Source organism: Ensifer sp. Root1252 (assembly GCF_001425885.1).
Taxonomy (GTDB): Bacteria; Pseudomonadota; Alphaproteobacteria; order Rhizobiales; family Rhizobiaceae; genus Ensifer; species Ensifer canadensis.
The window spans coordinates 1-57,010 of the sequence record NZ_LMDT01000034.1; the positions used below are offsets into that span (position 1 = coordinate 1).

General features: G+C 61.1%; 53 protein-coding genes and 3 tRNA genes (1 of these 56 cut by a window edge). 31 read left to right on the top strand and 25 right to left on the bottom strand.

Annotated features, from left to right (window positions below):
• Positions 1–70: 70 nt before the first annotated feature.
• The 3 genes from tuf to ASD02_RS26815 all read right to left on the bottom strand — a co-directional run bounded on the left by tuf (position 71) and on the right by ASD02_RS26815 (position 1,865).
• On the bottom strand, positions 71–1,246 hold the full coding sequence (gene tuf, locus ASD02_RS26805; RefSeq protein ID WP_025426651.1) for an elongation factor Tu: 1,176 nt from the start codon (positions 1,244–1,246) through the stop codon (positions 71–73).
• A gap of 437 nt (positions 1,247–1,683) precedes the next feature.
• Positions 1,684–1,757, bottom strand: a tRNA-Gly gene (locus ASD02_RS26810).
• A gap of 23 nt (positions 1,758–1,780) precedes the next feature.
• Positions 1,781–1,865 (bottom strand) — tRNA-Tyr (locus ASD02_RS26815).
• A gap of 218 nt (positions 1,866–2,083) precedes the next feature.
• Between ASD02_RS26815 and ASD02_RS26820 the strand changes: the two genes are divergently transcribed.
• A complete protein-coding gene (locus ASD02_RS26820) occupies positions 2,084–2,959 on the top strand; it encodes an RNA methyltransferase (RefSeq protein WP_025426650.1) in 876 nt (291 codons plus the stop codon).
• A gap of 179 nt (positions 2,960–3,138) precedes the next feature.
• On the opposite strand, the gene ASD02_RS26825 is transcribed toward ASD02_RS26820, so the two are convergent.
• Both ASD02_RS26825 and ASD02_RS26830 read right to left on the bottom strand, forming a co-directional pair.
• On the bottom strand, positions 3,139–3,435 hold the full coding sequence (locus ASD02_RS26825; RefSeq protein ID WP_025426649.1) for a hypothetical protein: 297 nt from the start codon (positions 3,433–3,435) through the stop codon (positions 3,139–3,141).
• A gap of 129 nt (positions 3,436–3,564) precedes the next feature.
• Positions 3,565–4,185 carry an FMN-dependent NADH-azoreductase gene (locus ASD02_RS26830; protein ID WP_025426648.1) on the bottom strand — a complete coding sequence of 207 codons (621 nt, stop codon included), beginning with the start codon at positions 4,183–4,185 and terminating at the stop codon, positions 3,565–3,567.
• Between the two features lie 138 nt (positions 4,186–4,323).
• On the opposite strand from ASD02_RS26830, the gene ASD02_RS26835 reads away from it, so the two are divergent.
• Positions 4,324–5,265, top strand: a complete 942-nt coding sequence (locus ASD02_RS26835) for a LysR family transcriptional regulator (protein WP_025426647.1) — start codon at positions 4,324–4,326, stop codon at positions 5,263–5,265.
• A 119-nt stretch (positions 5,266–5,384) separates the two neighbouring features.
• Here ASD02_RS26835 and ASD02_RS26840 read toward each other — a convergent pair.
• Positions 5,385–5,460 (bottom strand) — tRNA-Thr (locus ASD02_RS26840).
• 159 nt (positions 5,461–5,619) lie between these two features.
• Here ASD02_RS26840 and ASD02_RS26845 point away from each other — a divergent pair.
• The gene (locus ASD02_RS26845; protein WP_057211412.1) at positions 5,620–6,393 is read left to right on the top strand and encodes an NAD kinase; all 774 of its coding nucleotides are present in this window, start codon (positions 5,620–5,622) and stop codon (positions 6,391–6,393) included.
• Between the two features lie 113 nt (positions 6,394–6,506).
• Positions 6,507–7,016 (top strand): hypothetical protein, encoded by a 510-nt coding sequence (locus ASD02_RS26850; RefSeq protein WP_025426645.1) that lies wholly within the window; start codon positions 6,507–6,509, stop codon positions 7,014–7,016.
• Positions 7,017–7,158: 142 nt separating this feature from the next.
• Here ASD02_RS26850 and prfB read toward each other — a convergent pair.
• The 3 genes from prfB to ASD02_RS26865 form a co-directional block, all read right to left on the bottom strand.
• Positions 7,159–8,290 (bottom strand): peptide chain release factor 2 gene (prfB, locus tag ASD02_RS26855; RefSeq protein WP_107027587.1). Its coding sequence is split into 2 segments (ribosomal slippage): positions 7,159–8,220 and positions 8,222–8,290, totalling 1,131 coding nucleotides; the frame shifts between segments, so codons are not numbered across the junction.
• A gap of 97 nt (positions 8,291–8,387) precedes the next feature.
• A complete protein-coding gene (locus tag ASD02_RS26860) occupies positions 8,388–10,841 on the bottom strand; it encodes a penicillin-binding protein 1A (RefSeq protein ID WP_025426643.1) in 2,454 nt (817 codons plus the stop codon).
• Positions 10,842–11,198: 357 nt separating this feature from the next.
• The gene (locus tag ASD02_RS26865) at positions 11,199–12,362 is read right to left on the bottom strand and encodes an N-acetylmuramoyl-L-alanine amidase (protein WP_225906184.1); all 1,164 of its coding nucleotides are present in this window, start codon (positions 12,360–12,362) and stop codon (positions 11,199–11,201) included.
• Positions 12,363–13,199: 837 nt separating this feature from the next.
• Here ASD02_RS26865 and ASD02_RS26870 point away from each other — a divergent pair.
• Entirely contained in the window at positions 13,200–16,010 is a 2,811-nt protein-coding gene (locus tag ASD02_RS26870; RefSeq protein ID WP_057211416.1) for a ribonuclease E/G, read from the top strand.
• Between the two features lie 163 nt (positions 16,011–16,173).
• On the opposite strand, the gene ASD02_RS26875 is transcribed toward ASD02_RS26870, so the two are convergent.
• A complete protein-coding gene (locus tag ASD02_RS26875) occupies positions 16,174–17,331 on the bottom strand; it encodes an aminotransferase class I/II-fold pyridoxal phosphate-dependent enzyme (RefSeq protein ID WP_025426640.1) in 1,158 nt (385 codons plus the stop codon).
• Positions 17,332–17,822: 491 nt separating this feature from the next.
• Here ASD02_RS26875 and ASD02_RS26880 point away from each other — a divergent pair, with 491 nt between their 5' ends.
• The 5 genes from ASD02_RS26880 to aat all read left to right on the top strand — a co-directional run bounded on the left by ASD02_RS26880 (position 17,823) and on the right by aat (position 21,623).
• A complete protein-coding gene (locus ASD02_RS26880; RefSeq protein WP_025426639.1) occupies positions 17,823–18,590 on the top strand; it encodes a DsbA family protein in 768 nt (255 codons plus the stop codon).
• 118 nt (positions 18,591–18,708) lie between these two features.
• On the top strand, positions 18,709–19,155 hold the full coding sequence (gene aroQ, locus ASD02_RS26885; protein WP_025426638.1) for a type II 3-dehydroquinate dehydratase: 447 nt from the start codon (positions 18,709–18,711) through the stop codon (positions 19,153–19,155).
• Positions 19,156–19,178: 23 nt separating this feature from the next.
• On the top strand, positions 19,179–19,643 hold the full coding sequence (accB, locus tag ASD02_RS26890; RefSeq protein WP_025426637.1) for an acetyl-CoA carboxylase biotin carboxyl carrier protein: 465 nt from the start codon (positions 19,179–19,181) through the stop codon (positions 19,641–19,643).
• 12 nt (positions 19,644–19,655) lie between these two features.
• The gene (gene accC / locus ASD02_RS26895; RefSeq protein ID WP_025426636.1) at positions 19,656–20,999 is read left to right on the top strand and encodes an acetyl-CoA carboxylase biotin carboxylase subunit; all 1,344 of its coding nucleotides are present in this window, start codon (positions 19,656–19,658) and stop codon (positions 20,997–20,999) included.
• A gap of 9 nt (positions 21,000–21,008) precedes the next feature.
• Positions 21,009–21,623 carry a leucyl/phenylalanyl-tRNA--protein transferase gene (aat, locus tag ASD02_RS26900; RefSeq protein WP_025426635.1) on the top strand — a complete coding sequence of 205 codons (615 nt, stop codon included), beginning with the start codon at positions 21,009–21,011 and terminating at the stop codon, positions 21,621–21,623.
• Between the two features lie 357 nt (positions 21,624–21,980).
• Here the strand turns inward: aat and ASD02_RS26905 are convergent, their stop codons facing one another.
• The 5 genes from ASD02_RS26905 to gatB all read right to left on the bottom strand — a co-directional run bounded on the left by ASD02_RS26905 (position 21,981) and on the right by gatB (position 25,672).
• Complete coding sequence (locus ASD02_RS26905; RefSeq protein WP_025426634.1) at positions 21,981–22,433, bottom strand: DUF2155 domain-containing protein; 453 nt, start codon at positions 22,431–22,433, stop codon at positions 21,981–21,983.
• Between the two features lie 127 nt (positions 22,434–22,560).
• A complete protein-coding gene (locus ASD02_RS26910; protein WP_025426633.1) occupies positions 22,561–22,956 on the bottom strand; it encodes an NADH:ubiquinone oxidoreductase subunit NDUFA12 in 396 nt (131 codons plus the stop codon).
• Positions 22,957–23,064: 108 nt separating this feature from the next.
• Positions 23,065–23,535, bottom strand: coding sequence for a GNAT family N-acetyltransferase (locus ASD02_RS26915; RefSeq protein WP_025426632.1), 471 nt, complete (start codon positions 23,533–23,535; stop codon positions 23,065–23,067).
• A 133-nt stretch (positions 23,536–23,668) separates the two neighbouring features.
• Complete coding sequence (locus ASD02_RS26920; RefSeq protein WP_025426631.1) at positions 23,669–24,166, bottom strand: GNAT family N-acetyltransferase; 498 nt, start codon at positions 24,164–24,166, stop codon at positions 23,669–23,671.
• Between the two features lie 3 nt (positions 24,167–24,169).
• Positions 24,170–25,672 (bottom strand): Asp-tRNA(Asn)/Glu-tRNA(Gln) amidotransferase subunit GatB, encoded by a 1,503-nt coding sequence (gene gatB / locus ASD02_RS26925; RefSeq protein WP_025426630.1) that lies wholly within the window; start codon positions 25,670–25,672, stop codon positions 24,170–24,172.
• A 149-nt stretch (positions 25,673–25,821) separates the two neighbouring features.
• On the opposite strand from gatB, the gene ASD02_RS26930 reads away from it, so the two are divergent.
• Positions 25,822–26,133: a DUF1294 domain-containing protein gene (locus ASD02_RS26930; RefSeq protein WP_025426629.1), complete on the top strand. Its 312-nt coding sequence runs from the start codon at positions 25,822–25,824 to the stop codon at positions 26,131–26,133.
• Between the two features lie 173 nt (positions 26,134–26,306).
• Positions 26,307–26,561 (top strand): YjhX family toxin, encoded by a 255-nt coding sequence (locus ASD02_RS26935; protein WP_025426628.1) that lies wholly within the window; start codon positions 26,307–26,309, stop codon positions 26,559–26,561.
• An 89-nt stretch (positions 26,562–26,650) separates the two neighbouring features.
• Here the strand turns inward: ASD02_RS26935 and ASD02_RS26940 are convergent, their stop codons facing one another.
• The 4 genes from ASD02_RS26940 to ASD02_RS26955 all read right to left on the bottom strand — a co-directional run bounded on the left by ASD02_RS26940 (position 26,651) and on the right by ASD02_RS26955 (position 29,936).
• Positions 26,651–27,154, bottom strand: coding sequence for a GNAT family N-acetyltransferase (locus ASD02_RS26940; RefSeq protein ID WP_025426627.1), 504 nt, complete (start codon positions 27,152–27,154; stop codon positions 26,651–26,653).
• Positions 27,155–27,281: 127 nt separating this feature from the next.
• Positions 27,282–28,763 carry an Asp-tRNA(Asn)/Glu-tRNA(Gln) amidotransferase subunit GatA gene (gene gatA / locus ASD02_RS26945; protein ID WP_025426626.1) on the bottom strand — a complete coding sequence of 494 codons (1,482 nt, stop codon included), beginning with the start codon at positions 28,761–28,763 and terminating at the stop codon, positions 27,282–27,284.
• 70 nt (positions 28,764–28,833) lie between these two features.
• Positions 28,834–29,121 carry an Asp-tRNA(Asn)/Glu-tRNA(Gln) amidotransferase subunit GatC gene (gene gatC, locus ASD02_RS26950; RefSeq protein ID WP_025426625.1) on the bottom strand — a complete coding sequence of 96 codons (288 nt, stop codon included), beginning with the start codon at positions 29,119–29,121 and terminating at the stop codon, positions 28,834–28,836.
• Positions 29,122–29,231: 110 nt separating this feature from the next.
• Entirely contained in the window at positions 29,232–29,936 is a 705-nt protein-coding gene (locus ASD02_RS26955) for a metal-dependent hydrolase (RefSeq protein WP_025426624.1), read from the bottom strand.
• 82 nt (positions 29,937–30,018) lie between these two features.
• Between ASD02_RS26955 and ruvX the strand changes: the two genes are divergently transcribed.
• Positions 30,019–30,507, top strand: coding sequence for a Holliday junction resolvase RuvX (ruvX, locus tag ASD02_RS26960; RefSeq protein WP_025426623.1), 489 nt, complete (start codon positions 30,019–30,021; stop codon positions 30,505–30,507).
• On the opposite strand, the gene ASD02_RS26965 is transcribed toward ruvX, so the two are convergent.
• Positions 30,450–30,794: a DUF6105 family protein gene (locus ASD02_RS26965; RefSeq protein WP_025426622.1), complete on the bottom strand. Its 345-nt coding sequence runs from the start codon at positions 30,792–30,794 to the stop codon at positions 30,450–30,452. The two genes, ruvX and ASD02_RS26965, sit on opposite strands and share 58 nt — an antisense overlap.
• The gene (locus ASD02_RS38610; protein ID WP_156407888.1) at positions 30,791–30,946 is read right to left on the bottom strand and encodes a hypothetical protein; all 156 of its coding nucleotides are present in this window, start codon (positions 30,944–30,946) and stop codon (positions 30,791–30,793) included. The genes ASD02_RS26965 and ASD02_RS38610 overlap by 4 nt, the downstream gene beginning before the upstream one ends.
• Positions 30,947–31,185: 239 nt before the next feature.
• On the opposite strand from ASD02_RS38610, the gene ASD02_RS26970 reads away from it, so the two are divergent.
• Entirely contained in the window at positions 31,186–32,121 is a 936-nt protein-coding gene (locus tag ASD02_RS26970; RefSeq protein ID WP_025426621.1) for an AEC family transporter, read from the top strand.
• Here ASD02_RS26970 and ASD02_RS26975 read toward each other — a convergent pair.
• The gene (locus tag ASD02_RS26975; protein ID WP_025426620.1) at positions 32,103–33,755 is read right to left on the bottom strand and encodes an acyl-CoA dehydrogenase family protein; all 1,653 of its coding nucleotides are present in this window, start codon (positions 33,753–33,755) and stop codon (positions 32,103–32,105) included. The genes ASD02_RS26970 and ASD02_RS26975 overlap by 19 nt on opposite strands.
• Positions 33,756–33,912: 157 nt before the next feature.
• Here ASD02_RS26975 and ASD02_RS26980 point away from each other — a divergent pair, with 157 nt between their 5' ends.
• The 10 genes from ASD02_RS26980 to rpmG all read left to right on the top strand — a co-directional run bounded on the left by ASD02_RS26980 (position 33,913) and on the right by rpmG (position 46,004).
• Positions 33,913–34,854 (top strand): aspartate carbamoyltransferase catalytic subunit, encoded by a 942-nt coding sequence (locus ASD02_RS26980; RefSeq protein WP_025426619.1) that lies wholly within the window; start codon positions 33,913–33,915, stop codon positions 34,852–34,854.
• Positions 34,851–36,143, top strand: coding sequence for a dihydroorotase (locus ASD02_RS26985; RefSeq protein ID WP_025426618.1), 1,293 nt, complete (start codon positions 34,851–34,853; stop codon positions 36,141–36,143). The genes ASD02_RS26980 and ASD02_RS26985 overlap by 4 nt, the downstream gene beginning before the upstream one ends.
• Positions 36,144–36,170: 27 nt before the next feature.
• The gene (plsY, locus tag ASD02_RS26990) at positions 36,171–36,782 is read left to right on the top strand and encodes a glycerol-3-phosphate 1-O-acyltransferase PlsY (RefSeq protein WP_025426617.1); all 612 of its coding nucleotides are present in this window, start codon (positions 36,171–36,173) and stop codon (positions 36,780–36,782) included.
• Positions 36,782–37,933: a DNA-processing protein DprA gene (gene dprA, locus ASD02_RS26995; protein ID WP_057221470.1), complete on the top strand. Its 1,152-nt coding sequence runs from the start codon at positions 36,782–36,784 to the stop codon at positions 37,931–37,933. The genes plsY and dprA overlap by 1 nt, the downstream gene beginning before the upstream one ends.
• A gap of 266 nt (positions 37,934–38,199) precedes the next feature.
• Positions 38,200–40,869 (top strand): type I DNA topoisomerase, encoded by a 2,670-nt coding sequence (gene topA / locus ASD02_RS27000; protein WP_025426616.1) that lies wholly within the window; start codon positions 38,200–38,202, stop codon positions 40,867–40,869.
• Positions 40,870–40,871: 2 nt separating this feature from the next.
• Positions 40,872–43,241, top strand: a complete 2,370-nt coding sequence (gene rnr / locus ASD02_RS27005; protein WP_025426615.1) for a ribonuclease R — start codon at positions 40,872–40,874, stop codon at positions 43,239–43,241.
• 141 nt (positions 43,242–43,382) lie between these two features.
• Complete coding sequence (locus tag ASD02_RS27010; protein ID WP_107027590.1) at positions 43,383–43,844, top strand: DUF983 domain-containing protein; 462 nt, start codon at positions 43,383–43,385, stop codon at positions 43,842–43,844.
• Between the two features lie 77 nt (positions 43,845–43,921).
• Complete coding sequence (locus tag ASD02_RS27015; RefSeq protein WP_038576881.1) at positions 43,922–44,545, top strand: NUDIX domain-containing protein; 624 nt, start codon at positions 43,922–43,924, stop codon at positions 44,543–44,545.
• Positions 44,546–44,558: 13 nt separating this feature from the next.
• Positions 44,559–45,743, top strand: coding sequence for an MFS transporter (locus ASD02_RS27020; RefSeq protein WP_025426612.1), 1,185 nt, complete (start codon positions 44,559–44,561; stop codon positions 45,741–45,743).
• A gap of 93 nt (positions 45,744–45,836) precedes the next feature.
• Entirely contained in the window at positions 45,837–46,004 is a 168-nt protein-coding gene (gene rpmG, locus ASD02_RS27025; protein ID WP_007626161.1) for a 50S ribosomal protein L33, read from the top strand.
• Positions 46,005–46,547: 543 nt separating this feature from the next.
• On the opposite strand, the gene ASD02_RS27030 is transcribed toward rpmG, so the two are convergent.
• Both ASD02_RS27030 and ASD02_RS27035 read right to left on the bottom strand, forming a co-directional pair.
• Positions 46,548–47,915 carry a PleD family two-component system response regulator gene (locus ASD02_RS27030; RefSeq protein ID WP_025426611.1) on the bottom strand — a complete coding sequence of 456 codons (1,368 nt, stop codon included), beginning with the start codon at positions 47,913–47,915 and terminating at the stop codon, positions 46,548–46,550.
• Positions 47,916–47,932: 17 nt separating this feature from the next.
• Positions 47,933–48,304 carry a response regulator gene (locus ASD02_RS27035; protein ID WP_025426610.1) on the bottom strand — a complete coding sequence of 124 codons (372 nt, stop codon included), beginning with the start codon at positions 48,302–48,304 and terminating at the stop codon, positions 47,933–47,935.
• A gap of 156 nt (positions 48,305–48,460) precedes the next feature.
• Here ASD02_RS27035 and ASD02_RS27040 point away from each other — a divergent pair, with 156 nt between their 5' ends.
• The 4 genes from ASD02_RS27040 to ASD02_RS27055 all read left to right on the top strand — a co-directional run bounded on the left by ASD02_RS27040 (position 48,461) and on the right by ASD02_RS27055 (position 52,248).
• Positions 48,461–48,733, top strand: coding sequence for a DUF3572 domain-containing protein (locus ASD02_RS27040; protein ID WP_025426609.1), 273 nt, complete (start codon positions 48,461–48,463; stop codon positions 48,731–48,733).
• A gap of 2 nt (positions 48,734–48,735) precedes the next feature.
• Complete coding sequence (locus ASD02_RS27045; protein ID WP_081788849.1) at positions 48,736–49,377, top strand: hypothetical protein; 642 nt, start codon at positions 48,736–48,738, stop codon at positions 49,375–49,377.
• A gap of 162 nt (positions 49,378–49,539) precedes the next feature.
• Positions 49,540–50,832, top strand: a complete 1,293-nt coding sequence (locus ASD02_RS27050) for a DNA polymerase IV (protein ID WP_057221471.1) — start codon at positions 49,540–49,542, stop codon at positions 50,830–50,832.
• Between the two features lie 183 nt (positions 50,833–51,015).
• Positions 51,016–52,248, top strand: a complete 1,233-nt coding sequence (locus tag ASD02_RS27055) for a L,D-transpeptidase family protein (RefSeq protein WP_057211517.1) — start codon at positions 51,016–51,018, stop codon at positions 52,246–52,248.
• A 100-nt stretch (positions 52,249–52,348) separates the two neighbouring features.
• Here the strand turns inward: ASD02_RS27055 and dnaE are convergent, their stop codons facing one another.
• Positions 52,349–55,846 carry a DNA polymerase III subunit alpha gene (gene dnaE / locus ASD02_RS27060; protein ID WP_057211420.1) on the bottom strand — a complete coding sequence of 1,166 codons (3,498 nt, stop codon included), beginning with the start codon at positions 55,844–55,846 and terminating at the stop codon, positions 52,349–52,351.
• Here dnaE and ASD02_RS39050 point away from each other — a divergent pair.
• From ASD02_RS39050 to ASD02_RS27070, 3 genes are all read left to right on the top strand, one after another.
• On the top strand, positions 55,772–56,233 hold the full coding sequence (locus ASD02_RS39050) for a hypothetical protein (protein ID WP_162174733.1): 462 nt from the start codon (positions 55,772–55,774) through the stop codon (positions 56,231–56,233). The two genes, dnaE and ASD02_RS39050, sit on opposite strands and share 75 nt — an antisense overlap.
• A gap of 73 nt (positions 56,234–56,306) precedes the next feature.
• Positions 56,307–56,876: a hypothetical protein gene (locus ASD02_RS27065; RefSeq protein WP_025426604.1), complete on the top strand. Its 570-nt coding sequence runs from the start codon at positions 56,307–56,309 to the stop codon at positions 56,874–56,876.
• An 80-nt stretch (positions 56,877–56,956) separates the two neighbouring features.
• Positions 56,957–57,010, top strand: the beginning of a protein-coding gene (locus tag ASD02_RS27070; protein ID WP_025426603.1) for a DUF5680 domain-containing protein. 414 nt of this gene lie beyond the right edge of the window; 54 of the gene's 468 nt are visible here — the first part of the coding sequence; the start codon lies at positions 56,957–56,959; its stop codon lies off the right edge, out of view.

Consider the following 57,010-nt stretch of genomic DNA (forward strand, 5'->3'; position numbering starts at 1 on the left):
CCGCCGGTGCCGGCCTTCTACGCCAAGCCCCAAAGTCAATGCGCCTCGCCTCATTCCGCCCGTTCGCCGATTACTCGACGATCGAAGCAACGATGCCGGCGCCGACGGTACGGCCACCTTCGCGGATAGCGAAGCGCAGCTTTTCTTCCATCGCGATCGGAACGATCAGCTCAACGGCAACCGTGACGTTGTCGCCAGGCATAACCATTTCCGTGCCTTCCGGAAGCGTAACGATACCCGTCACGTCCGTCGTGCGGAAGTAGAACTGCGGACGGTAGTTCGTGAAGAACGGCGTATGACGGCCGCCTTCTTCCTTCGTCAGGATGTAGGCTTCGGCCATGAACTTCTTGTGCGGCTTGACCGAACCCGGCTTGCACAGGATCTGGCCACGCTCAACGCCGTCACGGTTAACACCACGGATCAGCGCGCCGATGTTGTCGCCGGCCTGGCCCTGGTCGAGCAGCTTGCGGAACATTTCAACGCCGGTAACCGTCGTCTTCGACGTGTCGCGGATGCCGACGATTTCAACTTCTTCGCCAACCTTGACAATGCCGCGCTCAACGCGACCGGTCACAACCGTACCACGGCCCGAGATCGAGAACACGTCTTCGATCGGCATCAGGAACGGCAGGTCGATCGGACGCTCAGGCGTCGGGATGTAGGCGTCAACAGCGGCCATCAGCTCGCGGATCGCGTCTTCGCCGATCTTCTTGTCCGAATCTTCAAGAGCAGCAAGTGCCGAACCCTTGATGATCGGAATGTCGTCGCCCGGGAATTCGTAGGACGACAGCAGTTCGCGAACTTCAAGCTCGACGAGCTCGAGAAGCTCGGCGTCGTCAACCTGGTCGACCTTGTTGAGGAACACGACGATCGCCGGAACGCCAACCTGGCGAGCAAGCAGGATGTGCTCGCGGGTCTGCGGCATCGGGCCGTCAGCAGCCGAGCAAACCAGGATCGCGCCGTCCATCTGCGCTGCACCGGTGATCATGTTCTTGACGTAGTCGGCGTGGCCGGGGCAGTCGACGTGCGCGTAGTGACGGTTCGCCGTCTCATACTCAACGTGAGCCGTCGAAATCGTGATACCACGGGCCTTTTCTTCCGGAGCAGCGTCGATCTGGTCGTACGCCTTGTACTCGCCGAAGTACTTCGTGATCGCTGCAGTCAGCGACGTCTTGCCATGGTCAACGTGGCCAATCGTGCCAATGTTAACGTGCGGCTTGTTGCGCTCAAATTTGCTCTTTGCCATTTTCGGCTCTCCGTTTCCTGTCCCCTGTCGGGGAAACCTTATAACATGCCGTCGAGTGGTACTCGGNGTGATCGCTGCAGTCAGCGACGTCTTGCCATGGTCAACGTGGCCAATCGTGCCAATGTTAACGTGCGGCTTGTTGCGCTCAAATTTGCTCTTTGCCATGGGTACGTTTCCTGTGGTCAAGTATGATTGATCAGCCGGCGGGGCCGGTTTGTGGAGCCGTTTAAGGGTTTCAAGGGATTTGCGCAAGACTTAATTGCGTACGCCCGGACCGGCCACGGCCGCCTTTTCCTACCTCATGTAAGAATGGCGCATCGAAGATGCAAGCCGGGCAGATTCCCGAATCACTTCGTCGCGTGACGAAAGAACAAACAACAGCTTACGATGAGCAGTTGAAGCGTCGCATTAAAAAGAAGAAAACGTCAGCGCGCTGCTGGAGCGGGTAGCGGGAATCGAACCCGCGTATTCAGCTTGGAAGGCTGCTGCTCTACCATTGAGCTATACCCGCGGGCCTTCGATCCAGAAGCAGAATGGTGGAGGGAGTTGGATTTGAACCAACGTAGGCTGAGCCAACGGATTTACAGTCCGTCCCCTTTAACCACTCGGGCATCCCTCCATTATTCTGTCGGGATCAAGTCGACCAAGCATTTGAGATCGTGAGACATCCAGCGATTTGTCGTTGCCACCTCTCGATCTGCGCCGGGTATATGACGGCCCGCCTTGCTCCTGTCAACACGCCAGAACGGAAAATTTGTGAAATTCTCCACAGGTCCGCTTTGTCCACCACTATCGAATTCCGTTCCCAGGCCAAGCGAAGCGCTCTATAAGGCAGGCATGAGCAAAGATGATACGGGCGACAAGAGCGCCAAGAACACCCATTACGCCACTCTCAGACGCGCCCACCGCGACGCCAAGCGCGAGCGCGGAGAAATTCCGACGCCAAAGCAGGATCGCTGGCGCAAGCAGCCGGGCGACTGGAAGCCGCCCGTGCTCGCACCCGAACAGGTGCTGCTCTATGGCCTGCATACCGTTCGCGCGGCACTCGACAACCCGGCGCGCAAGATCGTTCGCCTGTGCGTGACCCAGAACGCTGCGACGCGTCTGGAGCTCGGCGAGTTCTCCGAACTTCCCTTCCCGGTCGAGACCGTGGCGCCGCAGGACCTCGACAAGATCCTCGGGCCCGACGCCATTCACCAGGGCGTGATGCTTGAAACCAAGCCGCTGCCGCTGCGCAAGCTCGAGGCACTCAGCGAATCCAGGCTCATTCTCGTGCTCGACCAGGTCACCGATCCGCACAATGTCGGCGCGATCATGCGTTCGGCCGTTGCGTTCGATGCTGGCGCCTTGATCACCACCATCCGTCACAGCCCGACCGAATCAGGCGTTCTTGCGAAATCAGCCTCCGGCGCCCTGGAAATGATCCCCTATATCCAGATCACCAATCTCGCCGACACGATCGACGAACTGCACCGCCTCGGCTTCCACACGATCGGGCTCGATTCGGAAGGACCGGCCCCGCTCGAAGGCACCTTCGCCGGCGACAAGGTCGCGCTGGTGCTTGGTTCGGAGGGCAAGGGTCTCAGGCAGAAGACACGGTCGACCGTCAAGGCGCTCGCCCGCCTCGACATGCCCGGCGCAATCAAGTCGCTGAATGTGTCGAATGCGGCAGCGATCGCCATGTATGCGGCGCGTCAGTTCCTGAGCAAATAAGACGGCCGGTCGTTAAGATCGCCAAACACCTGTGAAGCTCTCCGGCTACTTGAAGCCGGAGAGGCTAGCCCGCCGAATAGAGCCATTGATTGGCGATACCGGAAGCATCCGCGGGTGTCTACCTCGACGCTGGGGAACCGATCCCCGTGTAGCAGCTGCGGTGCACGCCGTTGCTGTCGTCAGAAACGCGTCGCTATATCTTCGTCAACTCGAAGCCATAGGCTCTGATTGCTCGCCGTCGGGCATCCGTCGCGAAGCTTCTTCCAGGTGGTGACGTTGAGGTTCATCTCGCAGCGCGCAAGATAGGAAATGCCGCCGACGCGCAGGCAGGCGATCTGCCCGAGCTCGTATTTCGAGCCATCGCGATTGCGGCAGGTGCAGCGCGTGTCCGGCGGCGACGCATACCCGACATCGGCGGCCACCAGCGCGACCACCGCAGCGATGACAGCCAAGGGCCTTCTCCGCCGGTCTTTCATGAGCGCATCATAATACAGATCCGCTGACACGAAAACGGACAATGCCGGCTGCATGCTCAACCGGCACCGTCCGCAATGGGGCCAACGCCCCTTCATCGGACCACTGACGTGATCCGATGAACTCTTGTTTTAGCTGGCCAGACGAAGGACAGTGCCTTCGGCAATGGTCTTTTCTGCCTCGGCGATCGCGAACTGCTTGGAGTCGGCGCTGAGGTTCAGGCCCTCGGCGCGCACAAATTCGACGTCTGTGATACCGAAGAAGCCGAAGACCGTCTTCAGGTAGGATTCCTGATGATCCATCGCCGAAGCCGGGCCGGCGGAATAGTGGCCACCGCGGGTCGAAGCAATGATAACCTTCTTGCCCTTGGCGAGGCCTTCCGGGCCAGATTCGGTGTAACGGAAGGTCTTGCCGTTCACGGCGAGACGGTCGATCCAGGCTTTGAGCTGGCTCGGAATGGAGAAGTTGTACATCGGCGCGCCGACGATGACAGTGTCGGCAGCCAGGAATTCTTCGAGCATCTCGCGGCCGATCTTGACTTCGGCAGCCAGGTCGGCGTCAACACCTGCGAGATCGGCAGGCGCCATGATCTGTGCGCCGGTCAGATGCGGGATCCGGCTGGTGGCGAGATCGCGGTAGGCAACTTTGGCATCCGGACGGTCTGCCTTGATCTGAGCGGTGATCGCCGCCGTCAGGCGACGGGAAACGGAGTGATCACCCAGAATACCGGAGTCGATGTGAAGGACGTTCATGTGAAGCACCTTTGTGTTGGCGTTGCGGTGCATCACATATGATTGGAAAACAATCGCGCGATAAGTCAGCGGTTATTTGACATACTGTTTCCGGATAGAAACAGTGAGACCGCGATCGGCGATGGGAGACGGAAATAGATGCAGGACCTGAACGACCTCGCCCTCTTCGCGGCCGTCGTGCGCAACAACGGCTTCAGTGCCGCGGCGCGTGATCTGAATATCCCCAAATCCAAGCTCAGCAAACACGTGGCGCGCCTCGAAGAGCAGCTCGGCGTCCGGCTGCTGGAGCGTTCGACGCGCAAGCTTCGCGTTACCGAGATCGGACGCGTCTTCTACGAACATTGCCAGAGCCTGCTCGATGGCGTTGCCGTGGCAGAGGCCGAGATCGCCGCCGTCAAGGCCGAGCCGACCGGTACGGTCAGGCTCGCCTGCCCGCTCGGCTTCACGCCGATGCTCGCCGACATCCTGCCTGCGTTCCATCGCCGTTATCCCGGCGTTCGCCTGCTGATTACTGCCACCAACCGGCGGATCGATCTGATCGAGGAAAGGATCGACGTGGCGTTGCGCGCCCGCGATCAACTGGACACCGACAATCAGCTGATCATTCGCAGGTTCGGAGAAGTGCGCCAGAGGTTGGCGGCGAGCCCCACCCTGCTCACCCGCTTCGACGACGTCACCATCGAAAATCTCAACGAGATGCCGACACTGTCGATGAACGAGCAGCACGCCACCGACGTCTGGCGCCTCGTCGATAGCGAAGGCAACACCACCGAAATTTCGCACCGGCCGATCATCGGCTGCAGCGATTTCCTCATCCTCGAGCGCGCAGCGATCGAGGGCATGGGCGTAGCGTTGCTGCCCGACCACATCTGCGAACGCGCCTTCCGCGCCGGCGTGCTTGCCCCGGTGCTGCCAGAATGGAGCTCGGGCGACGTCGTCGTCCACCTCGTCTTCCCCTCACGCCACGGCATGCTGCCGGCGACGCGCGCCCTGATAGACTACCTCGCCGACAATTTGCTGAACGCCCTGCAAAAATGCAGAGAGATCACGCCCCGGGGCGCTGGGACGTTCGATATCTGAAACGCTGTGCCAACCGGCCGACAAGTCGCGTGGTGCCTGGCCGCAATAGCGGTGATTTCGCCAAAAAGCACACGACCGCCTCATGAGGCGGTCAAAAATCCAGCAAGTAATTGAAAAAGTGGTGCCCCCACCAGGACTCGAACCCGGGACCCCCTGATTACAAATCAGGTGCTCTACCAACTGAGCTATAAGGGCACTTTCAGCGGTGGGAGTTATCATAATCTCACAGCGTGTAAAGCAAAATTGCGAATTCTCCCAATTTTTCAGATGCGTTTAGGGTCAGGCCGTGCCAGAAACGAAGCCTAGGCTCGGCCACCGCGGCGATGCTCAACATGTTGAACGGACTGAAAATTCATGGCTCGCACGTTCACTTCCCTCGCATTCCTTGCCTCTCCAGCGGAAGAGGCGCAAAAGGCGGCGGCTGATCTGAAGGCCATCTACGGCGATCATGAGGCCGACAAGGCCGACGTGATCGTCGCGCTCGGCGGTGACGGCTTCATGTTGCAGACGCTGCACCAGACGATGAATTCGGGCAAGCTCGTCTATGGCATGAACCGGGGGTCTGTCGGGTTCCTGATGAATCGCTACAGCACCGAAAATCTGACGGCGCGCATCTGCAATGCCGTCGAGAATGCCTTTCACCCGCTGGAGATGCAGACCACTGACGGTGAAGGCGCGACATTCACGGCGCTCGCCATCAACGAGGTCTATCTGTTCCGGCAATCCTACCAGGCAGCCAAGCTGCGCGTCGTCATCGACGGCAAGACCCGGCTCGAGGAATTGACCTGCGACGGATTGCTGCTGGCCACGCCCGCCGGCTCCACCGCCTATAATCTCTCGGCCCATGGTCCGATCCTGCCGCTGGAAGCCCCTCTTCTGGCGCTGACGCCCGTCAGCCCGTTCCGTCCGCGGCGGTGGCGCGGCGCCCTGCTGCCAAACCATGTCACCGTCGAGATCGAAATCCTCGAGGCCGACAAGCGCCCGGTCAACGCCGTTGCCGACCACCAGGAGGTCAAGTCGGTGGCGAAGGTGCGTATCGCCGAATCGGAAAACATGACCGCCCGCATTCTCTCGGATCCCGATCATTCCTGGTCGGACCGCATCCTGGCCGAGCAATTTTCCAATTGAGCCGACGTTCTGAACGCGCGATATGGTATGATTTCCGCGATCGCCGGATCATCGGCGAAGGACCAATTTTGCAGCCAGCGCCGCGTCGCAGTTCGAACGGGAAATCAAAAGCAATGCACAAGCCTCTCCTCCTTGCGCTTCTTCTCGCCATGGCCGGCGCGAACGCCCATGCCGAGGATGCGAGCGTGGTTTCGCCCGAAGTGACCTTTGTCACCAGCACAGGCTACTGGGAAGAAAGCGGCGATCGGCTTTCGGCGCTGGACCCGAACGGCACGCAGGCGGAAGCAACCACTAAGCCGAAGAGTGCCGAAGGCGCACGGCGCGGCTACTACAAGCTGATCGCGCTGCGGCAACAGGACGGCACCGCACATATTCACCTGCAGCAGATCGAGGCGACGCCCGCTGGGCCGGAAGTCGTCTCATCCGCCGAACTCGAGGAATTCTCGTCGCTGAGGGCTTATGTCACGGACATACGGCCGGAAACATCCACAGGCGTGACCGCGCAGCCCGGCATGTTCGCGACCGTTTATCTGAAGACCGACCCTGCCGCCCGCGAGCCGGAGAGTTGGACGGTCCTGATCGACGATCTCGGCGACATCAAGGTCGAGCGGGCATCGAACTGAAGCGCATCGCGATCTCCAATGACCGCGCGCACTTTGCGTGCCACGCTCTAAGCCAAAAACAAAGGCCGGATGAAAACACCCGGCCTTCTTCGTCCCGTACGTCCTACGTCATGCCGGCACACGAGCGCCGAGCAGTGCCAGACTAGTTCAAATCATCCACGACGGCATCAGCACCACCGCTGACGCGGTGGGCAAGGGCTGCCTCCATGAACTCGTTCAACTCGCCGTCCAGTACATCACCCGGCGCCGTGCTTTCGACGCCGGTGCGCATGTCCTTGACCAGCTGGTAGGGCTGCAGCACGTAGGAGCGGATCTGGTGGCCCCAGCCGATATCGGTCTTCGATGCTGCTTCGGCGTTGGCCGCGTCTTCGCGCTTCTTCAACTCGGACTCGTAAAGGCGGGCGCGCAGCATGTCCCAGGCTTTGGCCCGGTTCTTGTGCTGAGAACGTTCTTGCTGGCACTGTACGACGATACCGGAAGGCATATGCGTGATGCGCACCGCAGAGTCGGTGGTGTTGACGTGCTGGCCGCCGGCGCCCGACGAGCGATAGGTGTCGATACGGCAATCGCTCTCGTTGATGTCGATCTGGATCGAGTCGTCGACAACCGGATAGACCCAGATCGAAGAGAACGACGTATGGCGACGCGCGTTGCTGTCATAGGGCGAGATGCGAACCAGGCGGTGGACGCCCGATTCGGTCTTCAGCCAACCATAAGCATTGTGGCCCTTGACGAGCAGTGTGGCCGATTTGATGCCAGCCTCTTCGCCGTCCTGAATTTCCATCAGTTCGACCTTGTATCCCTGGCGCTCGGACCAGCGGGTGTACATGCGCAACAGCATGTTGGCCCAATCCTGGCTCTCGGTGCCGCCGGCACCGGAATGCACTTCGAGATAGGTGTCGTTCTGGTCCGCTTCGCCGGACAGCATCGCCTCGACCTGCTTCTTGGCCGCTTCATTGCGCAGTTCGCGCAACGCCTGTTCGGCGTCGGCAACGATGGCGGCATCGCCCTCTTCTTCACCGAGCTCGATCAGTTCGATGTTGTCGCTGAGCTGCTGCTCGAAACGGCGCAGGCCGTTGATGCCATCGTCGAGTTGCTGGCGCTCGCGCATCAGCTTCTGCGCTTCGGCCGCATCATTCCAGAGCGACGGATCTTCCGCCTTGTTATTCAACCAGTCCAGTCGTCTTACCGCCTGATCCCAGTCAAAGATGCCTCCTCAGCAGGCTTATGGCCTGCTTGATTTCGTCGACAATGTTCTCGATTTCGCTGCGCATGATCCTGCTTCTTGTGAACCCGATTTAACGTGAGCGTCAAATAGCGATGCCCGCCGCTGATGTAAAGGCGGCGGGCATCGGGAGACTGGGAAAGGGCCTAGAACAGGCCGTTGGAACCGGATGTGACAGCCTGGTTTGCCTGCGGGGAATTCTTCAAAATTTCCTCCGGCGGCACGTACTGGTCGAGGCCGCCGATGACCGAGAAGGTATCGGCCGGGCCGGTGCCAGGCTTGAAGGCTTCGATGATCGTGTCCGGCTCGCCCTCGTAGGCCGCCATGCCGGTCTTGCGGTTGACGGCGATCATGTTCATGCCTTCCGGCACCACGAACTTGCCCGGGCGCGAACCCTTGACGGCTTCCTGCATGAAATTGTTGAAGATCGGCACGGCAAGGCTGCCACCTGTCGCGCCGCGACCGAGCGGGGCCGGATTGTCGAAGCCGAGGTAGAGGCCGGCGACGAGATCAGGCGTGTAGCCGACGAACCAGGCGTCCTTCTCGTCGTTGGTGGTGCCGGTCTTGCCGGCAACAGGGCGATCGAGCGTGATCTTGCCGGCGGCGGTGCCACGCAGGACCACCCCCTCCATCATCGAGGTGATCTGGTAGGAGGTCATCGGGTCGAGAACCTGTTCGCGGTTGTCGGTCAAGACAGGTTCTTCCTGGTTGCCCCAATCAGCCGCGTTGCAGTTGTCGCAGGTCCGGTCTTCATGACGGAAGATCGTCTTGCCGTAGCGGTCCTGGATCCGGTCGATCAGCGAAGGCTTGATCTGCTTGCCGCCATTGGCAAGAACCGAATAGGCCGAAACCATGCGCAGCACCGTCGTTTCGCCCGAGCCCAACGACATCGCCAGCAGCGGTGGCATCTTGTCGTAGATGCCGAAGCGTTCGGCATATTCGGCAACGATGTTCATGCCCATGTCGTTCGCAAGGCGAACCGTCATCAAGTTACGCGATTTCTCGATGCCGAGGCGCAGCGTCGACGGGCCGGCCGAGCCGCCGCCATAGTTCTCAGGGCGCCAGACCTGGCCACCGGCAACGATTTCGATCGGCGCATCGAGAATAACGGATGCGGGCGTATAGCCGTTGTCGAGCGCAGCAGCATAAACGAACGGCTTGAACGAGGAACCCGGCTGGCGCATCGCCTGGGTCGCGCGGTTGAATTCCGACTGACCGTAGGAAAAGCCGCCGACCATCGCCAGCACGCGGCCGGTCTGCGGATCCATCGCGACGAGGCCACCCTGGACCTTCGGCGGCTGACGCAGGCGGTATTCACCCTTTTCTGCCAACGGCTCGACATAGACGACGTCGCCCGGGCCCAGCACACCTTCAGGCGACTTGGCGGATTTGCGTTCGCCAGCGGCCGAGCGATAGGCCCACTGCATGTTCTTTGCGGAGATATGACCGGTCACGCGTTCTGCGATGATCTTGCCGGAGGCTTCCTTGTCCGGCTGGATGCCGATCTCGACACCCTGACCATCGGCCGAAAGCACGACAGCGAGCTTCCATTCCGGCACGTCGGCCAAGGACACGACCTTGCCGAGCGGCTCGCCCCAGTCGCCGCCGATCTCGATCGACTTGACCGGACCGTGGAAACCGCGGCGTTCGTCATAGCTGAGCAGCCCGTCTTGCAGCGCCTTGCGCGCGGCGATCTGCATGCGCGGATCGAGTGAGGTACGGACCGAAAGGCCACCTTCATAAAGCGCGTTGTCGCCGTACTTCTGAATGATCTGCCGACGCACTTCCTCGGCAAAGAAATCGGATGCGAAGAGATGTGCGCCACCGCGGCGAGGATTGACGCCGAGCGGCTGCTTCTTGGCGTCTTCGCCGTCGGTCTTGGTGACGTAGCCGTTCTCGACCATACGGTCGATGACCCAGTTGCGTCGCTCGATCGCAGCATCCACCTTGCGGAAAGGATGGTAGTTGGCCGGACCCTTCGGCAGAGCCGCAAGGTACGCAGTTTCTGCGATGGTCAGTTCTGTCACCGATTTATCGAAATAGGTGAGTGCTGCACCGGCGATGCCATAGGAATTGAGGCCGAAGAAGATCTCGTTGAGATAGAGTTCGAGAATACGGTCCTTGCTATAGGCCTGCTCGATACGGAAGGAGAGGATCGCTTCCTTGACCTTGCGGTCGATCGTCTGGTCCGACGAAAGCAGGAAGTTCTTGGCCACCTGCTGCGTGATCGTCGACGCGCCGACGGGGCGGCGACCCGATCCGAAATTCTGGAGATTGACGGTGATGGCACGCGCGAGACCGGTGATGTCGACGCCCGGGTGCTGATAGAAGTTCTTGTCTTCGGCCGAAATGAATGCCGCCTTGACACGGTCCGGGATCGCCTGGATCGGCAGATAGAGACGCCGCTCGCGGGCGTACTCCGCCATCAGCGCGCCGTTACCGGCGTGAAAGCGCGTGGTGACCGGCGGAGAATACTTCGCCAATACCTCGTAATCCGGCAAATCTTTGGTGACGCTGCCGAGATAGATGGCAACGGCCGCGGCGACACCGAGCAGCAAGAACGCACCAATGCCGAAGAAATATCCAATCAGTCTGATCATCAGTCAGATACCGGTACCTTATTATCGTCCAATCGCCAGGCCGCAAAAGCCAATCGAGACGCTTCCCGTCCCAACGGTCCGCATTTCGTCGGCCTGGCCAAACGCTTCTATCAGAAATCGTCTGGCATTGCGGCTACACGCGCCCACCCAGTTCCTCATATGGCGAGGGCCACCGGGCATCAACACTGTTTCCCAACAAATCCGGGCGCAATTCGGGTTAGGTCCCGGATTGTGCGTAAAATAGGGCTTGTTTCCGATTATCGAGTGCGCATCCTGTTGAAAAGCATATCGCTGTTACCGAGGCGACACAAATCACATCGTATGCTGCGCCGTCAAACAGATCATCGCGACCGGATCTCAGCCGCCGTTTGCGACAGCCTGTTCGCGGTAGCGCTTCACGGCAACGGCGAGCAGGCCGGACACTTTCTTGCGCCATTCCGGATCGAGCAGCAGCTTCTCATCGTCCTTGTTCGACATGAATCCGAGCTCGAGCAGGATCGACGGAACATCCGGCGCCTGCAAGACACGGAAGCCCGCGTGACGGTGCGGATTGTTGATGAGGTTGATCTGCCCCTCGAAGGACGACACGACAGTGCGTGCCATGTTGACCGAGAAAGCCTGGGTCTCGCGGCGCGTCAGGTCGATCAGGATATCGGCGACTTCGGCCGGCTCGCTCTGGAGCGGTACGCCAGCGATCTCGTCCGAAAGGTTTTCGCGCTGCGCCAGGTCGGCCGCCAGATGGTCGGACGCCTTGTCGGAAATCGTATAGACGGTGGCGCCGCGAATGTCCTTCTGTCTCAATGTGTCGGCATGGATCGAAATAAACAGATTGGCGCCTTTGTTGCGGGCGATCTGCACGCGTTGCGGCAGCGACAGGAAAACGTCCTTGTCGCGGGTCAGAAAAGCTTCGATGCCGCCTTCGCGGTTGAGCGTGGCGACAAGCTCCTGCGCGAAGGCAAGCGTGACATGCTTTTCCTCGGTCTTGGTGCCGCTGCCGATCGCGCCGGTGTCGATACCGCCGTGGCCGGCATCGATCGCAATCACGAATGCACCGGTCTTTTGCGCAGGTGCAATTGTCGGCCGATCCGTTTTTGCCGAGACCACCGAGCCCGTCCACTGCTGATCCCCAAGAAGCGCGTCGAACCGGGTTTGGTCGACCTTCTCGGCATCGATGACCAGGCGATAACTCTTACCGCCCTCTTGCTCGATGACTTCGGCATGGGTGACCGCTACCGGCCCCTTTGCCGACAACACGAGGCGAGAACTGCCGGCGCCCATGCCGCCATAGCGGATGGCCTCGAACAATCCCCGCGGCTCGAGGCTCTCGGCCTTCAGGCCAAAGGCGGTTTCCGGCAGATCGACGACGACACGCACGGGGTTTGCCACATAATGAATGGAAAAGTCGGGTTTGCGGTCGAACTCGACCACGACACGTGTGCGCGCGTCGTCACCGGCAACCCGTGCGCCGAATGCCAGAAACGGTGCCGACTCGGCGGCGTATGCTATCGGTCCGGTCATCATCAAGACGCCTGCAACGAACACTGAAGCCGCGACGCGCGCGCCGCCGCGCAGCAGTGTCGACAACAGTGAAGCGTGCATATGATTAGCCGAAGGCTTCACCCGGTCTCTCCGTCAATCCACGAAATTCGAGCGGTCAAAGCGCCGGGCGTCCGCCCACACATACCGCGACATCCCTTGATCAATGAACCCTTATGGTTAACCAAAGCTTGACAGCGCTCCTTACGCAACGCGGCCAAGGCATATGATTCGCCGTTCCCCGACCTACTCTACCGGGGCAAGCGAATCGATCATTATTGTGGCGGCACAGGCTTTTCCCTTGCCAATGTGACATAGAAAACATAAAAGCATCACAAGGAGAAAGTGTTGACGGGATAGAATCGTGGGCCGGGCAGCCGGAGCTTTCCAGAGCTTGGCGCCAGGGAGTGATCGAGCCGGAATTGCCGGTTGCAACCGTATCATCTTTCCGCGGCCGCAAGGTGTTCATCCGCCGTCGCTGCATTTCCTCCCCGTACACTGGATCGTAAATTTCCGGCGGTGGCCGGAGTTCTTAGCGGTGATTTTTCACCGGCAAGCCCGCAAGCGGGCGCATTCATCGGGTCTTTATGAGACCTTTGACATTGGCATTCTTGTTTGGTCATTGATGTTGACTCAGCGGTATCGGTCAGAAGTAAAGAGGCCCCGGAACGTAACCGTTCCGGCTGCCATCTGGCTGCTGCACCATCACCTGCACCAGACAGGACCTTTCACATCCGGCGCAACCTCTGACGCGAGTGGCAGTCTTCCCATGGAAGAACGTCTGCCGCCCGTTCCGTTGTCGCGCCGAGGAGCACAACTTAGATGGCAGAGAAAATGCTTATCGATGCGTCTCACTCTGAAGAGACGCGCGTCGTTGTCGTTCGCGGGAACCGCATAGAAGAATTCGACTTCGAATCGGAACACAAGAAACAGATCCGCGGCAACATCTACCTGGCAAAGGTAACGCGAGTGGAGCCTTCGCTCCAGGCGGCCTTCGTCGACTACGGCGGCAATCGCCACGGATTCCTGGCCTTCGCCGAAATCCATCCCGACTACTACCAGATCCCCCTCGCCGACCGTCAGGCGCTGTTGAAGGCGGAAGCCGAAGAAGCGCGCCGCGACGACGATGTCGAGCACGTTGAGACGGCAACGCCGACCCAGAGCGGGCTCAGCGTTCCGGTCGATCTGGAAATCGCCGCTGAAACGGAAGTCGTCACCGAGACGGCAGCCGAAGCTGTCGTCGAGGTCGATGCGCCCGCCGAGAAGCCCAAGGCAAAGCCGAAGCGCCCACGCCGCACCAAGGCGAGAATCGCCGAAGAGGCCGCTGCAGCTGCAGCGACCGAAGAGGCCGATGCCGGCGAAGAAAGCAATGGTGGCGAGATGGCCGCCATGGTCGACACCGATTCGGTCTCGGAAGACGTCGACAGCCGCCGCCGTCGCGATGACGACGACGATGATGACGACAACCACGACGGCGAAAAGGAAATTATCGAGTCGGTCGGCGCCGAAGACGCGATGGAAGAGGTTCCGGATCGTCACGTCCGCAAGCCGCGCAAGCAGTATCGCATCCAGGAAGTCATCAAGCGTCGCCAGATCCTGCTCGTTCAGGTCGCCAAGGAAGAGCGCGGCAACAAGGGCGCAGCGCTGACGACCTACCTGTCGCTCGCCGGTCGCTACTCGGTGTTGATGCCGAACACGGCCCGTGGTGGCGGCATTTCCCGCAAGATCACCAACCTGCAGGACCGCAAGCGCCTGAAAGAAATTGCGCGTGGCCTCGAAGTGCCGCAGGGCATGGGCGTCATCCTGCGCACGGCCGGTGCCAACCGCACCAAGGTCGAGATCAAGCGCGACTTCGAATATCTGATGCGCCTTTGGGAAAACGTCCGCACGCTGACGCTCAACTCCACGGCCCCCTGCCTCGTCTACGAGGAAGGCAGCCTGATCAAGCGCTCGATCCGCGACCTCTACAACAAGGACATCAGCGAGATCGTCGTTTCCGGCGAGGAAGGCTACAAGGAAGCCAAGGGCTTCATGAAGATGCTGATGCCGAGCCACGCCAAGGTGGTCCAGCCGTACCGCGACGTGCATCCGATCTTCTCGCGCTCCGGTATCGAGGCGCAGCTGGACCGGATGCTGCAGCCGCAGGTGACGCTGAAGTCGGGCGGCTACATCATCATCAACCAGACGGAAGCCCTGGTTTCGATCGACGTGAACTCCGGTCGGTCGACCCGCGAGCATTCGATCGAGGACACGGCGCTTCAGACCAACCTGGAAGCCGCCGAAGAAGTGGCCCGTCAGCTGCGGCTTCGCGACCTTGCTGGCCTCGTCGTCATCGACTTCATCGACATGGAAGAAAAGCGGAACAACCGCTCTGTCGAGAAGAGGCTGAAAGATTGCCTGAAGAACGATCGTGCCCGCATCCAGGTCGGCCGCATCTCGCACTTCGGTCTGCTCGAAATGTCGCGCCAGCGCATTCGCGCTTCGGTGCTCGAATCGACGATGCAGACCTGCCCGCATTGCAACGGCACGGGTCACGTCCGCTCGCAGTCTTCGGTCGCGCTGCATGTCCTGCGCGGTATCGAAGAGCATCTGCTCAAGAACACCACCCACAACATCACCGTTCGCACGATCCCCGATATCGCGCTCTATCTGCTCAACCAGAAGCGCGCCACGATCATGGATTACGAACAGCGCTTCGGCGTCTCGATCATCATCGAGGCTGACGCCCATGTCGGCGCGCAGCATTTCGCGATCGATCGCGGCGAGCCGGTCGAAAACCCGGTCAAGATCGAACAGATTCTGCACTTCGAGCCCGAGCCCGAAGAAGACGATGACATCGTGATCGAAGAGGATCTCGACGAGGAAGAAGCAGAAGAAGTCGTCGTCGAACAGCGCCAGGAGCAGCCGAAGGCTGCGGCCCAGGCCGACGATCAGAACGGCCGCAAGCGCAAGCGTCGTCGCCGCCGTCGCGGCAAGGGCAGCCAGCAGGCGGAAGGTGCGACCGCACAGGACGCCGATGCGACTGAAGATGCCGATGACGCATCCGAAAGCGATGCCGACGAGGACGAAAACGATACGGATGCGCTGACCGCCGATGGCGAACAGAAGCGCAAGCGTCGCCGTCGCGGCAAGCGCGGTGGCCGTCGCAACCGACCAGAACTCGGCGAAGGTGAAGTCGAAGGCGAGGAGCAGGCTGCTGCATCCGGCGACGGCGAAGCGGGCGAGCAAGGCGACGCGGAAGCACCCGTAGAAGCCGAGGTCGAAGCGGTAGCCGTCGTTGCCGAAGCCGAGACCGTCGCGGAAGCGGTGGAACCGGTCGTCGAGAAGGCCGCCAAGCCGAAGCGTACACGCAAGAAGGCCGTCAAGGCTGAGGAGCCTGTCGTCAGTGCCGACGAGGCAGCACAGACCGCGGTCGAAGCACAGCCGGAAGCGGCTGAGCCGGTGCCGGCAGCAATCGAAGAAACGGCCGCTGACCTCGAAGAAGGCAAGCCTGCTCGAGCGAACCGCGACCTTTCGACGATCGCATCGGAACCGGTGCTGACCTCGACGGTCACGAACAAGAACGAAGGCACCGAAGAAGACCAGTCCAAGCCCAAGAAGGGCGGATGGTGGCAGCGCCGCGGCTTCTTCTAAGCCGCGCCTGAACTTCGGACGAACAGAAAAGCCCGGACCTTGGTCCGGGCTTTTTTCGTTTCCGTTTGGAGACAATCGAAAGCGTGTATTCGCTGCGAGTTTGAATCAAGGGCTTCGCAAAAAGAGTCCGGAAAAGGCCGCAACTCGATGAAACCACAGAGGATCAGGCGATCCAGCGGGCGATCCGCTCCATCGCTTCGGTCATGTCGGCTATCGATCCGGCATAGGAGAACCGCATCGTACGATGCCCTTCAAGCGGATCGAAATCGAAGCCGGGCGTTGCCGCCACGTTGATTTCCGCCAGCATCCGCCGGGCAAATGCCATGCTGTCATTGGTGAAGCGACTGACATCCGCATAGGCATAGAAAGCGCCATCCATCGGTGACGCGATCGAAAAGCCGATCTCCGGCAGGCGCTTCAACAGCATATCGCGATTGGCCGCATAGGCCGCCTTGTAGCCATCGAGCTCAATCTGCGCACCGAGCGCCGCCTCCGCCGCGATCTGCGACAGCTCCGGCGGCGAAATGTAGAGGCTCTGGGCGATACGCTCAAAGCCGCGAACCTGCAGTTCCGGCAGCACCATCCAGCCGATACGCCACCCGGTCATGCAGTAGTATTTGGAGAAGGAGTTGATGACGAAGACGTCGTCGGTCACCTCCAGTGCACTTGCCTCTTCACCGGCGAAGGTCAGCCCATGATAGATTTCGTCGGAGATGAAGGCGATGTTTTCGGCGCGGCAGTAGTCGGCAAGCGCCTTGAGCCCCGCTTTGCCCGTGACCGTTCCTGTCGGATTGGCCGGGCTCGCCAGAAGCACGCCCTTCAGCGGGCGCCCGATCTTCGCGGCAGCACGCGCCAGGTTTTCCGGCGTCAGCGTGAAGCCGCTCTCGGCATTGGCCTCGACCTCCACGACCGTCAGGCCGAGCGCTGCGAGAATGTTGCGGTAGGCTGGATATCCGGGTCGCGCGATTGCGACGCAATCGCCGGGGTCGAAAAGCGCGAGGAAGGCAAGATTGAACCCGGCTGACGACCCGGTGGTCACGGCAATGCGCTGCGGGTCAAGCGCTATACCGTGGCGCTTTTGATAGTGCCGGGCGATCGCGGTTCTGAGAGACAAGGTGCCAAGTGCGTCGGTGTAGCCGAGCCGGCCATGCTCGAGCGCCTTGCGCGCCGCATCCAAAGCCGCCTTCGGCGCAGGATGCGCCGGTTGGCCGACAGCCATCGAAATCACCGGATGGCCGGCGTCGCGTCGGCGCGTTGCCTCGGCCAGCACGTCCATGGCATGAAAGGGTTCGATAGCACTGCGGTTCGACAATTCTACCAAGGTAATATCCTCAAGAAGCGGCCTATACCAACCTGCGCTGATATTGACCTATTGTTTGGGACCGTGTGCGGTCATCCGGGCGGGAGCGTACCGCCGAGCGATGCCTTGGCATCGGTCGAGGATTGTGAAGCTGCCGTGGCCGGCACAAGGCCCGCCCGAAGGGCCGGGCGCTTCTGGCCTCCGGATAGCGTCGACAATCCTCACCGGACCACATGGTGTCTCCTCGCCAGAAACCAAGATCGCTCCGACGCAATGGGTCAATATCAGCACAGATTGGTACTACATGCCGCCCCCTTGCCCGATCGTTTAAAGCTTCACAAGTGCGCGAGCGCCGTATTTCCGCCGATTTTGCCGTTTCGTTTCGCCGGAGCCCACCCTATGCTGCCCGCGTGTTGCGGTGTTGGAGATTCCTGTTGTCTTTTACAAGCGCGCATTGACGCCGTATCGCGACATGGACGACAGACAGGGCAGGCAGAGACAACGAGGTAGAAATGAATTTCAGCACGAAAATGATTGCCGCCGGAACGCTCGCCGCGTTCATGGCAGGGGTCAGCTTGCCGCAAAGCGCACTCGCGCTCGACCAGAAACAGAAGGAAGAGTTTGGCGCCTTCATCAAGGAATACCTGCTCGCCAATCCGGAAATCATGCTCGAAGTCCAGGAGGCGCTGGCTACAAAGCAGCGCGCCAAGCAGCAGGAAGCAGCTGAAGGTGCGATCGCCGAAAACAAGAAGGCGATCTTCAACTCAGACTACGACATGGTACTCGGCAATCCTGATGGAGACGTCACCGTCGTCGAGTTCTACGACTACAACTGCGGCTATTGCAAACGTGCGCTGACGGACATGGACGAGATCCTGTCGAAGGACAAGAACATCCGCTTCGTGCTGAAGGAATTGCCGATCCTCGGCCCGGATTCGCTGGCTGCCCACAAGGTCAGCGCTGCATTCCGTCTCGCCGCGCCGGAGAAGTACGGCGAGTTCCATCGGGCCCTGCTCGGCGGCGAGGACCGCGCAACCGAGGAAACGGCGATTGCCGTTGCCGGCAAGCTCGGCGTCACCGAAAAGCAGCTGCGCGCCAAGATGGAAAAAGAGCCGCATGATGCCGCGGTACGCGAGGCCTACACCCTTGCCAACGATCTCGGCATCACCGGCACGCCCTCCTACGTGATTGGCAACGAGGCGGTGTTCGGAGCCGTCGGTGCCGAGGAAATCAGCACCAAAGTGTCCAATATGCGCAGCTGCGGCAAGACCGCCTGCTGACCGCCTGCATTGGCCGTCCCGTCCCAACTGTGGACAAATCCCGCGAGGACCCAAAGGGCTTTTCCTCGCGGGACCATCAGTCTATAGGTAACCCTCTATCACTGGACCGGAATCCCGCATGCCCACCAAAATTTTCGTGCTGAACGGCCCCAACCTCAATGCGCTCGGCAAGCGCGAACCGGGGATTTATGGCGGCCAGACACTCGCCGACATCGAGGCGATGTGCACCACGGAAGGCAAGACGCTGGGACTGGAGGTCGATTTTCGGCAATCCAACCACGAAGGCACGCTTGTGGACTGGCTGCATGAGGCCGGCGAAAAGGCGGCGGGCGTCGCTATCAATCCGGCAGCCTACGGCCATACGTCGATCGCGCTGCACGATGCCATCCGCGCAATCGGCATCCCGGTGGTCGAACTGCATCTTTCCAACATCCACGCGCGTGAAGAATTCCGCCACAAGTCGATGATCGCCCCGGCGGTCAAAGGCGTCATCTGCGGTTTCGGCGCGCAGAGTTACATTCTGGCGCTGCATGCGCTAAAGAACCTGACAGAAACGTCGAAATAAAAAGAACACGAGGCTCATATCCCATGGCTGACAAGAAACCCGGTATCGACCAGGCGCTGATCCGCGATCTCGCCAATATCCTGAACGACACGGATCTCACCGAGATCGAAGTGGAGCAGGAAGACCTCCGCATCCGCGTATCGCGCGCCGGCACGCCGGTCGCCATGTCGATGCCGACCTACCAGGCCCAGCCGGCCGTCCACGCTGCGCAGCCCGCTGCAGTTGTCGCTCCGGCCGAGACCAGCCGCAATTCCAAAAACGCCTTAACGGCTCCGATGGTCGGTACGGCCTACCTCGCGCCGGCCCCAGGCGCCCGCCCGTTCATCGAGGTCGGTACCGTGGTCAAGGAAGGTCAGACGGTCCTGATCATCGAAGCGATGAAGACCATGAACCAGATCCCTGCCCCGCGTTCGGGCAAGGTGACCGAAATCTTCGTCCAGGACGCAGCCCCCGTCGAGTATGGCGAGCCGCTGATCGTAATCGAATAAGGCGGCGCTGCGATGATCTCGAAAATTCTCATTGCCAATCGCGGCGAAATCGCCCTTCGCGTACTGCGCGCCTGTAAGGAACTCGGCATCGCGACGGTGGCCGTCCATTCCACGGCTGACAGCGACGCCATGCATGTGCGTCTGGCCGACGAAAGCGTCTGCATCGGTCCTCCGCCGTCGCGCGATAGCTATCTGAACATTCACCAGATCGTCGCCGCCTGCGAAATCACCGGCGCTGACGCCGTGCACCCGGGTTACGGCTTCCTGTCGGAAAACGCCAAGTTCGCCGAAATCCTCGACGCCCACGACATCACCTTCATCGGTCCGACGGCGGAACATATCCGCATCATGGGCGACAAGATCACCGCCAAGAAGACGGCGCAGGAACTTGGCATCCCCGTGGTTCCGGGCTCCGACGGCGAAGTGAAGCCTGAGAACGCCCTCGAAGCCGCGCGCAAGATCGGCTTCCCGGTTCTGATCAAGGCGACCGCCGGCGGCGGTGGCCGCGGCATGAAAGTCGCCAAGACCGAGGCTGACCTCGACGAGGCCGTGTCAACCGCTCGTTCCGAGGCGCTTGCGGCCTTCGGCAATGACGCTGTTTACATGGAGAAGTATCTCGGCAAGCCGCGCCACATCGAAATCCAGATCGTCGGCGACGGCGAAGGCAATGCGATCCATCTCGGCGAGCGTGACTGCTCCTTGCAGCGGCGCCACCAGAAGGTGTGGGAAGAGGCAAACTCCCCTGCCCTCAACGTCGAGCAGCGCATGAAGATCGGCCAGGTTTGCGCCGATGCGATGAAAAAGCTGAAGTACCGCGGCGCAGGCACGATCGAGTTCCTCTACGAGAATGGCGAGTTCTATTTCATCGAAATGAACACCCGCCTCCAGGTGGAGCATCCGATCACCGAAGCGATCACCGGCATCGACCTGGTGCACGAACAGATCCGCGTCGCATCGGGTGGCGGGCTTTCGGTCAAGCAGGAAGACATCGTGTTTTCCGGCCACGCGATCGAGTGCCGTATCAATGCCGAAGATCCGCGCACCTTCGTCCCCTCGCCGGGCACAATCACGCATTTCCACGCACCGGGCGGTCTCGGCGTTCGCGTCGATTCTGGTGCCTATCAGGGCTACCGTATCCCGCCTTACTACGACAGCTTGATCGGCAAGCTCATCGTCCATGGCCGGACCCGTGTCGAATGCATGATGCGCCTTCGTCGCGTGCTCGACGAATTCGTCATCGATGGTATCAAGACGACGCTGCCGCTGTTCCAGGACCTGATCAACAATCAGGATATCGCGAACGGCGAATACGACATCCATTGGCTGGAGCACCATCTGGCCACGACGTCCGAATAGGACCGTGCATTGAAAGGGACGCGCAGCAAGCAACCCGACGTAACACCGGACATGCTGCTGCGCGCCTATTCCATAGGCCTGTTTCCGATGGCCGATTCGGCTGACGATCCAGAGCTTTTCTGGGTCGAGCCGGAAATCCGCGGCGTCATTCCGCTCGATGGCTTTCACGTCTCGCGCAGTCTTGCAAAGACAATCCGCAAGAGCCACTTCGACATCCGCTTCAACACCGCCTTCGAGGCCGTGATGGAAGGCTGCGCCGCGCCTGCGCCGGATCGCCCGACCACCTGGATCAACAACAAGATCCGCTCGCTTTACGCCACGCTTCACTCGATGGGCTACGCGCACAGCGTCGAAGCCTGGGAGGACGATGCGCTGGTCGGCGGTCTCTACGGCGTCTCACTCGGCTCGGCATTTTTCGGCGAAAGCATGTTTTCCAGACGCACCAACGCGTCCAAGATCTGCCTCGTGCATCTGGTGGAGCGCCTGCGCGCCAAGGGCTTTGAATTGCTGGACACCCAGTTCACGACCGAGCATCTCAAGTCCTTCGGTGCGATCGACGTGCCGAAGGCGGAGTATGAGATCATGCTCGCCAATGCGATGAACTCTCCGGATCTATCGTTTTGAGCTCATCGTCGACCTGAGCCCCCGGTGCAAACGCCCATTTCCACCCCGTCTCAGACCCTTCAAAGTGCCCAGGGATGTCCGCGCCAGAGCATCGCCCGCTCACAAAAGGAGTCGCGCAACCGCTCTATCGCTTTGTTTTGCCAAATTTATTTGCGGGAGCTATTCTACTGGACTTCCAAGACATTACGGACGGCTTGTCACGGCATGGCCGGTGCGGACGTCCGCGAAGCGAAACCATCACGAGATGGTCCACCGCCGCCCGTTGTGCGCGCTCGTTCCGGCGCACCGAAGAGCGGGTTGGCACAGAAAAATTGAGGGCATATCGCAGCCGCGTTCAAGGGCGCCTGCCAGGCAAGGCTACCTCTTGGAGGCAGTATCCGGTGGCGGCAGGTCCGACGTCGCTTTGCAGGACTGCAGCCAGACATCATAGACGGGGTGCTCGACGGCGTTGAGGCCGGGGCTGTCGGCAAACATCCAGCCGGTAAAGATCCGCCTGATCTTGCGGTCAAGCGTAATCTCGTCGACCTCGACGAAGGTGGTGATCTTCTGAGCTTCCGTGTCGTCCCTGTTATAGCAGACGCGCGGCGTTACCTGCAGGGCGCCAAACTGGACGGTCTCACCGATATAGACGTCAAAGGTCGTGATGCGGCCGGTGATCTTGTCGATGCCGGAAAACACGGCGACGGCGTTGTTTACCCGCGCGGCCTCGGCCGTACCGGCCGAGGAAATCATCGGCAGCGCGGCAAGCGCAGCGACACAGAGCCGGCTCGACATCTGGCCGATTGTTTTCCGCAGATAAGAACCCGCCATTCCCGCCTGTCTCCCGCGCGCTTCGCATTCACCGTTGATGGATATCAGGCGCTAAACATGAAATGTGGCCGCCCCGTGGTCATCGGACCATTTCGCGGGCGGCGCGCCTTGTCCGACGACAAGCGTCTCAGGAGCCCGGCGTCCAGGCGTCATAATCACCCGTTACGCGCGGACGCGCACCGGTACCGGCGATCGAACCCTGCGGCCGGTAAGCGTTGGCCGTACCAGTCGGGTTCGGACGATGTGGCTTCTGCCACTCGCGAGCGACGTATTTTTCGTCAGCCGGCGAAACGTCGGTGCGGTGATGCATCCAGCCGTGCCAGCCGGCCGGAATAGCAGAGGCTTCGGCATAACCGTTGTAAATCACCCAACGGCGCGTCCGGCCTTCGGAGTCCTTACCGCCCTGATAATAGACGTTGCCGAGCTCGTCTTCGCCGACACGTTGACCGTTACGCCAGGTATGAAACCGCGTTCCGATCGTCTGTTGGTTCCACCAGGTGAAAATCTGCAGCAGGAGCTTCATGGATGCCGTCCTCAACCGACCGTTGGGAAGGCGGCCGGATACCAAAACTATGTCCCCGCTTATGCCCCGCCACTCCAGGCTTGTCCAGTGATTCCGAGGCAAACACAGTCATTTCAGCGGCATGTGGAACCCGAAATGGCTGCGTACAAAACCGAGACGTTCGTAGAAGCGATGCGCGTCGGTGCGCGTCGCATTAGAGGAGAGCTGGACCTTTGCTGCCCCCTCCTCGCGCGCACGCTCGATCGCATGACGTATCATGCGTGCGCCTATGCCACGGCCGCGCATGTCTTTACGGGTTTGCACGGCCTCGATCAGCAGTCTTGGCCGGCCGCGTCCAGGAAGCGAGGTCAATAATGTTGCCTGGAAAGTGCCGACCACTTCTTCACCGAGGCGGGCGACATAAAGGGTTTGAAGCGGTGATGCCTCGATGCGCGCGAAGGCCGCGAGATAGTCGTCGAAAGCCTCCGGCTCGACCGTGTCACCGTGTCCGCCAACGTCGTCGGCGGCAAAGAGCGCGATGATCGCCGGTAGATCAGCCCGCTCGGCCTTGCGGATATCCAAGTCAGTCAGCGCGTGCATGTTTTCCTCCGGGCGTCACCATCAGCACCGAGCATCAATCATCAGAAGGCTAGCGTTTCGCGACAGCCAACCCTAACCGCGCGATCTTCCCCGGAGGAAGGCGACGGCCGCTAACCTCAGAGGAACGACGGCGTCAGACCAACGGTTTTTCGAGGATGAGTGCCAGAAGCCCCGACTGGTCGTCGCCGCAATCGCTGGTTTGACCGACTTCGGAAAAGCCGTGAGTCCGGTAGAATGCGAGGGCATGAAGGTTCTGCGGCTCGACCTCGACCCGCATGCGCTCGGCATCCGGGAAGCAGGTTTCGAGTTCGGCGAAAATGTCGCGGCCGATGCCCTGCCTCTGCAGTTTCGGCAGGACGTAAAGCTGGTGGAGCACCACGGTCTTCTTCAACGTATCTGACATGGACGCATAGCCCATGCCGCCAATGCTGCGACCATCGTCGGCAACCAGGAATTCCGCGTCCTTGCGCTCTAGCCGGACCTTGAGCGCCGGTAGCGAATGCCAGCGGCCCGTCAGTTCGTTGACCTTCTCGACGCCATAGAAGGTGTCATAGGTCGCGTGCCACGTCTCGACGAGCAGCGCGCGAACCTTTTCCAGATCGCGCTCGCTCGCCGTGCGGACGAAGAACATCGTTTATTCCTCGATGCCGAGCTTGGCCTTGACCAGTGCCTGAACGGCCTGCGGATTAGCCTTGCCGCCGGTCGACTTCATCACCTGGCCGACGAACCAGCCAGCGAGCGAAGGCTTTGCCTGCACCTTGGCAACCTGGTCCGGGTTGGCGGCGATGATCTCGTCGACCGCCTTCTCGATGGCGCCGGTGTCTGTTACCTGCTTCATGCCACGCGCTTCAACGATCTCGGCAGGATTTCCGCCTTCGTTCCAGACGATTTCGAAGAGGTCCTTGGCGATCTTGCCGGAAATCGTCTCCGCCTTGATGAGATCGATGATGCCGCCGAGCTGGGCAGGGGAAACCGGAGTCTCTTCAATAGCTTTGCCGGCTTTGTTCAAGGCGCCGAGCAAGTCGTTGATGACCCAGTTTGCAGCGATCTTGCCGTCACGGCCTTCGGCCACAGCCTCGAAATAGTCGGCAATCGACTTTTCGGAAACGAGCACCGAGGCGTCATAGACCGACAGGCCCATGGCGCTGACAAAGCGTTCCTTCTTGTCGTCAGGCAGTTCCGGCAGGTCGGCTTTCAGCGCATCGACGAAGGCCTGGTCGAATTCGAGCGGCAGCAGGTCCGGGTCCGGGAAGTAGCGATAGTCGTGCGCGTCTTCCTTGGACCGCATGGAGCGTGTCTCGCCCTTGTTCGGGTCGAACAGGCGCGTTTCCTGGTCGATAGAGCCGCCGTCTTCCAGAATTCCGATCTGACGGCGCGCTTCATATTCGATCGCCTGACCGATGAAGCGGATGGAGTTGACGTTCTTGATTTCGCAGCGCGTGCCAAAACCTTCGCCGGGGCGACGGACCGAAACGTTGACGTCGGCGCGCATCGAACCTTCGTCCATGTTGCCGTCACAGGTGCCGAGGTATCGCACGATCGAACGCAGCTTGGTCATGTAGGCCTTGGCCTCGTCGGACGACCGCATGTCGGGCTTTGAGACGATTTCCATCAGCGCCACGCCGGAGCGGTTGAGGTCGACATAGGACATCGACGGATGCTGGTCGTGCATCGACTTGCCGGCATCCTGCTCGAGATGCAGGCGCTCGATGCCGATCTCGACGTCTTCGAACTGGCCCTGGCGATCAGGCCCGACGGAAATGATGATCTTGCCTTCGCCGACGATCGGATCCTTGAACTGCGAGATCTGATAGCCCTGCGGCAGGTCGGGATAGAAGTAGTTTTTGCGGTCGAAGATCGAGCGGTTGTTGATCACGGCCTTGAGACCGAGGCCGGTGCGGACCGCCTGCCTGACGCATTCCTCGTTGATGACGGGCAGCATGCCAGGCATGGCCGCATCGACAAGCGACACGTTGGCGTTCGCCGGCTTGCCGAATTCGGTCGATGCACCCGAGAACAGCTTCGAATTGGAAAGCACCTGGGCATGGACCTCCATGCCGATGATAACCTCCCAGTCGCCAGTGGCGCCAGGGATGAAGCGTTTGGAATCGGGAGTGCGGACGTCGACAATGCTCATATCATGCTCTTCTTTGAAGCCTGAATTCTTGGTTTCTCGGTAGAGCAATTGCCGCAATGGTGCAAGTTGTTAGGCGCGATCAGCCGCCCCGCGATGACGTGGCGCACGGTTTAACCGCCGCTTAGCGGTCGCTATGGCAAAAGGTGGACATGGCCCTCACCGCTGCCAGTCTCCTGTGTTTCCTTGTCGCGATCAACATCACGAGCTTCTGCCAATTCTGGTACGACAAGCACGCGGCGCGATCAGGCTGGCGCCGCATCAGCGAGCGGACGTTGCTGCAATCGGCATTTTTCGGCGGCAGCATCGGTGCGATGGCCGGTCGCCAGGTCTTCAGGCACAAGACACGCAAGGAGCCGTTTCGAACACATCTCATTCTGATCGTCCTGTTCCAGATGATTGTGGCGGTTGCCTGCGCAATCTTTGCGAGCGGATATATTGACGCTTTCGTCGGTCTCTTCTAGGAAGCGTTCGTTCGAATGGAGTTTTGATGTTCACATCGTCTGAGTCCCGGTAAGGGCCCCTGCCCGCTTTCTCATAGATTGCGCGCACGGGCCGGAAACGTAACCCCGCTTTTCCCAAGATTTGCGGAACGTTTTTCTGCGTTCTCACGAACGCTATTCCGGAACATTCAGATATGGATATCTCACGCGCTGAGCAGCGCATTCTTCATCATTTGGCCCAAGGCGGCCGTATCGAAATTACCCGCGACGACAAGACGATCATCGACATCAGATGCTTCACGCGCGACGGATGGGTCTATCCGGGCTTCGACCTCGAACTCTTCCGCAAGCTGAAGCGCAAGAAAGCGATCTCGTCATCGGCCGGCAAACCCTATCGCATCACCGAGCGGGGCTTGCGCCTGGTCCGGTCGGAACTCAACAATCGCTGATCGGCGAAACCATGAGGATGCCGGGTATCGCCCGGCATTTTCTCCAGCCCTTACGGTATGCCGCGATTAGGGATCGTATCTCTTATCACCTAGCGGCCGTAAAGGCCGAGATCGGTAACAGCAAGCGGCTTGCCCAGCCCGATGTACTCGACATCGCGATCAAGCTTGGGCGCATAGGAGGTCGACAGCCAGGTGACCCCGTAGCCGTGTTTGCGGAAGAAGCCGATGGCTGCTGTGTTCTTGGCGTGCGTCTTGGTTTTCGCTGCGTCGAAGCCGTCGTTTGAGATGCGAAGCTCAATGTCGGCGAGCAGACGACCGCCGAGCCCCCGCCTCTGGGCTTCCGGCTCGATCCACAGATCGGAGATCATCTCGTCGAAGTTCTCGCGAGCGGCCCAGCCACGCGGCCGGCCATCAACTTCGATCAGCGAAACGGAGAGCCAATGATTGGCAAGAAAATCGCCAAAGGCGTTCTCCGCCAGGCGCCTCATCCGACCGACATCGGCAAGGCCGACAATCGCCCCTTCCCAGGCGCGAAGGCCTACGGCCGTGAGAGCACCAACCTCATCCTCTCGAGCATGACGGATCACGGGCATGGCGCGGCCCCCCTCTCCGCGTCACTGAAGCGTCGCGCGTCATGTGTGACGCGTCAAGGACGCTGGCTGACACACCAGTCGCGGCGATCGCGGCGCAGCACGCTTGCGGTGCTGCGCCGTTAGCGTTTTACCACCACTTGGTGGGCGCGAAACGACCGGCTGCCTGCTCGATCACATGGGCGGTCTTGAAGAGGGTCTCTTCCTCGAACGGCTTGCCGATCAGTTGCAGACCAAGCGGCAGGCCCTTGTGATCGACGCCGCCGGGAACGGCGATGCCCGGCAGGCCGGCCATGTTGACCGTCACCGTAAAGATGTCGTTGAGGTACATCTTGACCGGATCCGATGCGAGATCCTCGTCGGCGATGCCGAACGCGGAGGACGGTGTCGCCGGCGTCAGGATCGCGTCGACGCCCGCATGGAAAGCGAGTTCAAAGTCGCGCTTGATCAACGTGCGAACCTTCTGGGCGCGCAGGTAGTAGGCGTCGTAATAGCCGGCAGAAAGCACATAGGTGCCGATCATGATGCGGCGCTTGACCTCCTGGCCGAAGCCGGCTGCGCGGGTCTTCTCGTACATGTCGACGATGTCCTTGCCGTCGACGCGCAGGCCGTAGCGGACGCCATCGTAGCGGGCAAGATTCGAAGACGCTTCGGCCGGAGCGACGATGTAGTAAGCCGGCAGCGCGTATTTGGTGTGCGGAAGCGTGATGTCGACGATCTCGGCACCGGCATCCTTAAGCCAGGCGATACCCTGCTGCCACAGGGCTTCGATCTCTTCCGGCATGCCGTCTACCCGGTATTCGCGCGGAATACCGATCTTCATGCCCTTGATCGACTGTCCGATCGAAGCTTCGTAGTTCGGCACCGGCAGATCGACGGAGGTCGTGTCCTTGGCGTCGACGCTTGCCATCGACTTCAGAAGGATCGCGGCGTCGCGCACGTCACGGGCAATCGGGCCGGCCTGATCGAGCGACGACGCAAAGGCGACGACGCCCCAGCGCGAGCAGCGGCCATAGGTCGGCTTGATGCCGACGGTGCCGGTGAAGGCGGCCGGCTGACGGATGGAGCCACCGGTATCGGTTGCGGTCGCACCGGCGCACAGATGCGCGGCGACGGCAGCGGCCGAGCCGCCCGACGAGCCGCCCGGGACCAGATCGAGGTTGGAGCCCTTGGCGCGCCAGGGGTTCTTCACGGCACCGTAGTAAGAGGTTTCGTTGGAGGAGCCCATGGCGAACTCGTCCATGTTGAGCTTGCCGAGCATCACGGCGCCGTCGTTCCAGAGGTTCTGGGTCACGGTCGATTCGTAGCGCGGGGCGAAACCATCGAGAATGTGGCTGCAGGCCTGCGTGTGCACGCCTTCGGTACCGAACAGATCCTTGATGCCCAGCGGAATGCCTTCGAGCGCGCCGGCCTTGCCGGCCGCGATGCGCGCGTCCGATGCCTTGGCCATTTCGCGCGCCTTGTCCGGCGTGACGGCGATATAGGCATTGATCGCTTCATTGGCGGAATCGATCGCCGCGATATAGGCGTCGGTCAGTTCAACGGCGGTGATTTCCTTGGCGACAAGCTTGGTGCGGGCTTCGGCGATCGTAAGGCTGGTGAGTTCGGTCATGATGAAATCGGACTTTCGCAATCAGGGACGCCGGGCGCAATCAGGGACGCCGGGGCGGCAGGTGGTCGGATTATTCGACGACCTTCGGGACGAGGAAAAAGTTGCGATCGGTATTGGGAGCATTGGCAACGATATCGTCGGCCTTGCTGCCATCGGACACGACGTCAAGGCGCTTCTTCATGTCCATCGGTGTCACCGACGTCATCGGTTCTACGCCATCGACATTCACTTCGGAGAGTTGCTCGACGAAACCAAGGATGCCGTTGATTTCGCCCACCATTCGCGTGGCTTCATCTTCACTGACGGCGATGCGGGCGAGGCGCGCGACGCGCTTCACGGTGGCAAGGTCTACGGACATGGTCGTCTCCGGTATCTGGAACTTTCCCCCGCTATAATGGTGCGCGGCGAGGCGCGCAACGGGGGAATCGCCCGATCGCTCGCCTGCCGCGGTGCTGACGGCCTTCGCCGTCAGACGGTCACTACGCCACCGACGGCCGGTGTTGCCACTTTGGTCGAGGCGCTGTCCATGCCGACGACGAAGTTTTCCGGCGTCTGATCGATGATCGGGAAGGATCCGTAGTGGCAGGGAATGGCGGTCGAGAACTTGAAATAGCGCTGGCAGGCAAGTGCGGCCACGGCGCCTCCCATGGTGAACCGGTCGCCGATTGGAACGAGGCCGATCTCCGGCTGGTGCAATTCCTCTACCAGAGCCATGTCCGAAAAGATGTCCGTGTCGCCCATATGGTAGAGCGTCGGTTCATCCTCGAAATGCAGAACGAGGCCGTTAGCACTGCCGAGCGAATGCGAAACGCCGTCTTCGGTAATCTGTGCCGAAGAATGCAGCGCATTGACGAAAGTGGCGGAAAAGCCGGCGAGATGAATGGTGCCGCCGGTGTTGCCCGGCTCCATCGCCGAAACGCCCTGGCGCCCAAGCCACATGCAGAGATCGAAGTTCGCAACGACCACGGCTCCCGTTTCCTTGGCGATTGCGACGGTGTCGCCGACATGATCGCCATGACCGTGCGTCAGCAGAATATGGGTGAGCCCGGTCGTCACCTCCTTGCGCTCGCTGTCGAGGAAGGCCGGGTTGCCGGTGAAGAAGGGATCGATCAGGATCTTCGACGTTGCCGTTTCGATGTGGAAAGCGGAATGGCCGAGCCATTTGATCTTCATGACATTCTCCCAGATGATTTGCGCCTTGGACCAGCTATATGGAACGGATCGAACACCTGCAAAGATCGAATCGGCAAATCAAATGACAATTCTGACCATCGAAGAGCTCGCGAGCCAGCTTCAGCCCAACCAGGCCATCGCCGGCCTCGATCTCGGCACCAAGACGATCGGCATCTCGGTGTCCGACCTTGGACGCCGGATCGCAACGCCGCGCGAGGTGATCCGGCGGGTCAAATTCGGCATCGATGCGGTGACGCTTCTGGCAGTGGCCGAGAAGGAACGGGTTGCGGCCCTTATCATCGGCCTGCCGGTCAACATGGACGGCAGCGAAGGGCCCCGGTGTCAGGCGACCCGCGCTTTCGTGCGAAACATGGTCGAGAAGACGCCCCTGCCCTTCGTCTACTGGGATGAGCGGCTTTCGACCGTCGCGGCCGAACGGGTGCTGATTGAAATGGACGTATCACGCAAGAAGCGGGCCGAGCGCATCGACTCGGCTGCCGCATCCTTCATTCTTCAAGGGGCGCTCGACAGGCTGGCGTCCCTTGCCAGGGACGGCGCTTCGGCCGACTGAGCGGCCACTGCACCAAAGCAGCGGCGATACCAGACTGCAAGCTCACGACGCTTGCGGAAGGCGATGATGCCGAAAACGATGAAGCTGTCGACAATGATGGCGCGGGCGACGAGCGGCGGAATGCTTTCCGGCGGAATGCCGAGCACGTTGCCGTAGACCTGGAAGACCAGGTCATGGGTCTGGCGCGTCAGCATGAAGAATCCGAAGCTCATGTCGTAGTAGGAAAGGCCGTACCAGGCGGCCAAAAACATGACGGGGCATGCCCACAGGATCAGAAACCACTTCATGCGGCCCCCCTTTCCGATATGCGTCGATAGAACAATGGATAGATCGCGCGGTCTGCCAGTACCAAGGCAAGCAGAACCATTGCGGGAACCACGATATCGAGCGCCAGTCCGGCGAAAAACATCATCATGATGATCAAAAGACCAGTTCTCACCGAACCGCTCCCTTCCGGATCTCTTTGCGTTACCCAACCACTGTCCACGCTCGCCGGCGGTCACGCAATGTAAACCACTTGTTAAGGTTAATTTTCACAGGCTCCTGTCCGACTGCAGCCAGCCCGACCCGCCAAGGCGCTGCAAAGCTTGAAACGCACGGCGCGATTTCGTCTTAAATTGATTCCGGCTCGAGGGATTATGCAGTAACGGTGGGCTCCTCTCCCGCTCAGGCCCCGTCATGATCATCGTCTTTGAAAGTATCCTTCCCATCTTCCTTCTGGTGCTGCTCGGCGCATGGCTGAAACGCACGACGCTGGTCGATCAGAACCTTTGGCTGGGCCTCGAACAGTTCGGCTATTACATTCTCTTCCCCGCCCTCTTGTTCTCCACGCTGGCCCAGGCCGATTTTTCCGGCATGAAGGCGGACGCCACGGCGATCGCCACGATCGGCAGTGTCAGCCTGATGTCGATCTTTGTCCTCTTCCTCTGGCCGCTGTTTCGAAACAGAGAGGTTTCGGGCGCCTCCTTCACCTCGGTCTTCCAGACGGCGACGCGGTGGAACGGCTTCATGGCACTGGCGATCGCACAGAAACTCTATGGACCGATCGGGCTGACGCTGACGGCGCTGGTGATGACCCTCGTGATCATCCCGATCAATCTCTACAACGTCGGCGTGCTGGTTTGGTTCGGGGGCGGCAACCGGGATTTCCGGCGTTTCTTTGCCAAGATCGCTACCAATCCGTTAATCGTCGCATCGGTGCTGGGCATCGTGTTCAACCGGATGGGCATAACTGTCTACGGGCCGGTGATGACGACCATCGACATGCTGGCAAGCGCCTCGCTCAGCCTCGGGCTCGTTATGGTCGGTGCCGGATTGCGGGTGTCGGACGCACTGAAGCCGAGTGGATCGGCGATGTTGGCAGTCTTCCTGAAGCTGATCATGATGCCGGTGTTCATGGTGGGTGCCAGCTTCCTGCTCGGCATCCGCGGCGATGCGTTGTGCGTCATTGCGCTCGGCGCTGCCGTTCCGACCGCGATGAACGGCTATCTGCTCGCCAAACAGATGGGCGGCGACGCAGAGCTCTACGCGGCGGTGGCGACGGTTCAGACCGTCGTCTCCTTCTTCACGATCCCGCTGGTGCTGTCGGTGACCGCCTATGTGGCGGCCGGATAGAGCAGGTCGAGGATGTAGGCCGAATCGAAGCGCGAATCGAGCATGCCGTAGGTGGACCGCCAGCCGGCGGCAAGGCGCGATTCGAGGAAGGCGTCGGCGATGCGGCCGGCCCCGAGCCGATAGAGTTCGGCAGCCGCCGCTGCCAGAGCCAGTTGCTCGACCAGCATGCGGGCGGCCCCTTCGTCGCGCTCGCAGAGCGACATCGCCGCACGCAGCACGTCGATCGTCTTGCGACCGGCAGGCCCGAGATCGCGGCTCAGCACGGCAAACAGCTGTTCGAAGAGATCCTTGCGCTTAAGCAGAACGCGAAGCACATCCAGCGCCATGACGTTGCCCGAGCCTTCCCAGATCGCGTTGACCGGCGCCTCGCGATAATGCCGCGCCAGCGCCCGCTCTTCGACGTAGCCGTTGCCACCGAGGCATTCCATCGCTTCATAGATCAGCGCCGGGGCGATCTTGCAGCACCAGTATTTTGCGACCGGCGTCATGATGCGCGCATAGGCCGCCTCTTCGGCACTGCCGTGCGCCTTGTCGAAGGCATCGGCGAGGCGGAACGACAGGGCACTGGCGGCGGCGACGTCGAGCGCCATATCGGCGAGGACCCGGGTCATCATCGGCTGGCCGACGAGCGGCTTGCCGAAAACCTTGCGGCCACGCGTGTGGTGGACGGCCTCGGCGAGCGATGCCCGCATGATGCCGGCGGACGCCAGCGCGCAATCGAGACGCGTCAGCGTCACCATGTCGAGAATAGTGCGGATACCGGCATCGGGCGCGCCGAGCACGAAACCGAATGTGTCGGAAAACTCGACTTCGGAGGATGCGTTGGAGCGGTTGCCGAGCTTGTCCTTCAGGCGTTGGAAGCGCAGGCCGTTGGCGCTCCCGTCTTCAAGCAGCCTCGGTACAAGGAAGCAGCCGAGCCCGTCGCGGGTCTGCGCCAGCATGACGAAGGCGTCGCTCATCGGCGCCGACATGAACCACTTGTGGCCGTTCAGGCGGTAGATACCCTCGCCGACACGCTCTGCGGTCGAAGTGTTGGCGCGCACATCGGTGCCGCCCTGCTTTTCCGTCATGCCCATGCCGACGGTAACGGCAGACTTCTGCATCCACGGCTTGTTGGACGAATCGTATTTGCGCGACAGGATCTTCGGCGCCCATTCCTTCTGCACGGCGGGCGAGGCGGTGATCGCGGCAAGCGATGCACTTGTCATCGTCAGCGGGCAAAGATGGCCGCATTCCAGCTGGGCCGTCAGGTAGAAACGGATCGCCCGCGTCTTGTGCGACTGATTGCGCTCGTCAGGCAGGTTCTCCCAGGCGGATGCGTGCAGGCCCGAGGTCATGGAGCGTCGCATCAGCGCATGCCAGGCCGGATGGAACTCGACGACATCGAGGCGCTCGCCGCGTGGGCCATGCGTCTTCAGCTTCGGTACGCCTTCGTTCGCCATGCGCGCGAGTTCCTGCGCCTCCGGCGAGGTCACGTAGCGCCCGAGCGTACCGAACTCGTCGCGCAGGGCCTTCGGCATGCCCGACGTGATGTCCACGACCAGCGGATCGGAACGATAGGCATTGATGCCGGACCAGGGCTTGGGCTGGTTCAGCTCGGCGAGTTTCTGTTCGGTCCGGTTCATCTGATTCATGGGCCGGTTCTAGCGCAACTTTGCCGACCACGAAACGGGGCCAGGGAAAGATAGGATGCCGCACCCAAGTTTTCTGCGGAAGGGCCCGCGCAACGCTTGCCGTGCCGGGGGTCACGTCTTATAGAGCGAGCCACATTCCAGAGCGCAAGGGCGGCCCATGACCACTTTCCCGCATCGCCACCTGCTCGGCATCAAAGGTCTTACGGAGCAGGATATCACCTACCTGCTCGATCGTGCCGATGAAGCCGTCAAGATCTCCCGTCAGAGAGAGAAGAAGACGTCCACCCTTCGAGGGATGACGCAGATCAATCTCTTCTTTGAAGCGTCCACCAGGACGCAATCCTCCTTCGAGCTAGCGGGCAAACGGCTCGGCGCCGACGTGATGAACATGTCGGTCGGCAACTCGTCGGTGAAAAAGGGCGAAACGCTGATCGATACGGCGATGACGCTCAACGCCATGCACCCCGACGTGCTGGTCGTGCGCCATTCGTCCGCGGGTGCGGCCGCACTTCTGGCCCACAAGGTTTCCTGCTCCGTGGTCAATGCCGGCGATGGCCAGCACGAACATCCGACCCAGGCCCTGCTCGATGCACTGACGATCCGCCGCATCAAGGGCAAGCTCTCGCGCATCATCGTGGCGATCTGCGGCGACGTGCTGCATTCGCGTGTCGCCCGCTCCAACATCCTTCTGCTCAACCAGATGGGCGCGAGGGTGCGGGTCGTCGCACCGGCAACGCTGCTTCCCTCTGGGATCGCCGACATGGGCGTTGAGGTCTACCACTCGATGGCCGAGGGACTGAAGGATGCAGATGTGGTGATGATGCTGCGCCTGCAGCGCGAGCGCATGGCCGGCTCCTTCGTGCCTTCGGTGCGCGAATATTTCCACTACTACGGCCTCGATGCCGAAAAGCTCAAGGCAGCCAAGGACGACGCGCTCGTCATGCACCCGGGCCCAATGAACCGCGGCGTCGAGATCGCGTCCGAAATCGCCGATGGGCCGCAGAGCGTAATCGAGCAGCAGGTTGAAATGGGTGTCGCCGTGCGCATGGCGGTGATGGAAACGCTTCTTCTTTCGCAGAACCAGGGGCCGCGCGTATGACCAGACCGCTCGTTCTTAGGAACCTTCGCATCGTCGATCCGTCCCGCAACCTCGACGAAACCGGCACGATCATCGTCGGTGATGATGGCCGTATCCTGGCCGCAGGCAAGGATGCCCTCAATCAGGGAACGCCTGTTGGCGCCTTCGTCAAGGATTGCGACGGACTAACGGCCGTTCCGGGCCTCGTCGACGCGCGCGTCTTCGTCGGCGAGCCGGGCGCCGAGCACCGCGAAACGATCGAATCGGCCTCGCGCGCAGCAGCCGTCGGCGGTGTGACCTCCTTCATTTCGATGCCGGACACGGATCCTGTCATCGACGACATCGCGCTTGTCGAATTCATGCAGAAGACGGCCCGCGACAAGGCGCTCGTCAATGTCTATCCGGCGGCCGCGATGACAAAGGGTCTCGCCGGCGAAGAGATGACCGAGTTCGGTCTGCTGCGGGAGGCAGGTGCGGTCTGCTTCACCAACGGACGCAAGGCGATTCACGATACGCTGATGCTGCGCCGCGCCATGACCTATGCCCGCGAGTTCGGCGCGGTGATCGCGCTCGAAACGCGCGACAAGTATCTCGGCGCCAACGGCGTGATGAACGAGGGCCTGCTTGCCAGCTGGCTCGGTCTTGCCGGTGTGCCGCGCGAGGCGGAAATCATCCCGCTCGAGCGCGACCTGCGTATCGCCGGCCTCACCAAGGCCGCCTACCACGCCGCCAACATCTCGGTTCCCGAATCCGCCGAAGCCGTTCTGACCGCCCGCAACCGCGGCGCCAACGTCACCTGCGGCATCTCTATCAACCATCTGACGCTCAACGAGAACGACATCGGTGAATACCGGACCTTCTTCAAGCTCTCGCCGCCGCTGCGCCGCGAGGACGACCGCGTCGCGATGGCGGAAGCTCTTGCCAACGGCACCATCGACATCATCGTTTCCTCGCATGATCCGCAGGATGTCGACACCAAGCGCCTGCCCTTCTCCGACGCGGAAAATGGCGCGATCGGGCTCGAGACGATGCTAGCCGCAGCGCTTCGCCTGCATAACAGCGGCCAGGTTCCGCTGATGCGCCTCATCGACGCGATGTCGACGCGTCCGGCGGCGATCTTCGGGCTTGATGCCGGCTCGCTGAAGCCGGGTGCCAAGGCCGACATCACCGTCATCGATCTCGAAGAGCCTTGGGTCCTCTACAAGGAAGCGATCGTTTCACGATCGAAGAACACGCCATTCGAAAATGCGCGCTTTACCGGACGGGTTGTGCAAACCTATGTTGCCGGCAAGCTTGTGCATTCGGCATAAGCGACAGCAGTCGCGCGGGAGGAATCGGTGGATCTTTTTTCCTGGCAGCTTGGACTGCCTTCGACAGCCTTGAGCCTTGCCTTCGGCTATCTGCTCGGCTCGATCCCCTTCGGGCTGATCCTGACCCGCATGGCCGGCCTCGGTGACGTTCGCAAGATCGGCTCGGGCAATATCGGCGCCACCAATGTCCTGCGAACCGGCAACAAGAAGCTTGCCGCGGCAACCCTGCTGCTTGACGCCCTGAAAGGCACGGCGGCAGCCGCTATCGCATCGCTTTGGGGTGTCGAAGCCGGTATCGCCGCAGGTCTTGCCGCCTTCCTCGGCCATCTCTACCCGGTCTGGCTCGGCTTCAAGGGCGGCAAGGGCGTCGCTACCTATATCGGCGTGCTGCTGGGCCTCGTGCCCTGGATGGTTCTCGTCTTTGCGGCGATCTGGCTGGCGATGGCGAAAATTAGCCGTTACTCTTCGCTATCGGCGCTGGTTGCAACTGCAGTCATTCCGGTTGTACTCTACCTGACAGGACACGAGAAAGTCGCCCTGCTGTTTGCGGTCATGACCCTGATTACATGGGTGAAACATCGCGCCAATATCCAGCGGCTCATCGCGGGCACCGAAAGCAGGATCGGAGACAAGGGATAATGTTGAACGTCAGTGCAAAGCGAACCGGAGTTGCACTGACCGAACGACAGAAGATTTCCTGGCTGCGGCTGATCCGCAGCGATAATGTCGGCCCCGTAACGTTCCGCGATCTCATCAATCACTTCGGCACGGCTGACGCCGCACTTGACGCCTTGCCCGAACTATTGCGGCGCGGCGCCGGGGCGCGGACGTTCCGCGTCGCCACTATCGCCGAAGCGGAACGGGAGCTCGAAATAGCGCACCGCTTCGGCGCGACCTTCGTCGGTATCGGCGAACCAAATTATCCTTTCGCCCTTCGCCAGATCGATGGCGCTCCACCGCTTCTGGCGGTCAAAGGCAACCTCGACGCCGCGGCACGATCGTCTCTCGGCATCGTCGGCTCGCGCAACGCCTCGGTCAGCGGTGCCAAGTTCGCAGCGATGATCGCGCGCGATGCCGGTCGTGCCGGTTATGTGATCACGTCAGGGCTGGCGCGCGGCATCGACACCGCCGCCCATCGAGCAAGCCTGGAAAGCGGAACGATCGCGGTGCTTGCGGGCGGTATCGACCGACCCTATCCACCGGAAAATGTCGGGCTGCTCAACGATATCATGTCAGGCCAGGGCCTGGCCGTGAGCGAAATGCCGTTCGGCTGGGAGCCGCGGGCTCGCGATTTCCCGAGGCGCAACCGTCTGATCGCCGGCATCAGTCTCGGCGTGGCGATCGTCGAGGCAGCCAACCGCTCGGGCTCACTGATCACGGCCCGCTACGCCGCCGATTTCGGCCGACTGGTATTTGCCGTTCCCGGCTCGCCGCTCGACCCACGCTGCCACGGAACCAATGATCTGCTCAAACAGGGCGCGATCGTCACGACGACGTCGGACGATGTTCTCGACGCCCTTGCGCCTCTCAGCCAATACAGGCTGCCCTTGGCGGCAGGGGCCGAAGAGCCCGGCCATGCAGCCCCGTCGAGACAGCCGGTGCCGCTCGCTGACGGCGACCGGGCAACGATCATCGACGCGCTCGGCCCGACACCGGCCGAAATCGACGATGTCATCCGCCACACTGGACAGCCTGCAGCGGAAGTCTACCTCGTGCTGCTCGAGCTTGACCTTGCCGGACGCCTCAGCCGCCATGCTGGCGGACTGGTGTCGCTCAATGCGGAGCAATAAAACTTCTTGTTTGCGCACGATCCAGTCGGCAACCGGCAACACAAAAGCACATTCGCAGATACGAAGAAAACACGAGCGACTCAATCGGAAAGAGATATAATTATCTATTCTCGCAATGGCTGCATAACGCAGCCCTGTCGCTATTTTGAATGAAACCCCTTGACCCCGCTCGAATCCCTGTCCATTTCGGGGCATCGATATTCGGCGATGCTCAGTGCAAACCGCGCTGACGCAGGACCAAACCCGGTTGTCTCAGAAAAATGACGATGAATGTTGTAGTGGTGGAATCGCCTTCGAAGGCAAAGACGATCAACAAGTACCTCGGCCCAGGCTACAAGGTTCTTGCCTCGTTCGGCCATGTGCGGGATCTGCCTGCCAAGGACGGCTCGGTTCGTCCTGACGAAGATTTTGAGATGTCCTGGGAGGTCGACGCCGCGTCGGCCAAACGCATGAAGGATATTGCCGATGCCGTGAAGGCAGCGGACGGCCTCATCCTCGCGACCGACCCGGATCGCGAAGGCGAAGCGATCTCCTGGCATGTGCTCGATCTTCTCAGGAAGAAAAAGGTGTTGGGTGACAAGCCGGTCAAGCGTGTGGCCTTCAACGCCATCACCAAGAAGGCCGTGCTTGACGCGATCGCCCATCCGCGTGACCTCGATATTCCGCTTGTTGATGCGTATCTGGCGCGCCGTGCACTCGACTATCTCGTCGGCTTCAACCTGTCGCCGGTACTTTGGCGTAAGCTCCCCGGCGCCCGCTCTGCCGGCCGCGTTCAGTCCGTCACGCTGCGGCTGGTCTGCGATCGCGAAGCGGAAATCGAACGGTTCATCTCCGAAGAATACTGGAACCTGTCGGCGCTCTTGAAGACGCCGCGCGGTGACGAGTTCGAGGCACGGCTCGTTTCGGCGGACGGAAAGCGACTGGCTCCACGTGCGGTCGGCAACGGCGAGGAAGCCAACCGGCTAAAGACCCTGCTCGATGGCGCAACCTATGTCGTCGACAGCATCGAGGCAAAGCCGGTCAAGCGGAACCCCTCGCCGCCATTCACCACTTCGACGCTACAGCAGGCTGCGTCATCGAAGCTCGGCTTCTCCGCCTCCCGCACCATGCAGGTTGCGCAGAAGCTCTATGAAGGTGTTGATATCGGCGGCGAAACCGTCGGTCTGATCACCTACATGCGTACCGACGGTGTGCAGATGGCGCCCGAATCGATCGAGGCCGCACGTGAGGCGATCGGCAGCCAGTTCGGCAACCGCTACCTGCCGGAAAAGCCACGCCTCTACTCTACCAAGGCGAAAAACGCCCAGGAAGCGCACGAGGCCATTCGCCCGACCGACTTCAACCGGACGCCCGACCAGGTCCGCCGCTTCCTCGACGGCGATATGCTGAAGCTTTACGATCTTGTCTGGAAGCGCGGCATCGCCAGCCAGATGGCGTCTGCCGAGATCGAACGTACGACCGCCGAGATTACCGCCGATAACGGTGGCAACAAGGCTGGCCTGCGCGCCACCGGTTCGGTCATTCGTTTCGACGGCTTCATCGCCGCCTATACGGACGCCAAGGAAGACGGCGAGCAGACCGATGACGGCGACGAAGATGGTCGCCTGCCGGAGATCAACGCGCGCGAAAGCCTGGCAAAGCAGAAGATCAATGCTTCGCAGCATTTCACCGAGCCGCCGCCGCGCTACTCGGAAGCAACGCTGATCAAGAAGATGGAAGAGCTCGGCATCGGCCGTCCATCGACCTATGCCGCGACGGTAACGACGCTGCTCGACCGCGACTACATCACCAACGACAAGCGCAAGCTCGTGCCCCAGGCCAAGGGACGGCTCGTCACGGCGTTTCTCGAAAGCTTCTTCACGCGCTACGTCGGGTACGACTTCACGGCGTCGCTCGAAGAAAAGCTCGACCAGGTCTCGGCTGGCGAGGTCAACTGGAAGGACGTTCTTCGCGACTTCTGGAAGGATTTCTTCGCGCAGATCGAGGAAACCAAGGAACTGCGCGTAACCAACGTGCTCGACGCGCTGAACGAGGAACTGGCACCGCTGGTGTTCCCCAAGCGCGAAGACGGCAGCGATCCGCGCATCTGCCAGGTTTGCGGCACCGGCAAGCTGTCGCTGAAACTCGGCAAGTACGGCGCCTTCGTCGGCTGCTCGAACTACCCCGAGTGCAACTTCACCCGCCAGCTTTCGTCCGACGGCAACAGCGATGCCGAGGCTTCGGTCTCGAACGAGCCGCAGGCGCTCGGCAAGGATCCGCACACCGGCGAGGAAATCACGCTGCGCAGCGGCCGTTTCGGTCCCTATGTCCAGCGCGGCGACGGCAAGGAAGCCAAGCGTTCGAGCCTGCCCAAGGGCTGGACGCCATCCTCCATCGACCATGAGAAGGCCGTCGCCCTGCTCTCGCTGCCGCGCGATATCGGCGCGCACCCCGAAACCGGCAAGATGATCTCGTCGGGTCTTGGCCGCTACGGACCCTTCGTGCTGCATGACGGCACCTATGCGAACCTCGAATCGATCGAAGACGTCTTCTCGATCGGTCTGAACCGCGCCGTTTCCGTGATTGCCGACAAGCAATCCAAGGCCGGTGCCGGTCGTGGCCGTGGCGCCGCGGTCGCGCTGAAGGAACTGGGCGACCATACGGAAGGCGGCGCAATCACCGTCCGCGACGGCCGCTACGGGCCCTATGTCAACTGGGGCAAGATCAACGCGACCTTGCCGCAAGGCAAGGATCCGCAATCGGTAACGGTCGAAGAGGCGCTCGCCCTCATTGCCGAGCGTGCAGCCAAGAGCGGCACCGGCAAGGGCAAGGCGACGAAGGCAAAGACGACGAAGTCTTCCAAGGCTGCGACAGACGGCGCCACCAAGAAGACGACCAAGGCCAAGGCGCCTGCCAAGGCAAAACCAAAGACGGCCGCGAAGGCCAAGAAGGACTGACCTTGACCAGAATACCGCGCGACCCGACCGAAAGATCCGGAAAAGGCTCCGGCAGGAAAGAGGGCCGCGCGGCAAAGGCCGCGCCGGCGTCGGAGAAAACCTCGATCATCCACGGTGCGGTTCCCCCGCGCGATGTGCTGATGCGCTTCATCGCCGAGAATCCGGAACGCGCCTCCAAGCGAGAAATTGCCAAAGCATTCGGTCTCAAGGGCGACACGCGCGTCGAACTCAAGGCGCTGCTGCGTTCGTTGGAAGCAGACGGGCTGGTCGAGAAGAAGCGCAAGTCGCTCGTGCGTCCGGGCGCCCTTCCCCCGGTTACCGTGCTCGATATCACCATGCGCGACGTTGACGGCGAACTGATCGGCCGCCCGGCCGAATGGCTGGATGACGATGGCGTCGCACCGGCAGTGCTGATCAAGCAGTCGACTGTCGGCAAGGACAAGGGCAAGACGCCGGTCGGCGGCCTCGGCGACCGCGTGCTTGCAAAGATCTTCCCGGCCAAGGACCGTGGCGGCCCAGCCTATACCGCACGCATCATCAAGGTGCTCGACAAGCGCCGGGACGCCGTCCTCGGCGTCTTCCGCGCCACGCCGGGTGGCGGCGGGCGCCTGATGCCGATCGAAAAGCGCGGCGAGGAAATCCTTGTTGATCCGGACTTCGTCGGCGACGCCAAGGACGGCGATCTCATCGAAGTCCAACTGACGCGCCTTGGCCGCTACGGCCTGCCGCGCGCTCAGGTTCAAAACGTCGTCGGTTCGGTCGCTTCGGAAAAGGCGATCTCGATGATCGCCATCTATGCCCACGGCATCCCGCACGTCTTTCCGGAACGCGCTCTGAACGAAGCGGAAGACGCCGGCCCGGCCACCATGGCGCATCGGGAAGACTGGCGCTCGCTGCCGCTGATCACCATCGACCCGGCCGATGCGAAGGACCACGACGATGCTGTTCACGCGGAGCCGGACCCGTCGGAGGACAATCCGGGCGGCGTCATCGTCACCGTCGCGATTGCCGACGTCTCCTGGTACGTCCGGCCGAAATCGGCACTTGACCTCGAAGCGTTGAAGCGCGGCAACTCGGTCTATTTCCCGGACCGAGTCGTTCCGATGCTGCCGGAGCGGATCTCCAACGACCTCTGCTCGCTCAAGGAAGGCGTCGACCGGCCGGCGCTCGCCGTGCGCATGCGCTTTTCCAAGGAGGGCCGCAAGGCGGGCCACACCTTCCATCGCATCATGATGAAGAGCGCGGCCAAGCTTTCCTACCAGCAGGCCCAGGCCGCCATTGACGGCAATCCCGACGACAAGACCGGCCCGATCCTCGACACGATCCTGAAGCCGCTGTGGGAGGCCTATCGCACGCTCACGCGCGGTCGTGACCGCCGCCAGCCGCTCGAGTTGAACATGCCCGAGCGCAAGATCATCTTGAAGCCCGACGGCACCGTCGATCGCGTCTTCGTGCCGGACCGCCTCGACGCGCACAAGCTGATCGAAGAAATGATGATCCAGGCGAACGTCGCCGCCGCCGAGACGCTCGAGCAGAAGCGCCAGGTGCTGATCTACCGGGTGCACGACCAGCCGTCGCTGGCCAAGCAGGAGAGCCTGCGCGAGTTCCTGGCCACGCTCGACATCGCGCTGGTCAAGGGCGGCAACATGCGCTCGAACCACTTCAACGGCATCCTGTCCAAGGCCGAAGGCAAGCCGTTCGAAACCATGGTCAACGAGATGGTGCTGCGCTCCCAGAGCCAGGCGATCTACAGCCCTGAGAACATCGGCCATTTCGGCCTCAACCTGTTGAAATATGCGCATTTCACTTCGCCGATCCGGCGCTACGCCGATCTGATCGTGCACCGAGCGCTGGTCGCCTCGCTCGGTCTTGGCGAAGGCGGTCTCACGCCGCAGGAAGAGGCGGTGCTCGACGATATCGCCGCTGAGATCTCGACCTTCGAGCGCCGGGCCATGGCCGCCGAGCGCGATACTGTCGACCGGCTGATCGCCCATCATCTGAACGGCCGCATCGGCGAGGAATTCGAAGGCCGTGTTGCCGGCGTCACCAAGGCGGGACTTTTTGTCACCCTGCCGGCCTATGGCGCCAACGGGTTCGTACCTATATCTACGCTCGGACGAGACTACTTCATCTATGATGAAGCGCATCAGGCCCTTTCCGGCGAAAAGACCGGTCTCGGCTTTCGTCTCGGCGATCAGGTGCAGGTCAAATTGGTCGAAGCCGTACCGCTTGCCGGCGCGCTTCGCTTCGAGATGATCAGCGAAGGACGGAAAATGCCGACCGCCACGCGCTCCTTCCACAAATCGGGGCGTCGTGATCGCTCGAGCCCGCGCAAGACGCCGGGTACACGACCGCCGCGCGGAAAGCGCTAGAGCATGTCGCGCAAAAGTGTTCATCGCTTTTGCGATGACGGCATGCGCAAAAACAAGAGCTTAAAGCGCAGCAAGCGGATCTGAAAGATCGCGATGCGCTTTAGGCCACGACATGTGGCCGGCGGCTTCGACAAGGAGAGAATGCAGATGATGGCAACGGACAAGGAAACGCTTCACCTCGGTGGTCATGCAGCCGATGAACGTCCCGTCGGTCGATCCATGCGTCGCGGCTTTTTCGGCACGTGCCCGGCCTGTGGCAGCGGCAAGCTCTTCCGCAGCTATGTCAAAGCCGTCGATGCCTGCGCGGCCTGCGGCGAGCGTATGGACCACCAGCGCGCCGACGACTTTCCACCCTATATCGTCGTCACCATCGTCGGCCATCTGGTGCTTGGCGGCTACATGATGACCGACTTGATCCTGCCGCTGACGACGTGGCAGCACCTTGCCATCTGGACGCCGATTACGCTGATCAGTTCGCTTGCGCTGCTGCAGCCGATCAAGGGCGCTGTCATCGGCCTGCAATGGGCGCTGAGGATGCACGGCTTCGGTGGACAGGAGGACACGCCCGAGGACGTCCTGCCTGTGCGAGATCCCTCCGCATGACGTCAGGACGCGAAAGCGTCACCTTGGCCCCCGACACGCCTGAGCGGCGCGCAAGGCCGCGTGACGCAGCGTCGATCATGCTGCTCGACCGCTCCGGCGACGGCGTACGCGTGCTGATGGGCCGGCGCAGCAGTGCGCATGTCTTCATGCCCGATCTCTATGTCTTTCCCGGCGGGCGCCGAGACCCGACCGACCATCGCCTCGCGTTCTCCAGTGATCTCAACCCCGCCGTCCTGCAGGCGCTGAAAAGCGTCCGGGGGGCACCCGTAAGCGACTCTCGTGCAAGAGCACTGGCGCTGGCGGCGCTCCGAGAACTCTACGAGGAAGCCGGTGTTCCCTTGGGCACGCCGCATGCAAAGGCGGAAGCGCCACTGCCCTTTCTTCCAGATCTCGCAAACTTGCGCTATATGGCTCGGGCCATTACTCCTCCGGGACACTCGAGGCGGTTCGATACACGCTTCTTCGCGATCTTCGCGGACGAAGCCGAAGTCGATACATCACGGGTTCTGGAAAGCCGGGAGCTCCAGGATTTGCAGTGGATCGATGTCAACGACCTCCCCTCGCTCCGGATACCGGAGATAACCGCAATCATCCTTTCGGATTTGAGAAGCGGCCTTAACACGGACCCGACGCTACCCTATGAGCGCTCCGTGCCCTTCTATTTCGCGCGCCGTGGGCGGCTCATCCGCACGCTTCTCTAAGGACCACCGTCGCATGTCACAGCCGACGCCCGGGTGCCCAGCACCGGTTGAGGAAATTCACTGGCCGTCGCTGATCGCGGCGGTCTCCGCCATCAGCGCCGTCGGCATCGCCATCGGCCTCGGCCTACCGCTGCTTTCGAGCATCATGGAGAACCGCGGCATCTCGTCGACGCTGATTGGTCTCAATTCGGCGATGGCCGGCGTGGCCTCCATGGTCGCGGCTTCCTTCACGACCAAATTCGCCCATCGCCACGGTGTTGCGCCGACGATGCTCTGGGCCGTCCTGCTCGCCGCAATCAGCGCCTTCGGCTTTTACTACATTACCAACTTCTGGCTCTGGTTTCCGCTGCGGGTCGTCTTCCATGGCGCCATTACCGTACTCTTCATCCTCTCCGAATTCTGGATCAACGCCACCGCCCCGCCAGCGAAACGGGGCTTCGTCCTCGGCATCTACGGCACGGTTCTATCCCTCGGCTTCCTGAGCGGGCCGCTGCTCTTCTCGATCCTCGGCAGCGAGGGTGTCTTGCCCTTCGTGGTCGGCGCCGGTGTCATTCTGCTCGCGGCCGTGCCAATCTTCCTCGCGCGGGACGAGAGCCCTGTCATCGACGAAAAGCCCGACCGCCATTTCATGCGCTACATCTTCCTGGTGCCGACCGCGACCGCCGCCGTCTTCATCTTCGGCGCGGTCGAATCGGGCGGGTTGTCGCTCTTTACGGTCTACGGGACACGATCGGGGTTCACCGAATCACAGGCGGCGCTGCTGCTGACCGTGATGGGCATCGGCAATTTCATCTTCCAGATTCCGCTCGGCATGCTGTCAGACCAGATCAAGGATAAGCGCACATTGCTGACGGCCATGACCGTTATCGGCCTCATTGGCGCCCTCTGTCTGCCGATGCTGGTGGAAAGCTGGTTCCTGATGGCGATCATTCTGTTGTTCTGGGGGGGCTGCGTCTCTGGTCTCTACACGGTCGGCCTCAGCCATCTCGGCTCGCGCCTGCAGGGCTCCGACCTTGCCGCGGCCAATGCGGCGTTCGTTTTCTCCTATGCGGTCGGCACGGTGGCCGGGCCGCAGGTGATCGGCGCATCGATGGATGTGGCTGGCAACAACGGTTTTGCCTGGGCGATTGCCGGGTTTTTCGGCCTTTACGTCGCGCTTTCGGTTGTAAGGATCGTTTTGAATCCAAAACGGTCTTGACTTTTCGGCCGCGATTTGTAGTTTCGCGCCAACCTTGCCCGTGGCCCGCAACCGGTTGTCCACGGCTTTCAATTTCATAAAGGCAGGACGACCATGGCAAAAGCCACCACCATCAAGATCAAGTTGCTGTCGACAGCCGACACGGGTTTCTTCTACGTCACGACCAAGAACAGCCGTACGATGACGGACAAGATGACCAAGACCAAGTATGATCCGGTCGCCAGAAAGCACGTCGAGTTCAAGGAAACCAAGATCAAGTAAGATCTGACGTTTCGTGGGATCAAGGGGCGCCAACCGCAAGGTTTGGCGCCCCTTTCCGTTGGTGCGCCAAGAAGCGGCCGCCGACTGTTCGGAGGCCGTCCCGCCTGCGTGTGCGCACAGGCAAGAATCAAAAAGCGCTGTCCCTTCCGGAACAGCGCTTTGAATGGGGGTCGGCTGGCTACTGACCGCGGCACGAGGATTCCGCAGGTGTCAAAAGCCAACCGACCGACCCCACGACCCAGGAGATGCGGCGGACCTGAGCATCATGGGGTAACCGAAGCTGATGGAAGCTATGCCCCCGCATTTATCAGCATCACCTGAAAATAGAAAAAAATCAATGAATTCTTAATGCGCGAAGCGGTGTCGCTCGGCGCATGGTTAATTCCGTATCACATCGGCACATGTAAATGCTTGCGCGCCGCCGCTACCAAACCCCTCGGTAGCATCGTTGCGGCGGAGAATACAACTTTAAAGGCATATCGCAAGAGGGATCCGGAATTTCATCAAGCCACCAGCAGGTGGTGACAGGCTCGGTTCTTTCCGTCAGGCTGCAGCCGCCACCACTCTGTTGCGACCCTCGTTCTTCGCCTGGTAGAGCGCCATATCTGCGCGCTTCAGCAAAGCTTCTGTCGTGTCGCCTTCCAGTTTCAGGCCGGCAATGCCCATGGACGCGGTGATGACCAGCGCGCCGTCCGCATGCGGTATCGAGAATGGCTGACTCTCGATGATATGCCGCAACCGCTCGGCAACGGCGGCCGCCATCTCCGGCGGTGTGTCGGGCATGACCACGACGAACTCTTCGCCGCCAAAGCGGCAGGCCAGATCGGCGCCGCGGACGGTGGAGCGGATGCGGTTGGCAAATTCGCGCAACACCTCATCACCAACATCGTGACCATAGGTGTCGTTGACCTGCTTGAACCGATCGATGTCGGTCATGCAGATCGACAACGGGCGACCGCGTGCTCCCGCACGATCGAGCAGCAGCTTCAGATGATTGTCGAGATAGCGGCGGTTGTGCAGCCCTGTCAGGCCATCGGTGACCGCCAGCTCGATCGTCTGCTGCACGCTCTTTCTCAGCATGTCGTTGCAATGCTTGCGCCTGATCTGGGTCAACGAGCGGGCAACAAGCTCATTGGGATCAACCGGCCGGATGATGTAGTCGGTAATACCGAGATCGAGCGCACGCACGATCATCTCGTCATTGCCCTGCTCCGTGATCAGCAGGATCGGAATGAAACGTGTGCGCTCCAGCGATCGCAACTGCGAGCACAATCGCAAGGGATCGTAATCGTCGAAGTTGGCGTTGACGATGACGAGGTCGAAATTGTTCTCGGCCGCCTCGAACAGCGCCGCCTGCGGGTCGGAGATAACAGAGACATCGGCAATCGGCTTGAGCGTGCGCTGCAGCCGCTCCTGAGAGGAGCCGCGGCCATCGACCAGGAGGATATTGCCCGGCTCGTCCGGACGGTCCTGACGGGCCAGTTCCTGCAGGCCGATAGTCTGCGCCGTCTGGGCCCGCAGCCGCAATTCGTCGCTGACGTTCTTCAGGCGGACGAGGCTCTTCACCCGCGACATCAACTGAAGATCGTTGACCGGCTTCGTCAAGAAATCGTCGGCGCCGGCCTTTAACCCGCGAACCCGATCGGACGGCTGGTCGAGTGCCGTCACCATGACGACGGGAATATGTGCTGTGCGTGCATTGGCCTTCAGACGTTCGCAGACCTCGAAGCCGTCGATGCCGGGCATCATGATGTCGAGAAGCACCAGGTCGACCGGTGTCGTCTCGCAGAGCGTCAGCGCCGTATGGCCATCACCCGCCGTCAGCACATCGAAATACTCAGCGAGCAGACGCGCTTCGAGAAGCTTAACGTTGGCAGGCACGTCATCGACAACAAGAATGCGCGCAGTCATATCAATTTTCCCGCCAGTTAGGCATCGCCAAGGTAGGTCTTGATCGTCTCAATAAACTTTGGCACAGAAATCGGTTTTGAAACATAGGCTTCGCATCCGCCCTGACGGATACGTTCCTCGTCGCCCTTCATGGCGAAGGCAGTCACGGCGATCACCGGGATGACGTGCAACTCATCGTCTTCCTTCAACCACTTCGTGACTTCGAGCCCGGAGACCTCCGGCAGCTGAATGTCCATCAAAATCAGATCGGGGCGATACTTCCGCGCCAGCTCGAGCGCCTCCATACCGTTGCGCGTCTGGATCGTCGCGTAGCCGGAAGCCTCAATCAGGTCTCGGAAGAGCTTCATGTTCAGCTCGTTATCCTCAACAATCATTACCTGTTTGGGCATGTCGATCCCTTGCTGTCCGTCGTCTTCTTGCAAGTCTTCTCAAGACATCTAAGTTGCAGAACCAACGACTCGACCCATTTCCTCAAGTTCACCGATAAACCTATTTGGTTGAAAAATAGGTAATTCCGGGCGTAAAAACAGTAGGAGGCCAAGACATTGAAGAGCGCCGACGAAATCGCCATCGACATTCTCTCCTGGCTTGCCGGCGAGCCGGACCTGCTGTCCCGATTTCTGGCGCTGACCGGCACGGACCCGTCCTCCCTGCGCAACGCGATCGGCGAGCCGGGCTGCATGGGTGGGCTCATCGCCTTTCTTATGGACCACGAACCAACGTTGATCGCTTTCTGCGATGCAACAGGGACAGCCCCGCAGGATGTCGTGCGTGCGCATGAGAAGCTTTCCGGCGCCGCCGATCTGCAGGACAGCTGAGCTTGAGCAACACCGTCTTCGAAGATGAAATCCGCCTTAGCAACCGCCCGCTTGTTATCAGCGACATCGATGAAGTCGTGCTCGAATTCCTGGATCCATTCCGGTCCTTTCTCGAAAGCCGCGACCACGTCCTCTTGCCGCGCTCCTTCCGGCTGACCGGCAACATCATCCATCGCGCAACGGAGCGGGCAGCGAGCGAGGCTGACGTCAAGGACATGCTCGATGCCTTCTACGCCACGCAGGATCGCTGGCAGACGCCGACTGCCGGCGTTGTCGAGACTCTCCGTGAATTGTCCAAGCAGGCTGACATCGTCTTCCTGACGGCCATGCCACCGCGCCATGCGGCCGCGCGTCGTGCTCTGCTCGACCGGCTCGATCTTCCCTATCCACTGCTCGCATCCGAGGAACCCAAAGGGCCGATCGTTCAGCGCCTGCATGCCGGACGGGCGCTTCCCGTTGTTTTCATCGACGATATCGCGCGCAACCTGCAATCGGTGCAGGAGCACGCGCCATCCTGCCTGCTGATCAATCTGATGGCGAACGCCGAGTTTCGGGCGCTCGCGCCTCAACCGGCGGACTGCGTTCACATTGCTAGCGACTGGGTCGACGCTGCGAATGCCATTCGCGCGCATTTCCAGCGATAGCGGCACCCGGACCAGCAGATCGAGACCTGCAAGACGACGCGCAAAATCCGACCAGCGGCTTGGCGTCGGCAACCTGACATGCAAGGCAATTTCCAACGCGGCCTCCCTTGAGACTCGTTAGCGTAGAGCGTAAAGTCCCAATGTTCAACATTTGTTCCAGATATGCTCGACAGTGGTTCTCAAACTCCAGGCTTCTGCCGTGACTGCCTCAGGGAACAGACCGCGACGGCGCGACGCTGCCTTGCCTGCGGCAGCCCCCGTCTGTTGCGTCATGCCGAGCTCTACGACCTGACTCTAGCCCATATCGACTGTGATGCGTTTTACGCCTCCGTCGAGAAGCGGGACAATCCGGAGCTTGCCGACAAGCCAGTGATTATCGGCGGCGGCAAGCGCGGCGTCGTCTCGACGGCTTGTTACATCGCCCGCATTCACGGCGTGCGCTCGGCAATGCCGATGTTTAAGGCGCTTGCGGCCTGCCCGCAGGCGGTCGTGATCAAGCCCGACATGGAAAAATACGTTCGCGTCGGCCGCGAGGTCCGCACGTTGATGCAGGAGCTGACACCGCTGGTGCAGCCGCTCTCCATCGATGAGGCCTTCCTGGAGCTCAGCGGCACCCAACGGCTGCACCACGATCCCCCCGCGCGCACCCTCGCCCGCTTTGCCCGCCGTGTCGAACAGGAGATCGGCATTACCGTCTCCGTCGGCCTTTCCTACTGCAAGTTCCTCGCCAAGGTTGCCTCCGATCTGCAGAAGCCTCGCGGCTTCTCGGTAATCGGCCAGGCCGAGGCGCTCGAATTCCTGAGAGAAAGGCCGGTGACCTTGATCTGGGGCGTCGGCAAGGCGTTCGCCGCCACGCTGGAGCGCGATGGCATTCGCACGATCGGTCAGCTTCAGACGATGGAGGAAGCCGACCTCATGCGCCGCTACGGCACCATGGGCCAGAGGCTCTACCGCCTGTCGCGCGGCCTCGACGAAAGAACGGTCGAGATCGACGGCGAGGCGAAAAGCGTATCGTCAGAGACGACATTCAACGACGATCTCGCCCGCTACGACGATCTCGTCACGCATCTGCGTCGGCTGAGCGAACAGGTCGCCCACCGCCTGCGTAAATCCGAACTCGCCGGCCAGACCGTCGTTTTGAAGCTGAAGACTGCCGACTTCAAGACCAGGACTCGCAACCGCCGCCTCGACAGTCCGACGCGGCTCGCAGACCGTATCTTCCGCACCGGGCTGCAGCTTCTGGAGAAGGAAGTTGACGGCACGAAGTACCGGCTGATCGGCATCGGAGTCAGCGATCTTTCCAGCCCCGATCTCGCAGATCCCCCCGATCTGGTCGATCCAGCCGCAACCCGTCGTGCCGCCGCCGAGGACGCCATCAACAAGCTGCGCGACAAGTTCGGCAAGGCCAGCGTCGAAACCGGCTACACCTTTGGCAGCCGCAAGCGCGATCACTAGTGCGTTATCGGCGGCGGCTTGACGTATCCTGCAAGGATAAAAACATGCAGCAATTCAAAGTGCTACAGCGACCTTTGCGCGTCTAATAAGACGCGCGGCGCTGTAGGTCGATCGGGACAAATTCTTTAAAGATTTCAGCGTAAGCTTGTCGGCCAGTTTACGTGTTGGGATGAGTGTATGGTATTGCGTTTCGCTCTCACGGCCAGCGTCGTCGTCTTCTTGTTTTCGCCTGCGGTCGGCTTTGCCGGCAGCAACGCACCGCTGCAGATCATCGTTTCGAAGAACCAGCAATCCCTCGTCGTCTATGACGGCGACGCGGTGATCGCAACGTCGGCAGTCTCTACCGGCAAGGCCGGCCATTCCACACCGACGGGCATCTTCTCGATCCTTGAAAAACGCCGTCACCACAAATCCAACATCTATTCGAATGCGCCGATGCCCTTCATGCAGCGACTGACCTGGTCAGGCATTGCGCTGCATGGCTCCAATCACGTGCCGGCCTATCCGGCTTCGCACGGTTGCGTGCGCCTGCCGAGCAAGTTTGCCGCCAGCCTCTTCAAGATGACGTCGCGCGGCGTGCATGTCCTGATAACCGATCGGCAGGTCAGCCCCACCGAAGTGTCGAGCGCCGTGCTCTTCCAGCGCAACCCGGCGCCCGGCGAGAACCCCGCACCGCTGTCGGATGTGCCCCTCCGCCCGGCGATCAGCCAGACCGAGACCATGCCGGTCGAAGTGGCGATGACCGAGGCATCGACCGCCAACTCAGTCATCAAAGCAGAAGACCGCGAGCCGATCCGCATGCTGATCACCCGACGCGGCGAGCGCGATATCAAGCGTGCAGTCCAGTCGGCGCTGAACCAACTCGGCTATGTCGCCGGCGTGCCGGACGGCCACATCGGCCCGGACACGACCGCCGCCATCAACGCGTTCCAGACTGCCGAGGGATCGACCGTCGATGGCAAGCTGACGCCGGAGCTGACTGAGGCGATCTTCAGGAAAGCGGGCCGCGACGTTCCCCCCAACGGGGTGATCCTTGTCCGCCAGGGTTTCAAGCCGATTTTCGAGGCAGGCGTCACGATCGACAAGCCGGAGCAGGCGCTCGGCACGCATTTCCTGCAATTTCAAGAGATTGACGAGGGAAAGAGCGAAGGCAAGTGGTACGGCGTACCGCTCGAAAACCATCTGCCGTCATCGGTGAAGAAGCGCCTCGGGATCGCCGCCGACGCCGACGCATCAGCCTTCAATGCCGTCCAGCGCACGCTCGGGCGCCTGACGGTCTCCGACGACGTCCGCGAACGGATCGGCGGCCTGCTTGCAGACGGTTCGTCGCTGTCGATTTCGGACATGGAGAGCGGGCTCGAAACCGGCGACGGGACCGATTTCATCACAATCACCCGCGCATCCCCGCGGGGCTGATGCCCTGCGCAGTCGATCCGATACTCAAAAGCTGCGCTGCAGCCGCGCCTGACGTTCCGTATCTTTATACGCCGCCGGCTCAAGCAATCATGCAGCGCGGTCAGACGAGTTCAACGTCGACCACACCCGGAGCCGAGCGAAGTGCTGCGGCAATCTCCGGCGAAATCCTGAACTTCTCGTTGAGTTCGACCTCGATCTCGCGCTGGCCGTTATCCTTGATGACGATGAAGGAAACGAGACCCTCGCCTCTCGCATTCAAATGGGCGGCGATCGACTTCAGTGGTCCTGAATCGCGCACATAAACGCGCAGCGCCTTCTGCATCTGCAGCGATTCTTCCTCGAGCGAGCGCAGGGTCTGGATGCGAAGGCCGATGCCTTCCGGCCGCTCCTCCGCCTGAACCGTCATCACCAGCGATTTGCCGGGCTCAAGCAGGTCGCGATACTGGTGCAGCATTTCCGAAAACAGCACGGCCTCGAACTGACCGGACGAATCCGAGAAAGCGATGATGCCCATCTTGTTGCCGGTTCGGGTCTTGCGCTCCTGTCTGGAGGTAACGGTGCCGGCGAGACGTCCCGCCGTTGCGCCCTTCTTCACCGCTCCGGCGAAATCGCCGAAGGTCTGGACGCGCATCTTGGCGAGCAGCGGGTTGTAGGTGTCGAGCGGATGGGCCGAGAGATAGAAGCCCAGCACCTGAAACTCGCGGTGCAGCTTTTCTGAGGCGAGCCACGGCGTGTAGGTGGGAAGCGAGATCCGTTCCGGTCCGGTCGCGGCCCCCGCACCGAACATATCGCTCTGTCCGCTCGTCTTGTTTTCCTGCGCGCGCTGGGCAAAGCCGAGGATGCGATCGAGACCGCCGACCAGCTCGGCACGGTCGTAACCGAAGCAATCGAAGGCGCCGGCCGCGATCAGGCTTTCGAACACACGCCGGTTGAGCAGCTTCGGGTCGATCCTCAGGCAGAAATCCTCAAGGCTCGCAAACTCGCGGTCGCCGCGAACGGCAACGATATGCTCGACTGCCGATTCGCCGACACCCTTGATGGCGGCCAATGAGTAGTAGATGCGCTTGTCGCCGGTCTGGAAATGCCGGAAGGAGGACTGGACCGACGGCGCAATCACCTGGATGCCGAGGCGCCCGGCATCCTGACGGAAGTCGTTGACCTTCTCCGTGTTGGCCATATCGAGCGTCATCGACGCCGCCAGGAACTCGACCGGATAGTGCGCCTTCATATAGGCCGTCTGATAGGAGACGATGGCGTAGGCGGCAGCGTGCGACTTGTTGAAGCCGTAGTTGGCGAACTTGGCGAGAAGATCGAAGATCAGATCGGCCTGCGGCTTCGATACCTCGTTCTTGACCGCGCCGTCGACGAAACGGGCGCGCTGCTTGTCCATTTCCTCCTTGATCTTCTTGCCCATGGCGCGACGCAGAAGGTCGGCTTCGCCGAGCGAATAGCCCGACAGGACCTGGGCGATCTGCATCACCTGCTCCTGGTAGACGATAACGCCCTGCGTTTCCTTGAGCAGATGGTCGATCTTCGGATGGATCGATTCGATCTCTTCTTCGCCGTGCTTGCGGGCGTTGTAGACCGGGATATTCTCCATCGGGCCCGGACGATAAAGCGCCACCAGCGCAATAATGTCCTCGATGCAGTCTGGCCGCATACCGATCAGCGCCTTGCGCATGCCGGCACTTTCCACCTGGAACACGCCGACCGTCTCGCCGCGCGACAGCATCTCGTAGGTCTTCTCGTCGTCGAGCGGAATGCTGGCGAGATCGACCTCGATGCCGCGCAGCTTGACGAAGTCGACGGCGACCTTCAGCACGGTCAGCGTTTTCAGGCCGAGGAAGTCGAATTTTACCAGGCCGGCCTGCTCGACCCATTTCATGTTGAACTGCGTCACCGGCATATCGGAACGCGGATCGCGATACATCGGCACGAGCTTTGACAGCGGCCGGTCGCCGATCACGATACCGGCTGCGTGGGTCGAGGCATGGCGATAGAGACCCTCGATCTTCTGCGCGATGTCGAGAAGACGGGCGACGACGGGTTCCTTTTCCGCCTCTTCCTGCAGGCGCGGTTCTTCCTCGATCGCCTTTGACAGCGGCGTCGGGTTGGCCGGATTGTTGGGCACGAGCTTGCAGATCTTGTCGACCTGGCCATAGGGCATCTCGAGCACGCGGCCGACGTCGCGCAGCGCCGCGCGCGCCTGAAGCGAACCGAAGGTGATGATCTGGGCCACCTGCTCGCGGCCGTATTTCGCCTGGACGTAGCGAATGACTTCTTCGCGCCGGTCCTGACAGAAGTCGATGTCGAAGTCGGGCATCGATACGCGTTCCGGATTGAGGAAGCGTTCGAACAGCAGTGAGAACCGCATCGGGTCGACATCGGTGATCGTCAGCGCATAGGCGACGAGCGAGCCCGCGCCCGAACCGCGTCCCGGGCCGACGGGGATGTCCTGCTGCTTGGCCCATTTGATGAAGTCGGCAACGATCAGGAAGTAGCCGGGGAACTTCATGCGCTCGATGACGCTGAGTTCGAACGCCAACCGCTCGCGGTACTCTTCCTCTGTATAGCCGGGCGCCATGCCGAGCTTGCGCAACCGATCGTCGAGCCCCTCTTCCGCCTGCCGGCGCAACTCGCTGGACTCGGCACGCTCGGCCTCCTCCGGATCGTCCGAGGCGCCGGTGAAGCGTGGCAGGATCGGCCCGCGCGTCTTCAGCATGAACGAGCAGCGCCGCGCGATCTCGATGGTATTTTCGAGCGCCTCGGGCAGGTCGGCAAAAAGTGCCGCCATTTCCTTCCGGCTCTTGAGATAATGATCCGGCGTCAACCGGAACCGACTGTCGTCGGAAACCATGGCGTTGTGAGCGACCGCCATCAGCGCGTCGTGCGCGTCATAGTCGGATGGCGAGGGAAAGAACGCCTCGTTGGTCGCAACCAGAGGCACATCGAACTTGTACGCCAGATCGATCATCCGGCTTTCATGTCGGCGGTCAAAGTTTCCGTGCCGTTGCAGCTCGATATAGAGCCGATCGCCGAAGAGATCCTTTAGGGCTTCCAGGCGTGCCTCGGCCAAGGCCGTCGAGCCGGATTTCACCGCCATGTCGATCGGGCCGCCGCCTGCGCCCGAAAGGGCGATCAGCCCGTCGGTGCCGGCCTCCACGAGCCACGACCGCGTGATCCTCGTGACCTGGCTGCCTTCGCCGCCGAGATAGGCGCGGCTTACCAGATCGACCAGTCGTGTGTAGCCGTCGTCCGTCGCGGCGATCAGGACGATGGCCGGCAGCTTGGCGAGCTGCTGGGCATGGCTGCGACGTTCGCCGTCACCGTCGTCTTCCATGTCGATCGACAACTGACAGCCGGTCAGCGGCTGCAGGCCGTCTTCGGCCGCCTTCTGGGAAAATTCAAGGGCTGCGAAAAGATTGTTGGTGTCGGCGATACCGATCGCCGGCTGAGCATCGGCCACAGCCTTGCCGATCACCTTCTTCAAAGGCAGTGCGCCTTCGAGCAGCGAAAAAGCCGAGTGAACACGCAAATGCACGAACTGCGGATCCGCAGTCGTCTGATCGTTCCGTTCCCCGCTGCCGTGATCCGCCATCTCTACATCCTGATTCCTGTCAGGGTGTCAGGATATCCCGTTTATCACCCGCCATGTCCAGTTTTGCATCGTGGGCCGGCGTTCTTTTCAACGGTGCTGGTGTCGGGGGTGCTGTGCCGGGATAATATCGAGCGACCCCGCATCGGGGTCGCGCAGCATCTTGAGTATGCCCAGGGATCAAAGTCCGAGAGCGATGAAGGCAACGCTGGCGACAAACAGGCCCATCGATGTGAAGGCGGCGAGGTCACGAACAAAATCAGTCATAACATGGCTCCTTTTCCGTTATGTATCCACTTTGTTCTTTTTTTGTTCTCTCGTCAATCGCTGTTGAGCACACCGCCCGCTTTCCACCGCGCATGGTTAACCGCATCAACAAAGAGCGTTTGAGGTAATTAACCGAAACCTTGAGCGCTCCGTCCATCGCGCCTATGACTGGACCAACCACACGGAGCACAACGACATGACTGCACGCCTGACCCTGCCTCTCGTTTTTCTGCTTCCTTCCCTCGCCCTTGCCGCCGAGGCGATTGATCCCGGCCGCATTGTCCCGGCCGCGACAGGCGACTGGGACAAGAATGGTGCTGGCGATCTGGCGCTGCTGGTGAAGCCCGATGACGGGACAGACGAGAACAATGCCGTCTATATCTATCTCGCCGGCGAAGACGGCCCGCTGGCGCTCAAGTCGGCCGTTCCGAACAAGGTCTGGGGGCAATACGGCATGGCCGGCCAGGCACCGTCCGTCACGGCGCTTCCGAATGGTTCGCTGGTGATTACCACCCACAACGATTCGGTCGGGCGTGACCGTTGGGAACAGAAGCTGACGATCGCCTATCGCAATTTCGACTTTGTCGTCGGCGGCTACACCTACTCGTCCTATGACACGCTCAATCTCGACAATACCTCGCACTGCGACCTGAATGTGCTGACGGGCAAGGGCAAATCGAACGACAAGCCCGTCAGCGCCAAAGGCGAGCTTGTGCTTCTCGATGACTGGAACGACGACCGCGGCCAGCACGCCTGCGGCATCTAATCGAGCTATTTGTTCCCTTTTTGTTCTTTACATCGACGGAATGTCGCGGCATGCTGCCAGGGAACAAACAAGGTGTTCTCATGGCCAGCATCGAGCAGCTCAAAGACTTCATCGTGGAAGCCAAATCGAAGACA

Coding starts and splice junctions, on each gene's coding strand:
- ASD02_RS26975 (WP_025426620.1), bottom strand. CDS start 33,755: ATGAATCAGATGAACCGGACCGAACAGAAACTCGCCGAGCTGAACCAG.
- rpmG (WP_007626161.1), top strand. CDS start 45,837: ATGGCAAAAGCCACCACCATCAAGATCAAGTTGCTGTCGACAGCCGAC.
- ASD02_RS27065 (WP_025426604.1), top strand. CDS start 56,307: ATGACTGCACGCCTGACCCTGCCTCTCGTTTTTCTGCTTCCTTCCCTC.
- topA (WP_025426616.1), top strand. CDS start 38,200: ATGAATGTTGTAGTGGTGGAATCGCCTTCGAAGGCAAAGACGATCAAC.
- ASD02_RS26865 (WP_225906184.1), bottom strand. CDS start 12,362: ATGATGACCGGACCGATAGCATACGCCGCCGAGTCGGCACCGTTTCTG.
- gatC (WP_025426625.1), bottom strand. CDS start 29,121: ATGTCCGTAGACCTTGCCACCGTGAAGCGCGTCGCGCGCCTCGCCCGC.
- gatA (WP_025426626.1), bottom strand. CDS start 28,763: ATGACCGAACTCACCAGCCTTACGATCGCCGAAGCCCGCACCAAGCTT.
- ASD02_RS26825 (WP_025426649.1), bottom strand. CDS start 3,435: ATGAAAGACCGGCGGAGAAGGCCCTTGGCTGTCATCGCTGCGGTGGTC.
- ASD02_RS26835 (WP_025426647.1), top strand. CDS start 4,324: ATGCAGGACCTGAACGACCTCGCCCTCTTCGCGGCCGTCGTGCGCAAC.
- ASD02_RS26830 (WP_025426648.1), bottom strand. CDS start 4,185: ATGAACGTCCTTCACATCGACTCCGGTATTCTGGGTGATCACTCCGTT.
- ASD02_RS26980 (WP_025426619.1), top strand. CDS start 33,913: ATGACCACTTTCCCGCATCGCCACCTGCTCGGCATCAAAGGTCTTACG.
- aroQ (WP_025426638.1), top strand. CDS start 18,709: ATGCCCACCAAAATTTTCGTGCTGAACGGCCCCAACCTCAATGCGCTC.
- dnaE (WP_057211420.1), bottom strand. CDS start 55,846: ATGGCGGATCACGGCAGCGGGGAACGGAACGATCAGACGACTGCGGAT.
- ASD02_RS26955 (WP_025426624.1), bottom strand. CDS start 29,936: ATGAAGATCAAATGGCTCGGCCATTCCGCTTTCCACATCGAAACGGCA.
- ASD02_RS27010 (WP_107027590.1), top strand. CDS start 43,383: ATGCAGATGATGGCAACGGACAAGGAAACGCTTCACCTCGGTGGTCAT.
- ASD02_RS26940 (WP_025426627.1), bottom strand. CDS start 27,154: ATGCCCGTGATCCGTCATGCTCGAGAGGATGAGGTTGGTGCTCTCACG.
- ASD02_RS26920 (WP_025426631.1), bottom strand. CDS start 24,166: ATGTTCTTCGTCCGCACGGCGAGCGAGCGCGATCTGGAAAAGGTTCGC.
- ASD02_RS26845 (WP_057211412.1), top strand. CDS start 5,620: ATGGCTCGCACGTTCACTTCCCTCGCATTCCTTGCCTCTCCAGCGGAA.
- ASD02_RS26935 (WP_025426628.1), top strand. CDS start 26,307: ATGGATATCTCACGCGCTGAGCAGCGCATTCTTCATCATTTGGCCCAA.
- ASD02_RS27020 (WP_025426612.1), top strand. CDS start 44,559: ATGTCACAGCCGACGCCCGGGTGCCCAGCACCGGTTGAGGAAATTCAC.
- gatB (WP_025426630.1), bottom strand. CDS start 25,672: ATGAGCATTGTCGACGTCCGCACTCCCGATTCCAAACGCTTCATCCCT.
- dprA (WP_057221470.1), top strand. CDS start 36,782: ATGTTGAACGTCAGTGCAAAGCGAACCGGAGTTGCACTGACCGAACGA.
- ruvX (WP_025426623.1), top strand. CDS start 30,019: ATGACAATTCTGACCATCGAAGAGCTCGCGAGCCAGCTTCAGCCCAAC.
- ASD02_RS26985 (WP_025426618.1), top strand. CDS start 34,851: ATGACCAGACCGCTCGTTCTTAGGAACCTTCGCATCGTCGATCCGTCC.
- ASD02_RS26850 (WP_025426645.1), top strand. CDS start 6,507: ATGCACAAGCCTCTCCTCCTTGCGCTTCTTCTCGCCATGGCCGGCGCG.
- ASD02_RS26860 (WP_025426643.1), bottom strand. CDS start 10,841: ATGATCAGACTGATTGGATATTTCTTCGGCATTGGTGCGTTCTTGCTG.
- ASD02_RS26910 (WP_025426633.1), bottom strand. CDS start 22,956: ATGAAGCTCCTGCTGCAGATTTTCACCTGGTGGAACCAACAGACGATC.
- ASD02_RS26970 (WP_025426621.1), top strand. CDS start 31,186: ATGATCATCGTCTTTGAAAGTATCCTTCCCATCTTCCTTCTGGTGCTG.
- accC (WP_025426636.1), top strand. CDS start 19,656: ATGATCTCGAAAATTCTCATTGCCAATCGCGGCGAAATCGCCCTTCGC.
- tuf (WP_025426651.1), bottom strand. CDS start 1,246: ATGGCAAAGAGCAAATTTGAGCGCAACAAGCCGCACGTTAACATTGGC.
- ASD02_RS27015 (WP_038576881.1), top strand. CDS start 43,922: ATGCTGCTCGACCGCTCCGGCGACGGCGTACGCGTGCTGATGGGCCGG.
- ASD02_RS27050 (WP_057221471.1), top strand. CDS start 49,540: ATGCTCGACAGTGGTTCTCAAACTCCAGGCTTCTGCCGTGACTGCCTC.
- ASD02_RS26915 (WP_025426632.1), bottom strand. CDS start 23,535: ATGCACGCGCTGACTGACTTGGATATCCGCAAGGCCGAGCGGGCTGAT.
- ASD02_RS26965 (WP_025426622.1), bottom strand. CDS start 30,794: ATGAAGTGGTTTCTGATCCTGTGGGCATGCCCCGTCATGTTTTTGGCC.
- ASD02_RS27035 (WP_025426610.1), bottom strand. CDS start 48,304: ATGCCCAAACAGGTAATGATTGTTGAGGATAACGAGCTGAACATGAAG.
- ASD02_RS27030 (WP_025426611.1), bottom strand. CDS start 47,915: ATGACTGCGCGCATTCTTGTTGTCGATGACGTGCCTGCCAACGTTAAG.
- ASD02_RS26930 (WP_025426629.1), top strand. CDS start 25,822: ATGGCCCTCACCGCTGCCAGTCTCCTGTGTTTCCTTGTCGCGATCAAC.
- ASD02_RS26880 (WP_025426639.1), top strand. CDS start 17,823: ATGAATTTCAGCACGAAAATGATTGCCGCCGGAACGCTCGCCGCGTTC.
- ASD02_RS26820 (WP_025426650.1), top strand. CDS start 2,084: ATGAGCAAAGATGATACGGGCGACAAGAGCGCCAAGAACACCCATTAC.
- ASD02_RS26905 (WP_025426634.1), bottom strand. CDS start 22,433: ATGGCGGGTTCTTATCTGCGGAAAACAATCGGCCAGATGTCGAGCCGG.
- accB (WP_025426637.1), top strand. CDS start 19,179: ATGGCTGACAAGAAACCCGGTATCGACCAGGCGCTGATCCGCGATCTC.
- ASD02_RS26870 (WP_057211416.1), top strand. CDS start 13,200: ATGGCAGAGAAAATGCTTATCGATGCGTCTCACTCTGAAGAGACGCGC.